This is a genomic window from Streptomyces sp. NPDC107581, from assembly GCF_055657175.1.
In genome coordinates, this window is the sequence record NZ_JBVKBH010000005.1 from 577,288 (window position 1) to 631,636 (window position 54,349).

A 54,349-nucleotide genomic window follows, 5' to 3' on the forward strand; every position below is an offset into this window, starting at 1 on the left:
CCGTCGCCGGTCCGGATGGTGGTGCCCTCGACCTCGATGTCCTCCGTCGCCACCCGCAGCAGGCCCTCCGCGATGGACAGCATCCGCATCAGCTCCTCGACCGCGGCGGGCAGCAGCGCGGGATCGGCACGCAGCTCGGCCAGCCGCTCGGGGTGCTGCAGCAGCGTGTAGGTGCCCAGGGAGATCATGTTGGAGGTCGTCTCATGGCCCGCGACCAGCAGGATGAGGGCGAGTGAGATCACGTCGGCCCGGTCCAGCGCACCCTCGCGGAGCTGGTGGTGGACCAGCTCGTCCAGGATCCCGTCCTCGGGCCCGGACTGCCGGGCCTTGCGGTCGATCAGACCGCCGACGTAGGCCTCCAGCTGGTCGCGGGCGTCCTGGCTGTCGGCGGCCGCCGGACCGCGCAGCAGCCTGCGGGACTGCTCCTCGAAGAACGCGTGGTCGGCGTACGGCACGCCGAGCAGACCGCAGATCACCATGGAGGGCACGGGCAGGGCGAAGGCGGAGACCAGCTCGGCCGGCGGGCCCTGCTCGATCATCGCGTCCAGCAGCCCGTCGACGGTCTCCTGGATCGTGGGCCGCAGTTCGCTCGCGCGTCTGACGGTGAAGGACGGCACCAGCATCCGCCGCTGGGTCTGGTGCAGCGGATTGTCGACGCCGAGCAGGGCCACCCGGCGGTCACGGACGCCGGCGAAGCGGGCGGTGGGCTCGGGAAAGCCGGGGCGGGTCCGGTCGCTGGACAGGCGGGCGTCGGCGAGCAGCGCGCGGGCGGCGCTGTGGCTGGTGACCAGCCACACCTCGCGGCCGTCGAAGAGGGTGGCGCGGGACAGGGCCCGCCCCTGGCGCAGGGGGGCGTATCCGGTGGGCGGGTGGTAGGGGCAGGTGCGGTCCTGGGGAAAGGCGACGGGTTCGGCCGAGGCGGCCGGTCCGGTGATGTCCGTCAGTTCCGTCATGGAAAGACCTCGCAGACGAAAGAAGTGCGTCGTACCGATCTTCATTAGATGCCCCAGGCATCTATGAGGTCACGACAAGTTCGGCCAGATCGGTGAAGGGCGCGATCTGGCCGAGGAGTGTGGCCGCCAGGGGCGAGAACGCGCCGAAATCCGGTTGCCGGCGCACCGGCGGCGGCCCCAGGATCTGCCCATGCTGTGTACCCGTACCATTCTGCCGCCGACCTCCGCCGCTGTCCTTCGGGTGCGGGGCCGACAGCAGTCCGGCCGTCGTGGCAGGCCCGGCTCCGCACGCCCGTGACGGCCGCGCTGCTGGCGGGGCTGCTCGCCGGCTACGGCATCGCCGTGCCCGTCGGCGCGGTCGGGACCTATCTGGTCTCCCTGAGCGCCCGCACCTCGCTGCGCACCGGCGCCTGCGCCGCGCTCGGCGTCGCCTCGGCCGACGGCCTCTACGCGCTGCTCGCCGCGGCGGGCGGCTCCGCCCTGGCGGCGGCGCTGCGGCCGCTGCTCGGCCCGCTGCGCTGGATCTCGGCGCTGGTCCTCGCCGCACTCGCGGTGCGGGGCGCGCTGCTCGCCCTCGGCCAGTACCGCGCCCAGCGGCTCCCCACCCGGCCCGAGCGGCCGGTTCCCGGCGCCTCACGCGCGTATCTCGGCCTTCTCGGCATCACCCTGCTCAATCCCGTGACGGTGGTCTACTTCGCGGCCCTGGTCCTCGGCACCAGCACCGCCGAGGCCGTACGGCCGCTGGAGCGGGCCGCCTTCGTCCTGGCGGCCTTCGCCGCCTCCGCGAGCTGGCAGCTGCTGCTCGCGAGCGGCGGCGCGCTGCTGGGCCGGGCCCTGACGGGCCACCGCGGACGGCTGGCGACCGCGCTGCTCTCCAGCGGCGTGATGCTGGCGCTGGCGGTGCGGATGACCGCGTCGGCCGCCTGACCGTTGACGGGTCGGGTCATGCGCGGGGCAATCACCCGTGCGGGCGAACTGGACCGCGGTACGGATGATGGGGGCGGCCACCGGTGTTGAAGGTGGGCGCAAGCCAGTCGTTGGACCGACGAAGGGTACGGATCCATGCCACTTGAGGGCGAGTACGAGCCCAGCCCGACGCAGTGGGTGCGCGAGCAGGTCGAGCTGTACGAGAGCTCGGGCGGAACACAGGGCACGACGCTGATGGACACGGGGATGCCGGTCATCGTCCTGACCACTCTGGGCGCCCGGAGCGGGAAGATCCGCAAGACGCCGCTGATGCGGGTGGAGCACGGGGGGCGGTACGCGGTGGTCGCCTCGCAGGGCGGTGCGCCCCAGCATCCCGTCTGGTACTTCAACCTGAAGTCCGAGCCCCGCGCGGAGCTGCAGGACGGGCCGGTCAAGCAGGAGATGAGGGCCCGTGAGGTCTCCGGTGCGGAGAAGGACGAGTGGTGGGAGCGGGCCGTGGCCGCCTATCCGCCCTACGCCGACTACCAGAAGAAGACCGACCGGCAGATCCCCGTGTTCGTTCTGGAGCCCGCCGGCGACAGCTGATTTCGGCCCAGGAACGAAGCGTTTTGGAAAAATCTGCGTCCGGCGCGCATGAACGCGCTTCCGGACGGGCACCCGTGCGTCAGGCCCCGCCGCGTTCCCCCGTCGCGGCGGGGCTCTCCCGTGCCTCGCCCGCTGGGCGGTCGGTCACATCGAGGAAGATCGGGCCGGCGACCGGAAACGTCCTGGCCAGGGACCGCTTGATGCGGACGGCGACCTCCTCGACCCGCTCGCTGTCCAGGCCCGGCATCAGGTCGATGCGCGCGGCCACCAGGGTGGAGTCCAGGCCCGTCTTCATCGTGAACAGCGCCTCCACGCTGTCGATCTCCGGCTGGGCCTCGAGCAGCGACCGGATCCTGCCGCTCAGCTCCGGGTCGGCGGCCTCGCCGATGAGGCGGTCGCGGGCGTCGCGGCCCAGCCGGTAGGCGACGTACACCAGCAGGCAGCCGATCGCCAGCGAGGCGGAGGCCTCCCACACGACCTGCCCGGTCACCAGGTGCAGGGCCATGCCGGCGAGGGCGAGCATCACGCCGAGCACCGCCGTGCCGTCCTCGGCGATCACGGTGCGCAGGGCCGGGTCCTCCAGCCCGGCGAGGTTCTGGCCCTGGCGGCGCACCTGGTGCAGCGCCCGGGCCAGCGAGCTGCCCTCGGCGATGAGCGCCACGGCCAGCACGATCATGCCCGCGACATAGCCGCCGAGCTTCTCCTCGGTACCGTTGCGCAGGGCCTCGAAGCCCTGGAAGAACGAGAAGCAGCCGCCCATCACGAAGATGCCGACGGCCGCGAGGAGCGACCAGAAGAAGCGTTCCTTGCCGTAGCCGAAGGGGTGCCGCCGGTCGGCGGGGCGGCGGCTGCGGCGCAGCGCGGCCAGCAGGAAGACCTCGTTGAGGCTGTCGGCGACCGAGTGCGCGGCCTCCGACAGCAGGGCGGGCGAGCCCGCGAAGACACCGCCGACGGCCTTGGCGACGGCGATCACCAGATTCGCGGCGAGCGCCACGAGGACGGTGACCCGGGTGTGTCGGTCCGCTGCGGTCGGCTTCCGTTCCGGGGATGTCTCGCTCATCTCACGCCGACTGCCCCTGCCGGGGCGGATCACACCGCGCCACCGGGAGGAACTCGGCGACCCGCCGTTCGGGGCGGGACACCGTGCCACCGGTGCCCCGGGCGAGCGGGCGGCGCCCGTGCGACCACCCGGCACGACGGCGTCCCGGGGAGACGCGAGGGCGTCCTCGTGTCGCACGAGGGTCGCGAAGGCGTCCTCGTGTCGCACAAAGGTGTCGGCACGGACGCCTCGGCGGCCCGGCGGTGGATCAGCCCTGCTTGGGCGCCCTGGGCGGGACCAGGCGCAGGGTGAAGGAGTGGCCGGCCGGGTCGGCGTAACCGCGCTCCTCGTACGGCCCCGCCGCGTCCCTGGTCTCGATCGGGCGGCCGCCGAGTCCGACGATGCGGCGCTCGGCCGCGTCCAGGTCCTCGACCCGGAAGTCCAGATGGGCCTGGTAGGAGTTCTCCGGGCGCGGCCAGCTGGGCGGGGTCGCGTTGACGTCGCGGCGGAAGGCGAGCCGGACTCCGTCGGCGCCCCGGATCTCCACCAGGTTGGCGGACACGTCCGTGCGCTCGCCCTCCAGCAACTGCACGTAGAACTCGGCGAGTTTCTCGGGCTCCGAGCAGTCGAGCAGCACGACGCCCGCTTTCACCAGTGCCATGTTTCCTCCCGGGGATGTCCTTGTCCCTGCGGATATCCCCGTTCGCCGGAATCAGTCGGTGACCAGCCACGCCCCGTCGCGCATCAGCTCCCGGCCCGCCAGCTCGTTCGCCTCTCGCCAGGCCTGGACACGGCGCGGGAGGACGGTGAAGTACAGGTACCGGGTGGTGAGTCGGCGCGGGTCGAAGCCGGTCTTGCCGGCGAAGATCTCGGCGTCCTCCTCGGGCAGGTCCTCGGGTGTCACGGCCCGGACCACGCCCTCGATCATGACGACGTCCCTGGTCGGACCGATGCCGAGCCGTGCCGTACCGGTGGCCAGGAGGTTGCGGCCGGTGGGGCTCGCGGCCGGGGTGGCGATCAGCAGGGCGGCGCCGTCCCAGACGAACGACAGGGGGACGAGGTGGGGCGCGCCCCCGTCCTCGTCCGCGGTGGCGACCCAGGCGTCGACGTCGTGCTCCAGGCGGTGGAGGGTGTCCTTCTTGCGCTGCTCGGCGGTGCGGGCGGGCGGCGGGGTCATGGGCGTACGGCCTCCTCGGGACGGGCTGTGTGCGCAGGACGTGCGGACGCCGTCCAGTGTGACCGTCAGCCGTCCGTCCCGGCACGGATGTGATCAAGGCGTGTCTGCGCGGCCGTCAGGAGCAGGTCCAGGGCGGCCGGGTAGGAACTGCGCCGCATGGAGGCGACCAGATGGCGGGCGGTGGCCGCGATGTGCGGGTGGGTTCCGGCGGGCAGGCGGCCGTAGGTGTCCCGCCACACCTCGGCCTCGGCCTCGCGGGCGGGCCTGGGCAGGGCGGTGCCTGCGGAGTCCAGGGCGCCGAAGGCGAGGGCCTGGTCGACGAAGGCGTGGTAGATCCGCACCGCCTCTGGGTCCGGGAAGCCGGCCCCGCGCAGCACGCCGAGGATCTTCTCGACCGCCTGGATCTCGTGGGTGCGCCCGGTGACGCGGTGGGCGCTGAGCATCGCGGCCCGGGGGTGGGCGAGGGCGTCCGCGTGCATGCGCAGGCCCAGCTCGCGCAGGTCGGCGCGCCAGTCGCCGGTGGGCCGCCAGCTGCGCTGGGTGCGTCCGATCAGCTCGTCGGCGATGGCCAGCATCAGGTCGTCGGTGTGCCGGAAGTACCGGTACAGGGAGCTGGGGTCGGCGCCGAGGGCGCGGCCGAGGCGGCGCACGGAGAGGGCGTCGGCGCCGTGCTCCTCGATCAGCCGGAGCGCGGTCCGGACGATCAGCTCCTCGGAGAGCACGACGCCCTGTTTGGTGGGGCGCCTGCGCCGCCGGTCGGCGGGCGGGACGACGCGTTCGCTCATGAGAGTCCTCCCCGGGGTGTGCCCGGCACCTTATGACAACACCGTTGACCTGTGAAGTGCACGGGCTGTTTCATCTGCGGTCACCGGGGCCGACCGGGCCCTGCGGTGCGAGCGGAGAGCCGGCATGAGCGAGACCCCCTTCGGAGTGGATCCCCCCGTGCAGCCCGAGCTGCGCAAGTCCCTGACCGTGCTGGACGGCGTCGCCGTCGCCGCGTCCAGCACGGCCGCGACCACCAGCATCGGCATCGGTCTCGGCGTGACCGCGGGCGTGGTCGGTCTGCATCTGCCGGCCATCATGCTGCTGGCGTTCCTGCCCGTGCTCGGCATCGCCGGGGCCTATTCCCGGCTGAATCGGGTGGAGCCGAACGCGGGCAACGGCTATGTGTGGGTCGGCCGTTCGCTCAGTCCCTGGCTGGGTTTCATGGTCGGCTGGGTCAACTTCGTGGCGAGCATCGCCTTCCTCGCCTACACCACGGCGGTCACCGGCTCGGCGATGCTGCAGCTTGCCGGGCGGGCGGGCCTGCACCGGGCCGGTTCGCTCACCCTGGATCCGGACTCCACCGCGCAGACCACGGCGGTGGGCATCCTCGTGCTCGTCGCGGTGACCCTCACGGCCGTGACCGGCGTCCGTACCGCGGCCCGGCTGCAGACGTGGCTGCTCGTCTTCGAGTACGCCGTGCTGCTCGGGTTCTGCGGGTACGGCATCGTCGCCGGACCGCACCCCTTCCGGCTGTCCTGGTTCGACCCGTTCGCGATCCCCTCGGCGACCGCTCTGGCGCAGGGGATGCTGCTGTCGGTGTTCTGCTACTGGGGCTTCGAGGCCGCCTTCACCGTGAACGAGGAGGTGCGCGATCCGCGGGACGCCTCCCGGGCCGGGCTGATCACCCTGGTGACGATGCTCGGGCTGTTCCTGCTGGGCTCGGTCGCCTTCCAACGAGTGCTGTCCGAGGGCGAGTTGGCGGGGCACGGCGCGCAGGGGCTGGCGTACTTCGGTGACCGCCTGGCCGCCCAGCCGCTGGCCGCGCTGCCCCTGGTGGCGCTGATGTTCTCGGCGGTGGCCTCGCTGCAGGCCGGGGTCATCCCGACGGCCCGGGGCATGTTCGCGATGAGCCGGGACCGTACCCTCGGGCCGGTGTGGTCCAGGGTCAGTTCCCGGTACGGGACGCCGGCCGCCGGGACACTGCTGGTCGGGGCCCTGGCCACGGCGGTCGCGGTGCTCGCCCTGGTGATCCCGCGCCTGGCGGACATGATCAACGCGACGGTGAACGCCGTCGGCATCGTCGTCGCCCTGTCGTACGCGCTGACCGCGCTCGCGGCCGCCGTGCGCTTCCGCTCGCTGCTGCGGCAGGACTGGCGGCAGGGGATGCGGGCGGTGGTGCTGCCCACGCTGAGCGCCCTGGCCCTGCTGGCCCTCGGCGGCTACCTCTGCTGGTCCTTCTACGACTCCGCCGACCACTTCGAGGTCAGCGCGGACAACGGCTGGTTCCTGCTGCTCATGCCGGTGGCGATGATCGTGTCCGGGTTCGTGGTGGCGGCCTGGGCCAGGTGGGTGCGCAGATCACCGTACTTCCGCACCGGCGAGGGCACCGACGCCGACTCCCGGCAACTCCTCACCCCCTCCCACTGATCTTCTGATCTTCCGTTCTTCCAGGAAAGGCATCATGCACGCTGATCTGCTCTTCACCGGCGGCCCCGTCCTCACTCCCGGGGGCCGTACGGCGACCGCCGTGGCCGTCACCGGGGACCGCATCACCGCCGTCGGGCACGGCGAACTGCGCGAGCTGGCCGGGCCGCGCACGGAGGTGGTCGACCTGGCCGGGCGGCTGCTGCTGCCGGGCTTCCAGGACGCGCACGTCCATCCGGTGCCCGCCGGACTCGAACTGACCCAGTGCGACCTGTCCGGGACCACGACCGCCGAGGACACCGTGGCCGCGGTCCGCGCCTACGCCGACGCCCACCCCGAGCGGGAGTGGATCCTCGGCGGCGGCTGGTCGATGGAGGCCTTCGAGGGCGGCATACCGGCCAAGGAGCTGCTGGACGCGGTCGTCCCGGACCGGCCGGTCTACCTGCCCAACCGCGACCACCACGGCGCCTGGGTCAACAGCCGCGCGCTGGAGCTGGCCGGTATCGGCCGGGACACCCCGGACCCGGCCGACGGCCGGATCGAGCGGGACGCCTCGGGCGCGCCGAGCGGCACCCTGCAGGAGGGTGCGATGCAACTGGTGGGACGGCTCGCGCCGCCCGCCACGGCGGCCGACCGGCTGGCCGCGCTGCTGCACGCCCAGCGGCATCTGCACGCGCTCGGCATCACCGCCTGGCAGGACGCGCTGGTCGGCGACTTCCTCGGCATGGACGATGCGGCCGAGGCGTATCTGACGGCGGCCCGGGACGGCTCGCTCACGGCGCGCGTGGTCGGCGCGCTGTGGTGGGACCGGGAGCGCGGGGCCGAGCAGATACCCGAACTCGTGGAGAAGCGGGCCGCGCTGGGCCACGGCCGGTTCCGCCCGGGCACCGTGAAGCTGATGCTGGACGGGGTGGCCGAGAACCACACGGCCGCGCTGCTCGACCCGTACCTGGACCGGTGCGGCTGCGCCACCGCCAACCGCGGCAAGAGCTTCATCGACCCTGGCCGGCTTCCCGCGTACGTGACCGAGCTGGACGCGCTCGGCTTCCAGTGCCACTTCCACGCGCTGGGCGACCGGGCCGTACGGGACGCGCTGGACGCGATCGAGGCGGCCCGCGCCGCCAACGGACCGAGCGACACCCGGCCGCACCTGGCGCACCTCCAGGTGGTGCACCCCGACGACGTGCGGCGCTTCGCCCGGCTCGGCGCCACCGCCAACATCCAGCCGCTGTGGGCCGCGCACGAGCCCCAGATGGACGAGCTGACGATCCCGTTCCTCGGGCCCGAACGGGCCGCGTGGCAGTACCCGTTCGGTGCGCTGCTGCGCTCCGGGGCGCGGCTCGCGGCGGGCAGCGACTGGCCGGTGAGCAGCCCCGATCCGCTCCAGGGCATCCATGTCGCGGTCAACCGCGTCGAACCGGGCGGCGGCGGGCCGGTGTTCCTGCCCGAGGAGCGGCTGGGCCTCGCGGACGCGCTCGCCGCGTACACGGCCGGGTCGGCGTACGTGAACCACCTGGACGACACCGGCCGGGTGGCCGCCGGGGCGCTCGCCGATCTGGTGGTGCTGGACCGCGATCCGTTCGCCGGGCCGGCCCCGGCGATCGCGGAGACCCGGGTCGCGCTCACCTATGTGGGCGGCGAGCGGGTGTACGCGGCCGCCGACGCCTGAGCCGGGTGTTGTGGGCGGTGCACAAACCCCGCCCCGACAACTGTCGTCGAGTGATGAGCCCGCGTGGGTTACCCGCGGGTATCGTCACCGGCGTGCCGAAGAGAGCCGCAGCGGTGGGCATGGACACGGGCGGCCCGTTCAAGGCGTTGCCGCCGGGTCTGCCCGACCGCCTCAGACCGTATGTCCCCGAGATCACCGAGGAGGTCTTCCGTGCGATCCGGACCGGGATCCCGGAGTACGCACGCCCGATGGACGAGACGTACATGCAGGCCGTGCACCGGGGCGTGGACCACGCACTGCGCGGGCTGCTGGAACGGATGGCCCAGCCGGACACCGACTGGGAGCCGGTGCGGGCGACCTACCAGCGCATAGGCCGCGGGGAGGCCGAGGAAGGGCGCAGCCTCGACTCGTTCCAGTCCGCGCTCAGGCTCGGCGCCCGGGTGACCTGGCGCCGGGTCAACGCGCTGGTGGACGACGGTCTGTTGCCCCGGCACGTGCTGGGTGCCTTCGGCGAGGTGCTGTTCCTGCACCTGGACGAGATGGCGGCGGCGGCGACCGCGGCCTACACCGAGGCCCGGCTGCACGCGGCCGGCGAACTCCAGCAGCGGCGGGCCCGGTTGGTGGATCTGCTGACCGCCGATCCCCCGGCCTCGGCGGGCGCCATCGTCGATCTGGCGCATGCCGCGCGCTGGACGGTGCCGCGGGCCGTCGCGGTGGTGGCCGTGGACCCCGGGCCCGGGGCGGGGCCGATCGTCCCGCCGGAGTTCCTCACCCGGTTCGACGTCCAGCCCGCGCTGCTGGTGGTGCCCGATCCGGAGGGTCCGGGCCGGGCCCGGGCGGTGGCCGGGGCACTGCAGGGGCTGCGCGCCGCGATGGGGCCGACCGTGGCCCTGGACGAGGGGGCGAGGTCGCTGCGCTGGGCGACGGAGGCGCTGGGCCTCGTGCGGCGGGGTGTCCTGCCCGGCACGGACGCGGCGGGCGCCGTGGTGCGCTGCCAGGACCACCTGTCCACCCTTCTGCTGCTGCGCGACGACGCGTTGCTGGAGGCGATGGCCGAGCGCCGGCTGCGCCCGCTGGAGCAGGTGCGCCGGCCGCAGCGGGAGCGGCTGGCGGAGACCCTGCTGAGCTGGCTCCGTTCCGGCCGCGGGGTCGCGGAGGTGGCCGCGCGGCTCGCGGTGCACCCGCAGACGGTCCGCTACCGGATGCGGCAGCTGGACGAGCTGTTCGGCGAGCTGCTGCACGATCCGGCGGCCCGCTTCGAGATGCAGCTCGCGTTACGGGCGCAGCAGCTGCGCAGGGGTGCGGCGGTCGACGAGGGAACCCCCGAGTGACTTCTTGGACAGATGTCCAGCTATGCTGGGCACCTGTCCAAGAAGATGAGGGGTCGGCTGGTCATGGAGATGGTGGCGAACGTACTGGTCGGTCTGGTGGCCGCCCTGCACGTGTACATCCTGGTGCTGGAGATGTTCCTGTGGCAGAAGAAGCCGGGGCGGGGGCTGCACGGGTTCGACCCGGAGACGGCCCGGGCGACCGCGCCGCTCGCCGCCAACCAGGGCCTGTACAACGGGTTCCTGGCGGCGGGCCTGGTGTGGGGACTGGCCGCGGCCGACCCGACCGGGTTCCGGGTGCAGGTGTTCTTCCTGTCCTGCGTCGTGGTGGCGGGCGTGTTCGGCGGCCTCACGGCCAACCGGCGCATCCTCTTCGCCCAGGCGCTGCCCGGCGCGCTCGCCCTGGCCGCCGTGCTCGCCGCGTCATGACCCGGGCACCCCAGGAGGACCCGCGGGCCGCCCGCACCCGTGCGCGGCTGCGGGCGGCCCTGCTCGAGGAGTGCGCCCTGCACCCCCTGGAGGAGGTGGGCGTGGCCGCGCTGGTGCGCCGGGCCGAGGTGGGCCGGGCCACGTTCTATGTGCACTACGACGGGCTCGAGGCGCTGGCGGTCGACGCGTGCGCGGACGTCGTACGGCAGGCGGTGGACGCGCTGCACGCCTGGCGGGGACGGCCCGATCCGGTCGCCTCCCCGCCGGCCCTGCGGGAGTTCTTCGCGGGCCTCGCCCCGCACGCGGCCCTGTACCGGTCGCTGCTCGCGCCCGGCGGGGGCGGGCCGCTCGGCCGGGTCCTGCACCGGGACCTCAGGGCCCGCAGTCTGGCCGAGCGGGAGCTGGCGGGCGCGGCGGACGCCCCGCTGGTCGCCTCGGCGGTGGCGGCGACGTTCGCGGGCGTCCTCGCGGACTGGCTGCACGGGCTGCTGGAGGCCACGCCGGAGGAAGCGGCCGACCAGGTGTGGCAGTTGCTCGTCGCACTGCACCGGAGCCGGTGACCGGCCGGCCGAGGATCAGCGGGCCTGAGCCGGTGACCTGCCGGCCGAGGATCAGCAGGCCTGAGCCGGTGACCTGCCGGCCGAGGATCAGCGGGCCTGCTGGAACGTCCGCCGGTACGCCTGCGGGGACACCCCGATCGACGCGTGCAGATGCTGGCGCAGCGAGGCGCCGGTGGCGAAGCCGACCTCGGCGGCGATGCGGTCCACCGTCAGGTCGCTGGACTCCAGCAGGTGCCGGGCACGGACGACGCGCTGCTGGATCAGCCAGCGGCCGGGGCTGAGACCGACCTCGTCGTTGAAGCGGCGGGCGAAGGTGCGCAGGCTCATCCGGGCGTGCCCGGCGAGGTCGGAGAGGGTGAGCGGCTCGTCCAGGCGCTCCAGGGCCCAGGCTCGGGTGGCGGCGGTGCTAGCGGCGCCGCTGTCCGGGACCGGCTGCTCGATGTACTGGGCCTGGCCGCCGTCCCGGAACGGGGGCACAACGCAACGGCGGGCGACGGCATTGGCCAGCTCGCTGCCGTGGTCGGTGCGGACGAGGTGCAGGCAGATGTCGACACCGGAGGCGGCCCCGGCCGAGGTGAGGATCCGTCCGTCGTCCACGAAGAGCACGTCCGGGTCCAGGTCCACCTGCGGGTAGCGGTCGCGGAACTGGTCGGCCACCTGCCAGTGGGTGGTGGCCCGGCGGCCGTCGAGGAGTCCGGCCTCGGCGAGGACGAAGGCGGCGGTGCAGATGGAGACGATCCGCGCGTCCGGGCGGATGCGGGCGAGGGCGGCGGCGACCTCGTCGGGCAGGCCGACGGGGATGTGGGCGGGCGGCATGGAGGTGACGACCACCGTGTCGGCGCTCTCCAGGATCTCGGGGCCGTACTCCACGGTGATGCCGAAGTCGGCGTCGGTGCGTACCGGACCGCCGTCGACGGTGCAGGTCAGCACCTCGTAGTGGCCGTCGGCCGCGCCGAGGATCCGGCTGGGGATGCCCAGCTCGAAGGGGTAGACGCCGTCGAGGGCCAGGACGACCACTCGCTCCGGACTCGTTGTGCCACGCATGGCACGATTCTATCGAAGGTTGGCAATCATGCCATTTCCCGGGCGGGCGGCACCCGGCAGGCTGGGTGACCATGAGCAATGTGAACACCATGCGCGCCATCAGCCAGGACGTCCTCGGCGGTCCCGAGGTTCTGAAGGAAGTACAGGTGGAGCGGCCGACGCCGCGCCCCAACGAGGTGCTGGTCCGAGTGCGGGCCGCCGGGGTCAACCCGACCGACTGGAAGCACCGGGCGACCGGCGGGTTCCTGGGCGAACCGCCGTTCGTCCTCGGCTGGGATCTCTCCGGCGAGGTCGCGGAGACCGGGATCGGCGTGGCCGCCTTCCGGCCCGGTGACGAGGTCTTCGGGATGGTCCCCTACCCCTTCGGTCACGGCACGCACGCCGAGTACGTGATCGTCCCGGTCCGTGCCCTGGTGCCGAAGCCGGCCTCGATCGACCACGTCCACGCGGCCGCGCTGCCGCTGGTGTCGCTGACCGCCTGGCAGGCGCTGACAGAGCATGCGGGCCTGCAGTCCGGGCAGCGGGTGCTGGTCCATGCGGCGGCCGGCGGGGTCGGGCATGTGGCGGTGCAGATCGCCAAGGCTCTGGGCGCGTACGTGATCGGCACGGCGAGCGCGGGCAAGCACGACTTCCTGCGGGAGATCGGCGCGGACGAGGCGATCGACTACCGGTCCACGGACTTCACCGAGGCGGTGCGGGACGTCGACGTGGTGCTGGACACGCTGGGCGGTGAGACGTCCGTGCAGTCGCTGCGCGTGCTGCGCCCGGGCGGCGTCGTGGTGTCGATCCTGCCGGTCGGGTCCCAGGACTTCCACGACGAGGCCGAGCGGCTCGGCGTACGGGCGGTGCGGATGCTGGTGGACGCCGACCGCGCGGGGATGCGGGCGGTCGCGGACCTGGCCGAGCAGGGCAGGCTGGTCCCCACGATCGCGGGGACCTTCCCGCTGTCCGACGCCGCCAAGGCCCATGAGCTGGGCGACACCGGCCGCACGACGGGCAAGCTGGTGCTGCTGGCCGACTGACTCCGGCAGGCGCCGCGGCGCCGCTCCTCCCACGGCCCCGGAGCCACCCGACCGAAACTCGAAGACATATGTCAATCGAACATGCTCAAATTCTGTCTATCGAGGGTAACTTGACGGTCGGGAAGGTGTTTCCGGGCGCGCGTGGGAGGTGGTGCCGTCGTGCAGCAGGAGCCCCCGCCGCTCACCCGGCATCTGCGCATACGCGAACACCGCGGGCACACGGTGCTGGAGTTCCGCGGTGAGATCGACATCGCGGCGGCCACGGAGATCGCTCCCGCGCTGGACCGGGCCACCGACCGGCCCGGCGCGCAGATCGTGATCGACCTGCGGCCCGTCGAGTTCTTCGACTGCTCGGGGCTGCGGCTGCTGTACCGGGCCCGCAGCCGGGTGCTGGAGCGGGGCGGGCGGCTGCACCTGGTGTGCACCCACCCGCTGACGCTGCGCGTCTTCCGGGTCACCGGCCTGTCCCGGCTGCTGCCGCCGCAGCCGTCGCTGGATGCGGCCCTGGCACGGCCCGAGGCCGCGTCCGGGCGGCCGTCGGCTACGTGAGGATCCTGGTGACCTGGCCGGCGCCCACCGTCCGTCCGCCCTCGCGGATGGCGAACTTCAGGCCCTCCTCCATGGCGATCGGCTGGATCAGCCGGACGTGCAGGGTGGTGTTGTCGCCCGGCATCACCATGTCGGTGCCGGGCGGCAGGGTGACGACGCCCGTCACGTCGGTGGTGCGGAAGTAGAACTGGGGGCGGTAGTTCTCGAAGAACGGGGTGTGCCGGCCGCCCTCGTCCCTGGAGAGGATGTACGCGCGCGCCTCGAACTCCGTGTGCGGAGTGACCGACCCGGACTTGATGACGACCTGCCCGCGCTCGACCTCCTCGCGCCTGACCCCGCGCAGCAGCAGGCCGACGTTCTCGCCGGCGCGGCCCTCGTCGAGCAGCTTGCGGAACATCTCGATGCCGGTGACCGTGGTCCGGGTCTTCTTCTCGTGGATGCCGATGATCTCGACCTCGCTGTTGACCCTGAGGGTGCCGCGTTCGATCCGGCCGGTGACGACCGTGCCGCGGCCGGTGATGGTGAAGACGTCCTCGACGGGCATGAGGAACGGCCTGTCCACGTCCCGCTCCGGCTGCGGCACGAACCGGTCGACGGCGTCGAGGAGTTCGAGCACCGACCGGGTCCACCGCGGGTCCCCCTCCAGGGCCCGCAGCGCGGAGACCCTGACCACCGGGACGTCGTCGCCGGGGAACTCGTACTCGGTGAGCAGTTCGCGCACCTCCAGCTCCACCAGTTCCAGGATCTCCTCGTCGTCCACCATGTCCGTCTTGTTGAGCGCGACGACGATGTAGGGCACGCCCACCTGGCGGGCCAGCAGCACGTGCTCCTTGGTCTGCGGCATCGGCCCGTCGGTGCCGGCCACGACGAGGATGGCGCCGTCCATCTGGGCGGCACCGGTGATCATGTTCTTGATGTAGTCGGCGTGGCCGGGGCAGTCGACGTGGGCGTAGTGCCGGTGCTCGGTCTGGTACTCGACATGGGCGATGGAGATGGTGATGCCCCGCTGGCGCTCCTCGGGGGCCTTGTCGATCTGGTCGAACGGGGTGAACGGGTTGAGCTGCGGATACTTGTCGTGCAGCACCTTGGTGATGGCCGCCGTCAGGGTGGTCTTGCCGTGGTCGATATGACCGATCGTGCCGATGTTCACATGCGGTTTGGTGCGCTCGAACTTCGCCTTCGCCACTGCGCCCTCCAGGTGGATGGGTGCCGCCGGGTGCCGCGCCACTCCTTCCTTCCTGTCTAGGCACTTCTGGGTTCGTCGAACAGGGCGCTCACGGACTCACCGTTGTGAATGCGTCGCACGGCCTCGGCGAGGGCCGGCGCGATGGACAGGACCCGCAGCTTGTCGACGTGCCCGTCCACGGGCACCGGCACGGTGTTGGTGCACACGATCTCCAGCACGTCGGGCTGCTCGCTCAGCCGCTTGAGCGCACCGGCCGCGAACAGACCGTGCGTGCACGCCACCCGGATCGAGCGCGGGCCCGACTCCCGCAGCTTCTCCAGGAGTTCGAGCACGGTGCTGCCCTTGGCGATCTCGTCGTCCAGGACGATCACGTCCCGGCCGGTGACGTCGCCGATGACGGAGCTGATGCTGACCCGGTCGTCCGCGAACCGCTGCTTGGCACCGGCCGCCACCTGCGCGTCGATCAGCCGGGCGAAGGCGGCGGCCTCCTTGGCGTTGCCGAGGTCCGGGGAGACGACCGTGGTGCGCGACAGGTCGTACCGCCGGAAGTGCGCGGCCAGTTCGCGCAGGGCGTGCAGGTGGTCCACCGGCACCGAGAAGAACCCGTGGACCTGCGGGGCATGCAGGGTCATGGCCAGAACCCGGCTCGCGCCCGCCGCCACCATCAGATCGGCGACCAGCCGGCCGCCGAGGGAGATGCGGGGCGCGTCCTTCTTGTCGGAGCGGGCGTAGGAGTAGTGCGGCATGACCACGGTGATCCGGGCCGCGGAGGCGCCCCGGGCCGCGTCGCACATCAGCAGCAGTTCCACCAGGTGCTCCTGCACCGGCCTGACCAAGGGCTGGATCAGGAAGACGTCCCGCTCCCGGCAGTTGGCCTGGAGCTGCACCTCCAGACAGTCGTTGGCGAACCGGCTGACCCGGGTGGGGCTGAGCGGCACACCGAGGTGGGCGCAGACCTCCTGGGCCAGTTCGGGGTGGGCACTGCCACTGAAGACGGCGATGTCTCGCACGATCCGCTCCTCGCATGATCAGCACGGGCTGCGCCGGTCATGCTACTGGCGGTGCACCGCTCACCAGGGCACCGGTGTGCCGTCCCAGGAGAAGAACCCGCCGGTCGGACCGTCGTCCGGCAGCAGGGCGAGTCGTACGGCCCCTTCGGCGGCCTCCGCCGGGTCGCCGTCCGAGGCCGCGGCCCGCGGGTTCAGGTCGGTGGCCCGCAGCCCGGGGGCGAGCGCGTTCACCTTGAAGCCCTCCCCGTCGAGCGTCAGGGCGTACAGGACGGTGAGGGCGTTGAGTGCGGCCTTCGAGGAACGGTAGGCGGCGGCCCCGCCGCTGCCCGGGGTGAACTGCGGGTTGGGTCCGGTGCTCCAGGCCAGGGAGCCGGTGCCGCTGGAGACGTTGACGATGCGGGGCCGGTCGCAGCGGCGCAGCGCGGGCAGGAAGGCGTTGGTGACCGCGAGGACACCGAAGACGTTCGTCTCGTACGTCCGCCGGAACTCCTCCACCGTGGACGCGGCGGGCTCGTCCGCGGTGAGCGAGATGCCCGCGTTGTTGACCAGGACGTCCAGGCGGCCGACCCGGGCCGCGGCCCGTGCGAGGCCCTGCGCGTCGGTGACGTCGAGGACCAGCGGGCGGGCGGCAGGGCCGATCTCCGCCGCCGCCCGCTCCCCGCGCCCCGCGTCACGGGAGCCGGCGTACACGGTGAAGCCCGCGGCGGCCAGCAGCCTGGCGATGTGCTTGCCGATCCCCTTGTTGGCACCGGTCACGAGTGCTGTGCGATCGTTCATGACAGCTACGGTTCCCTGGCCCGGGCCGCCCTGCCAGGGACAACCTGTACCAGGCACCGGGCAGGCCGAGGAGGAGCGACATGGCGAGGCAGGAACTGGCCCGCTTCCTGCGGGAGCGCCGGGCGGCCCTGCGCCCGCACGAGGTGGGCCTGCCGGACGTCACCCCGCGCCGCACGCCGGGCCTGCGCCGCGAGGAGGTCGCGGAGCTGGCCCACATGTCGGCCGACTACTACACACGTCTGGAGCAGGCCCGGGGTCCGCGGCCCTCGCCGCGCATCCTGGACGCGCTGGCGGCGGCCCTGCTGCTCGCCCCGGCCGAGCGCGCCCATCTGTTCCGGCTGGCCGGCTCCGCCGCGGAGCCCGGCTTCCACCCGGTACGACGGGTGCGCCCGCACGTGGCGCGGATGCTGGAGCGGCTGCCCGGCACGGCGGCGATCGTCACCGACGCCGCCTACGGGCTGGTCGCCTGGAACCCGGCCGCCCGGCTGCTGCTCGGTGACGACCTGGGGCGGCAGACGACCAACCTGGCCAGGCGGCGCTTCCTGGGCGAGGGCAGGATGTACGAGACGTCCAGTGCGCAGGAGTTCGGGCACATCGTGGTGGCGCGGCTGCGCCGGGCCGCCGAGCGCTACCCGCACGACGCACAACTCGCCTCGCTGCTCGGGGACTTGAGGGCCCGCAGCGAGGAGTTCCAGGAGATCTGGCGGACCCACCCGGTGCATGCGCCCGGGCACCGCACCAAGGTCCTCGACCATCCGGAGCTGGGCCGGCTGCGGCTGAACTGCGATGTGCTGCTGGTGCCGGAGGACGACCAGGAGGTGGTCCTGATGACGGCCGACCCCGGCTCTCCGTCCGCCCGGGCCCTGGAGTCGCTCGCCGCCCCGGCCCGGATCACCGGAGGAAGCGCGTGACGGCCGACCGCTGGACGCCGGGCCGCTCGGTGTCGGTCACGGTGGAACCCGGCGCGGTGCCCCCTCCGCCACCTTCCTTCCCCACTGGGCCGTTACGCCCATGACGTGACACGGCGCGTACGTCATGGGTGCCATTCGGCCGGCGCGGCGGTCTGGCACGGCATTCGGCGGGAATCCGGTCAACAGGAAGGAGGACCGTCGACATGACGACTTCCGTCAGCGGCCCGCCCGGGCGCCTGCCCGGCTGGGCCAAGGTGGTGGCCGCGTTCGTGCTGGTGCTCGCGGTGCTCTTCGCGGGCATCCGGCTGGCCGTGCTCCCGGGCATCAAGGACCTGTTCGGCACCGAGTCGCACGACCGTTCCGGCCCCACGCTTCTGAAATCGATCCAGGACATGAGCCGTTACGACGCCGCCTCCGGCAGCTTCCAGGTGGTCGTGGACCTGGAGAAGGACGCGAAGTACCTGCCCGCCGCGATCCGCGGCAGCCGCACCCTGTACGTGGGCGCGGGCACCGTGGACGCCTATGTCGACCTCGGCCGGGTCGGCAAACAGGACGTGACGGTCGACTCGGACCGCACGTCCGCCACCCTCCGGCTGCCACACGCCCGGCTCGGCAAGCCGGCCCTGGACCCCGACCACTCCTACGCCGTGTCCAAGCAGCGCGGTCTGCTCGACCGGCTCGGCGACCTGTTCTCGGACAACCCCAACAGCGAGCAGGCGGTGCAGAAGCTGGCCGTACGGCACATCGGCGACGCCGCGAAGAGCAGCGGGCTGACCGCACGGGCGGAGACCAACACCACGAGCATGCTCCAGGGGCTGCTGCGCTCCCTCGGCTTCAAGGAGGTGCACGTGTCGTACGCGTCCTGAACCGCCCTGGACGCTCAGCCGCCCAGCACCCCCGGCAGGGTCAGCGCTCCGAGCATGGTCGCGCCGAACAGCAGCCAGGCCACGTAGTCGCCGACGTGCCCGGACTGCAGGCGGCGCAGGGGTGATGCCCAGCCGGGGGCCGCGACCCAGCGCGGACGGGTCACGGCCAGGGCGGCGAGTGCCAGGGCGAGCAGCGTGGACAGCAGGCCCAGCAGGATGCCGTGCAGCGTCCAGTGCACGGACACATGGGCGCCGCCCGATCCGGTCTCGTTCACGGCGTGTGCCACCAGTTCGCCGAAGCCGGGGGCCACCCCCATGGCGAAGGCGGCGGCGAGCAGCACGGCCGGCACCGCGGTCATGGTGTCCGGGACACGGCTGAGGATGCTGCCGGTCTCGGGCCGCTCGTCGGAGCCGCCGGTCTCGTAGTCGGCGTCCTCGGGCCGCGGCCCCAGGCCCGCGAACACACGGGCGGTGACCCGCAGCACGGCGCCCGCGGTGATCGCCGAGGCGAGCACGTAGACCACCGTGAGCGGGCCGCCGACCGCCTCCTCGGCGAGGGCCTTGCCGAGCGCCGTCCCGAACGGCGGCAGACCGGCGAGCGCCAGCCCGCCCACGGCGAACATGACCGCCAGGGCGCGCAGGGCGCCGGCCCTGCCGTGCAGTGCGTGCTCGTCCACGCTGCCGAACCGGTCGAGGAGGGTGCCCGCGCAGGCGAACAGCGCGGCCTTCACACAGGCGTGAGCGAGGATGTACAGCGCCACCCCGTCGTCCGCCTCGGGCGTGAGCACACCGATGCCGATCAGGAACAGGCCGGTGTGCGCGATCGTGGAGTACGCCAGCAGCCGCTTGATGTGCCGCTGGTACCAGCACATGACGGCACCGATCGCGGCGGTGAGCGTGCCGAGTGCCACCAGGGCCCGGGTCAGGTCGGCGGCGGGGATCCCGCCGGGCCCGGCGAACACCGTGCCGTACACGCGCCAGACCCCGTAGGCGCCGAGTTCGACCATCACGCCGGACAGCAGCATGCACACGGGGGTGGGGGCGACGGCGTGGGCGTCCGGGAGCCAGAAGTGGAACGGCACGGCGGCCGCCTTCACCAGCAGCCCGGTCAGGACCAGTACGAACCCGGCGAGTACGAGGGCGTCCGGACCGCCGTGCGCGTCGAGGCCCCGCCCGATCTTCGCCATGGCCAGCTCACCGGTGCGGGCGTACAGCAGGGCGATGCCCGTCAGCATCGCGTACGCACCGAGCGAGTTGACGACGCCGAAGGTCAGCGCCCCCTGGACGGCCTTCGCCTCGTCGATCCGGTAGCCGGTCAGCGCGTAGGCGACGACGCTCATCAGCTCGAAGAACACGAACGCGTTGAACAGGTCGCCGGCGAGCACGAAGCCGCACATGGCGCCCTGGAAGACCAGCATCAGCGCGGGGAAGGAACCGGCGTGACCGCGGAGCGGCTCGTCGAAGTAGCGCCAGGAGTAGACGAGCGCCGCGAGCGTGAGCAGCGAGACGAGGGTCGCCATACCCAGCGCGGCGCCGTCCCCGACCAGCACGATGCCGACGCTCTCTCCGTCGACGGGCCGCCATCCGCCGACCCACTCGACCATCGGAGGCGAGGAGTTGAGCAGCAGGAGCAGCGCGAGGGCTGCCGTGCCGGCGGAGACCGCGCAGCCGGTGGTCTCGGCGGCGAACCGGGGCAGGCGGCGGCCCGCGGCCACCAGTACGGCGGCTCCGAGCAACGGCACTGCGACGAGCAGCGGAAGCAGGTGGTGCATCAGCCGCGCAGCTCGCTCAGTTCGTCGGGATCGACCGTGCCGTGCCGCTTGGCGACCTGCAGGACGAGCGCGAGCAGCAGCGCGGTGACGGTGGCCCCGACGACGATGTCGGTGAGGGTGAGCGCCTGTACGACCGGGTCCACCACCGGCCGGGAGCCGGGTGCGAAGTCGGAGAAGACCGGTGCGGTCCCTCCGTCACGGTAGCCGACGGCCAGCAGCAGGACGTACGTGGACGACTGGCACACGGCCAGGCAGCCCACGGCGTGGATCAGGTTGCGGCTGGTGGCCAGGCCGTAGCAGCCCGTCAGGAAGACGTAGGCGGCGACCAGGTAGGGAAGGACGTGCATCACATGCTCAACTCCCTTGGTCCTCCTCGATCTCGACGGCCTGGTCCAGGAAGCTCGCGAGCAGGACGACCACGGCGCTCGCCACCTCCATGCCGACGGCCGCGTTCAGCAGGGGGACGGTGCCGCCGGAGGACAGGGTGTTGAACGTGCCGTACGGCAGCAGCGTGTTGGCCAGGAAGGCGGTGCCCGCGAGAATGCCGGCGAGCCCGAGGACCAGGTAGGCGCCGACGGCGAGCGCGTCGCAGACCTCGAAGGTGCCGAGCGGGCGCACGCGTTCCAGGGCTCGGTAGTCGGCGCCGAGGTACAGCAGGTGCAGCGCGGTCGCGGCGACGACCCCGCCCTGGAAGCCGCCGCCGGGGCTGAGCTGTCCGTGGGCCACCACGTAGATCCCCGTGACGAGGGCGACGGGCAGCACGATCAGGGCGTGTCGGCGAACGGGCCGGGCCACTCGGGCGGGCTCCGGCCGCGCCCGGTGCTCGTCACGGGCCTGGCGCAGCAGCACCAGGCAGCCGAGGACGGCGGCGAACAGGATGCTCATCTCGCCGAGGGTGTCGTAGGCGCGCTGGTCGAAGTTGACGGAGGCGATGGTGTTGGCGATGTGGCGGGCGAGGGAGGCGCGCACGGCCCGCTCGCCGTAGGGGTGCCGCCGGCCGCCGAAGGCGGGCAGGTCCCGGCAGGCGGCGACCAGCAGGGCGGCGAGGCCCGCGCCGCCCACGGCGAGCAGCCACAGCCGCATGCGCCGGTTCACGGCGCGCCGTCCTTCGCCCGGCCGCGCCTTCTGACCTTGCGCACCGACAGCATGATCAGCAGCGGCGTGAGCGCGGAGCCCACGGCCAGCTGGGACAGGCCCACGTCCGGGGCCTGGAGCACCGTGAACAGCGCCGCCAGCAGGAGACCGAGCACGGACAGCACCAGGGCCTGCCGGGTCGGGTCACGCAGCGCCACCGCGAGGGTGGCGGCGGCGGCCACCAGCAGCAGGGCCACGACGATCACCGCGTCAGCCACGCCGCACCCCCTGGAAGCCGCCCCGCAGCGCGCGCGAGGCGATCACATTGCCGCCGATCAGCAGCGCCCCGATCACGATCGGTTTCAGCATCGCCCGGCTCGGTCCCGCGGCCACGCACACCGCCGTCACGACGACCGCGCTCAGCCCGGCGGCGGCCCAGGTCGGCCCCCACATGTGCGGGGGCTCACCGGTCGGCTCGTCGGCGAGCAGCCGGGCGAAGACGAGCGTGCCGACCGGCCCCAGCAGGGCCAGGAGCAGGGCGAGGTCGACGTAGGCGGGGCGGCCGTAGCCCCGGGCGAGCAGCAGCAGGGCCGGGCAGATCGCCGAGGTGGCCATGTTCTGGGCGACGATCCGGCGGGACAGCGGTCCGGTGGCCACTCCCCACAGGGCCAGTGCTCCTCCCCCGCCCAGTTCGACGGTCGCCGCGAGGATCCAGCCGTTCACCGCCAGGTCACCGCCCGCCGTCCGGCCCGGGCCAGCAGCGCGCCCACGGCGGCGGCGCTCGCGCCGACGATCAGCTCCAGGGTGTCGACCGAGGCGATGAACACCAGCCACAGCAGGGCCAGCCCGGCCCACCAGGCCAGGAGCTCGGCCACGACGAGCAGGGCCGCACGCGGGGGCGTGCGCGAAGTCATGCGCGGAGTCGTACGCGGGTTCATGGGCCACCTCCCCGGTCCGTTTCCTGTGCCTGTGCAGCGCTTTGCCCGCTGCACCGCTTGGGGCATCCAAGCACCGCCGGACCGGGCGGGGCGGGCGGCACGCGGGTCCGGGCCCGGAGTGCCCCGGGAGCGTGAACGGAAACCGGCGGCCCGCGCAAGGCGCTGTGCGGGCGGCGGCATCCCCGGCCGGTTCGCGGGTAACCGCCCTATCACCCAGGGACGTTGAAGAGTGGAGGATCCCATGGCCCGGACAGCCCTGCGCCTGCCCGCGGTTCTGCGTGCCCCGAGGAAGCCGGGGCGCCCCGAGGAGACGCGTCCGGCCGCCGCGCGGCATGCGCTCCCGCTGCCGGTCCGGCTGCTGGCGATGCTGGTCGCCTTCGCGTTCATGGTGGTGTTCGCGGTCGTGCTGGCCCGGCTCACGCTCCAGCCGTCCCCCGCGTCGGTGTCCCTGGCGCACAGCAACCTGCACCCCGGCCGCTCCATCAGGGCCTACCTGGATCAGGCGCAGTTGCGTGACGCGGTCAAGCAGCTCGGCGGGAACGTGCTCCTCGGGGTGCCGTTCGGGGTCCTGGTCCCGGTTGTCGCCCCGCGCGCCCGGGGAGTGTTCCAGGTGCTCGTGCTCACGGTGCTGGTGATGCTGATGGTCGAGCTGGTGCAGGGCGCCCTGGTCACCGGGCGGGCCTTCGACGTCGACGACGTCATCCTCAACGCCACCGGGGCTCTGGCCGGTTGGCTCCTGCTGGGACGGCGGCTGGGGCGCGCGGTGCACGCGCGGGTGCGGCGGCCCGGGACTGAGTGATCCTCAGGGACAGGTCCGTACCAAGGTATTGACGCCCTCTTATCTCACTCCTTAAATCAAGAGGCATCTCACCCCCACGCCGAACGGAGAGTCATGGCCTCCCCCCGCCTGCTCCGCAGATGCCTGTTCGCCGCCCTGTCCGCCGCGCTGGTCGGCTCGGCCGCCGTCGGCCCGGCCCGGGCACAGACCGCCGCCCCGGCCGCCGCGGCCGTCACCACGTTCTCCGACACCTTCGACGGGCCCGCCGGCTCCGGCGTCGATTCCTCGAAGTGGACGCTGGAGACCGGTGACAACGTCAACAACCACGAGCGCGAGTACTACACCGCGGGCACGAAGAACGCGGCCCTGGACGGACAGGGGCATCTGGTCATCACCGCCCGCAAGGAGAACCCCGCGGGCTACCAGTGCTGGTACGGCAGCTGCCAGTACACCTCGGCCCGGCTGAACACCGCCGGGAAGTTCAACGCGCAGTACGGCCATGCCGAGGCCCGGATGAAGATCCCGCGCGGGCAGGGCATGTGGCCCGCGTTCTGGATGCTCGGCACGCCGGTCAACTGGCCGGACTCGGGCGAGATCGACGTGATGGAGAACGTCGGGTTCGAGCCCTCGACCGTGCACGGCACCATCCACGGTCCCGGCTACTCCGGCTCGGGCGGCATAGGCGCCGGCTACACGCTGCCGGGCGGGCAGGCCTTCGCGGACGCCTTCCACACCTTTGCCGTGGACTGGGCGCCCGACTCGATCACCTGGTCGGTGGACGGCAACGTCTACCAGCGGCGCACACCCGCCGACCTGGGCGGCAGGACCTGGGTGTTCAACAAGCCGTTCTTCCTGATCCTGAACCTGGCGGTCGGCGGGTACTGGCCGGGCGACCCGGACGGCTCCACGCAGTTCCCGCAGCAGCTGGTGGTGGACTCGGTGTCGGTGACGACGAGCGACAGCGCGGCCGGTGTCCCGATCCAGGGCCTGGCGGGCAAGTGCGTGGACGTGGCCGGCGCGAACTCCGCCAACGGGACCGCGGTCCAGCTCTACGACTGCAACGGCACCGGCGCCCAGCAGTGGACGGTCGGCTCGGACGGCACGGTCCGGGCCCTCGGCAAGTGCCTGGACGTCACCGGCAACGGCACGGCGGACGGCTCGGCCGTCCAGCTGTGGGACTGCACGGGCGGACCCAACCAGAAGTGGGCCGTCTCGGCGGCGCACGACATCGTCAGTCCGCAGGCGGACAAGTGCCTCGATGCGACCGGGAACAACTCGGCCAACGGCACCCGGCTGCAGATCTGGACCTGCACCGGAGGTGCCAACCAGAAGTGGACGGTCGGCTGAGCCGGCCGCTCAGTGCAGCGTCCAGGAGTACTTGTCGCCGCCCACGAAGCGCACCACGTCAGGATCGTCGAGGTCGTGGATGACGATGCCGTGGGAGGCCGCGGCCTCCAGCACATCGGTGATGGAAGTGGCCGAACCGACCACCTGACCGTCGATCTCCATGATCCTGAAGGGCGGACTGCCCGGCTTGCCGGGGCACAGTCCGAGGACCAGAACCCGTGGCTGGGAGATGTAAGGAACTCCTTGTTCGGTCATGCAATAGAGCGTAGAACGCAAAGCGGGCCGGTGGCTCATCCGCGGGAGCCGTCCAGGAGACCCCGGACGGCCGCCTCCACACCTCCCTGACCAGCCGGCCGGCCGAGGCCCCCGGGCTCACCCGCCCGGGTGAGCCCGGGGCCCGGCGCCGGCTCCTGCCGCGGCCCCGTGCGGTCGTCGTGCGGTGTGCGGTCGTCGTGCGCGGGTTGCGGCCCTGGGGAACCCTGGAGGAGCGTCGCGGAGCCGGAGGTGACATGGACCCCGTCGCGGCCCTGGACCGGATCGCCTTCCTGCTCGAGCGGTCGCTCGCGCCCACGTACCGGGTGCGGGCCTTCCGCACCGCCGCCCGGGTGCTGTCCGCGCTGCCCGGGGGCGAGGTCGCCGAGCGGGCGGCGGCGGGGACGCTGGAGTCGCTGAAGGGGGTCGGGCCGAAGACGGCCCAGGTCGTCCGTGAGGCGCTGGCCGGGCAGGTGCCCGGCTACCTGCGCACGCTGGAGGAGGAGGCCGGCGCGTCGCCGGCCGTCGACGGCGGTGCCGACCTGCTGGCGCTGCTGCGCGGCGACTGCCACACGCACTCGGACTGGTCGGACGGGGGCAGCCCGATCGAGGAGATGGGGCGGGCGGCGGCCCGCCTGGGCCACGAATGGACGGCCCTGACCGACCACTCCCCCAGGCTGACCGTGGCCCGGGGCCTGTCGCCGGAGCGGCTGCGCGAGCAGCTGGAGGTCGTGGCGGAGCTGAACACGCGGTGGGCGCCGTTCCGGCTGCTCACCGGCATCGAGTGCGACATCCTGGAGGACGGCTCACTGGACCAGGAGCCCGAGCTGCTGCGGCGGCTGGACGTGGTCGTGGTGTCGGTGCACTCCAAGCTGCGCATGGACGCGCGGTCCATGACCCGCCGGATGGTGGCCGCCGTCCGCGATCCGCACGCGGACATCCTCGGTCACTGCACCGGCCGTCTGGTCACCGGCCGTGGCCGGCCCGAGTCGGAGTTCGACGCGGAGGAGGTGTTCGGCGCGTGTGCCGAGTCGGGCACGGCAGTGGAGATCAACAGCCGGCCCGAGCGGCTGGACCCGCCGAAGCGGCTGCTGCGCCAGGCCGTCGCGGCCGGGGTGCTGTTCTCCATCGACACCGACGCTCATGCGCCCGGCCAGCTGGACTGGCAGATCCTCGGCTGCGCCCGCGCCGAGGAGTGCGGGGTGCCCGCCGAGCGGGTGGTCACCACCTGGTCGGCGCCGGAGCTGCTCGCCTGGACACACGAGGGCCGGGTGCCTGCGCGCGTGCAGGACGTGACGGATCCCTGAGGTGGTGTCCGGTCCGCGCCGGGGCAAGGAATGGCAGGGAACGCCAGGGCAGGCAACGGCAGGGCGGGCAACGGCGGGCCAGGGGACGGCAAGGCAGGCAACGGCAAGGCAGGCAACGGCGGGGCAGGGGACGGCAAGGCAGGGGACGGCAAGGCAGGCAACGGCGGGGCAGGCGATGAGCGCAAAGGGAACCGCGGGCGGACCGAGGCTGGAGCGGAAGCCGGTCCATGGCCGTTCCGCGGACCTGCTCGCCGCCGCCCGGGGATCTGTTCGCCTGAGCGTGCGCCTGGACCTCACCGTGCATGACGCAGATCACGGCGCAATGCGGAGGCGGTCCGGAACACCCGAGGGTGGTTGTCCGTTGAACCAGCCGTGGGTGCGGATGGGACAGTGTCCCCGGGCCTCACCTTTTGCCCACAGGGACGATCGTTCGGCTGAAGCCCTGTGGAGCCTTTCGCCGAGAGGCGACCGCCATCCGTGCCCACCACTTGGCCGCCCCGGCCGTGATTCCCCCGTCGCGGTCGGGGCTTTCTCATGCCGCCATGGACGTGGCGGCCGCGTTCCCGGCGTCGATGAACGCGCGCAGATCCCCGGCGAGCCGCTCCGCGTGGGTCGCGAACATGCCGTGGCCGCCATTCTCGTACACCTTGAGGGCGCCGCGCGGCACCAGCCGCGCGATGCGCTCGCCGGTCAGGGCCAGGGGTGCAGTGGTGTCGTGCGTGCCGTGCATGACCAGCACCGGGACCTCCAGCGCGGGCAGCTCGTCGGTGAGGTCCAGGGCGGCGACCACCGCCCGGACACCCGTCGCGGCGCGGGGCGTGGCGACCAGGCAGCGGTCGATCAGGTACCGGACATAGGCCGGGGAGAGCTCGTTGCCGGGCAGGTGGGCGGCGAAGAAGTCGTCCGCGGAGGCCGTGAACCAGGCGGCCCGGTCACGCCGGAAGGCCGCCTCGTCGGCGCGCACGGCCGCCGGGTCCACGCCCTCGGGGATGTTCGGGGAGCGGACGATGCCGGGGGCGACCGGGGCCACCAGGGCGACGCGGTCCACGCGCGCGGCGGAGTGCCGGGTCAGGCAGCGGATCACCTCGGCGGTGCCGACGGAGTGCCCGATCAGGGTGACCCGGCGCAGGTCCAGATGGTCCAGCAGCCCGTACAGGTCGTCCGCCAGGGTGTCGAGGTCGTAGCCGAGCCAGGTGTCCTCGGAGCGTCCGTGGCCCCGCCGGTCCAGGCCCAGGCACCGGTAGCCGGCCTCCGCGAGCGGCAGCATCTGGTACTCCCACATCTCGTGGCCCAGGTAGGCGCTGGCGACGAAGACGACGACGGGGCCGGTCGCGGGGCCGTGGTCGACGTAGTGCAGACGGGCGCCGTCGACGGGGCTCTCGTAGTACGGCATGGGGTCTCCTCGGTGGTCCGCCGGCCGACGGGACGGATGTCCGTCGTGCCCGGTGATCCCGATCCTTCCGGGAGCCGGCCGCGGGGTCGATTACCTGCCACGTCATGCCGGGTGTGCGTGCACGGCGGACCGGGTACCCGGGGGCCGTGCGCCGGGGAGACGGCCGGATACCCGGGCGGCCTTCCCGTGCGCCGGGGAGACGGCCGGGTACCCGGCCGGTCCGCCGTGCGCCGGTCCGCCCGGGGACGGGCTGCGGAACCGGGGGCGGGGCGGGACGGGGACGCAGCCGTTGGAGGGACACGAGGCGGACCGAGCGCAAGGGGCGCCGGCGCCGACGGGACAAGCCGAGACGAGGAGACGAGCCATGGCCGCACAGCGGCACCGGGAGTCCGGTCGCGACGAGCGTCCGGTACCCCGGGACATGCCCGATCAGCAGGCCCACCCCGCCAGGGACCCCTGGGAGGTCGCGACCGGCCGGCCGCGGGAGGACGAGCGGCAGGGCGACGAGGACCTGCCCGACACGGACGAGGCCGGCACGGGCCCCCGTGGTGCACCGCGCTCGGGCACGGTGCATCCGGAGCACCCGACGCCGCAGGAGCCGTCGGACTGAGCCCCGGCCCGGGCCCTTCGTCCGGCGCGTCAGCGCGGTGCGCGCTCCTCCAGAGCGGCCCGCCAGGCGGGGTGCCGGTCCTCGGCCGCCGGTTCGGCGCGCCGCCCGCCGCGCGCGAAGAAGTCGGCCAGAGGGAGGATCGCGGCTCCGACGGTGACCGCGTCGGGGCCGAGCCGGCCGAGATCGATGGTGACCTTGTCGGCCGGATGACGCAGGGCGTACGCCGTCGCGTGGCGGCGTACGGCGGGCAGGAACCGGGCGCCGAGCTGGAGCCCGGCCCAGCCGCCGATCAGGATCCGCTCGGGCTGGAAGAGGTTGATCAGGTCGGACAGGCCGGCGCCCAGGTACTCGGCGGTCTCCTCCAGGACGGCCAGCGCGACCGGGTCGGGGGCGGCGCCCTCGGGCGGATAGGCGGCGGCGAGCATCGCGGTGAGTGCGGTCTCCTCGTCGGTGCCCTTGGGCGGCCGCCCGCCCTCCTCGCGCCAGCGGGCGAGCAGCGACTCGGCGCCCGCGTAGGCCTCCAGGCAGCCCGGCGCACCGCAGCGGCAGCGGCGCCCCCGCACCCGTACGGTCAGATGCCCCCACTCCAGGGCCCGCCCGTGCTCCACCTCGGGGGTGACCAGGCAGGCGCCGACTCCGGAGCCGAAGAGCACGACCACCGCGTTGCGGGCGCCGCGCCCGCCGCCGAACCACATCTCGGCCTGCCCGAGGGTCTTGGCGCCGTTGTCGATGAAATAGGGGACGGTGTCGGGCAGTTGGGAGGTCGAGCGGAGCAGTTCCTCCAGCGGGACCGCGTCCCAGCCGATGGTCTGACCGTGCACGACGGCACCGCGCTCCGCCGTGTACTCGACGATGCCCGGCACACCCACGCCGACTCCGAGCAGCCGGTCGGGAGAGGCATCCTCGGCCGAGAGGACCTCGGCGATGCCGTCGCGGATGTGACCGGCGATGACGGCGGCGTCGTAACCCTGCGGGGCCAGCGGGCGTTCGGTGCGGGCTAGTTCGGTGAGCGTCAGATCGAACAGCTCGACGCGGACCCGGGTTTCGCCGACGTCGACACCGATCATCTGACCGCAGCGCGGGGAGACGCGCAGCAGGGTGCGGGGGCGGCCGCCGTCGGAGTCGACGCTGCCGGCCTCCTCGACCAGGCGGTCGGCGACGAGGTCCGCGACCACGTTGCTGACCGAGCCGGAGCTGAGGCCCGTGACCGGGCCCAGTTCGAAGCGGCTGAGAGGGCCGTCGAAGTACAGCCGCTGCAGCACGGCCGTGCGGTTGCTCCGCCTGAGATCTCGTACCGTGCGCCCGTTCCGCCCCGCCATGTGGCTCCCCTCAACCTTGTTCTGATCTGCAACATACCCCGGGGAATCGGCGGCACGCGACATTCCGCCAACCCTTATTTCATGTGATGAGCAAAGCGGGCGGCCGCGGTCGGCCGACCGGGACGGCCGACGCCGGGACGGCCGACGCCGGGACGGCCGCCCGCCCTGCCTGCTCCCGGAGAGAGATCCCGGGCCGGCGGAAGGAAAAGCCGGCACGCGGTGCAGTCACCGGCGGGAGCGCAGGACCGCACCGCGCGCCCGTCAGGCGAAGGGACCCTCGACCGTGAAGCGGCGCAGCTGACGGGCGAAGGTCTCGGCCTCGCCCGGCGGCCACGAGGAGAGGCTCGCCATGATGTGGGCCGCCAGCCGCGTGCGCAGTTCCGCCACCGCACGTTCACCCTCCTCGGTGAGGACGAGCAGATGCGCGCGCCGGTCGGCGGGGTCCGGCTCGCGGCGGACGAGTCCGGCGGCCTCCAGCCGGGAGGCCCGACGGGTGACGCCGGAGCGGTCGACCCCGGCGTCCGGGGCCAGGTCGGCCGCGCTACGGGGTCCGGTCCGGGCCAGCGCACTGAGGACGGGGTACGTCAGTTCGTCCACCGCCTCACCCATGCCTTCGGTCAGCTTCTTGTGCAGCTTCGCCCGCGTGGTCCGCCGCAGCAGGATGCCCAGCGCGTCGGCGATCTCGTGTCCTGCATCATTCTTCACACTCGGAGAATAGCGTGCGCCGCGCACGCAGTGCTGCTACATTCGAGGCGAAGCGTGCGCAACGCACGCATCATCCTCTGCGCAAGAACCCCTTCTTGCCCTCGAAAGGAAGTCCCATGAACCGCACCGGCATCAAGGCCGCCCTGACCGACCTGATCTTCAACAGCGACGTCACCGTGCAGGACGCCGTCGACCGCCACTTCACCCCGGAGTACCGCCAGCGCACCGACGGACAGTGGGACGACCGTGCCGGGTTCGTCGAGCACATCACCCACGTGCGCGGCCTCGTCGCCGACGGCCACGTCGAGGTGCACGACGAGCTGCGCGACGGCAGCAAGTACGCCGACCGGCACACGGTGCACCTCACGAAGAAGGACGGCTCCACCGTGACCACGGAGGTCTACGTCTTCGCCGACCTCGCACCCGACGGCCGGTTCAACCGCATAGAGGAGACCACCTTGATGCTCCAGGGCTCCGACGCCGACCGGAACATCGGCAGCGCCCGCTAGACCCCGGCACTCGGCCGTCGGCCCGGGACACCTCCACCCGTGGGAGCCGAGGCGCCGGCCGGCCGCACCCGCCCCGCCGGTCGTGATCTCGCACGGCACCGGCGGGTCGGGCAACGCCATGGACGAGCGGGTCACCCCGCCGCGTACACGTCCTCGACGTAACGTCCGTGCGCCACCAGCGAGTCGAGCCACCGGGCGGCTGCCGCCCCGTCGGCGTCGGGGGTGCGCTCCCGGTACAGGGTGCGGAACGCCTCGCGCACGCCGGGGGCCATCCGGGAGCCGTCGCCGCAGACGTACACGCGGGCCCCGGCGGCCAGCAGGTCCCAGACCTCGCCGGCCTCGGCGGCGATGCGGTGCTGCACGAAGAGGGCGCCGTTCTCCGGAGCGGCACTGAAGGCCGGGCGGAGGGAGACCGCTCCGGCGGCTTCGGCGGCGCGGAGTTCACCGGCGTGCAGGAAGTCGGCATCGGGGGCATCGCAGCCGAAGTAGAGCAGCGCCGGGGAGAGTTCGCTGCCGGCGGCACGGGCCGCGGCGCGGTCGGCGACCGCGCCGCGGAACGGCGCGAGGCCGGTGCCCGCGGCGACCATCACGACGGGTGCGCCGCCGTCGATCCGGAAGACCTCCCGGCAGGGCTGGACGCGGGCGTAGACCGTGTCGCCGGGCCGCAGGGACGCGAGGTGCCCCGAGCCGGTGCCCCGGTAGCGGCCTTTGCCGGAGCGCGCGGGGGCGTCCAGGACGGAGACCATCAGGTCCGCGTGGCGCGGGTCGGCCGCCGGGGAGGAGGAGAGGGAGTAGTGGCGGGGCCGTATGGGGGTCAGGAGGTCGAGCAGGCGGGGCCAGTCGAGCGCGCCGCGCAGGGCCGGGTGGTCCTCGATCACCTCCACCAGGGTGCGCGGGTCGTCGTCGGCCGGGGCAGCGAGGGCGGCACGCTCGGGCGGGCAGGGATTCGCCTCGGCGAGCAGGGCCAGCTGCCGTATGGTCGGGCGTTCCTGCAACTCGACCTGATGCGTGAGGAGCTGACCTGCCGTCAGCGGGCGGTCGACGGCGAGGCCGTCGCGGCGCGGGCGGGTGGCCCGGACGTCCAGGACGGTACCGAGGTCGACGCCGAGTGCGGCCGCGGCGCGGTCCACGAGGTCCGGGGCGTTGGCGGGAAGCACCGTCAGATGGTCGGCGGTGCGGTAGGTGATGCCGTCGGGCAGGGCGATGCGCAGGAACCGCTTGGTGCGCGGGTGACCCGGCGCGGTGAGGTCGTGGGCCTCGGTGACGGTCATCGGCATCAGCCCGTGCCGCTCGGCGAGGGCGTCCAGCGGGCCGCCGGTGAGCGTGCGGACCTCGTACGCCGTTGCCGGCTCCTCCTGGGTGCCGGTGGCGGCGTCGGGGCCGCCGTACTCCTGAAGCAGGGCGGTGCGCAGCCGGGCGGTGAAGTCGCGGACGGTGCCGGTCAGGTCGCCGGAGGCGTCGGCGGCGGCGCGCTCGGTCAGCCGGGTGGCGCCGAGTTCGGCGAGCCGGGCGTCGATGCGGGTGGGGACGTGCTGGTAGGTGGCGGCCCAGTTGCGGTCGCCGACGCCGAGGACCGCGTAGGACACGCCGGTCAGGTCGGAGGTGCCGTCGAGCCAGGCGGTGAAGGCGGTGGCGTCGTCGGTGGGGCGGCCGTTGTAGGACGCGGCGGTGATGACGACGGCCCGGTCGGCGGGCAGGCCGTCCGCATAGTCGTCCAGGGCCGCGACCTCGGTGGCGCAGCCGAGGGCGGCGGCCTCGTCGGCCAGTTGAGCGGCGAAGGCGCGGCAGGTGCCGTAGTTGCTGCCGTGCAGGAAGAGCGTGCCGGTGCCGGGGCGGACCCGGACCGGCAGCGCGTCGGGGGCCGGGACCTGCGTGGCGGCGGCGGTCGCGGCACCCGGCAGCGGGGCGTGGACCCGGTCCGCGCCGGTGCGCGGGGTGAGCGTGAGGGTGAAGCCCTCGGGCTTCAGGGTGAGGGTCTCCTTCACGGAGAGGGCGTAGTCGGCGTGGTCGTGCAGCCGGAAGCGGTGGACCAGCATGGCCAGCAGCATGGTCGCCTCGTGCAGCGCGAACTGCCGCCCGATGCAGGCGCGTTCGCCGGTGCCGAAGGGCTTGAAGGCGTGCACCGGGCGGGCCGCCTCGGCCTCGGGGGTGAAGCGTTCCGGGTCGAACAGCTCGGGGTTGTCGCCCCACACGGGCTGCCGGTGCAGCATCGGGGTGAGCACCGTGACGGCCTGTCCGGCGCGCAGCGGCACCCGCCCGCCGAGCAGGGTGTCCTCGCGGGCGTGCCGGCTGAAGGCGGCGGCCGTCGGCCACAGCCGGAGCGCCTCGTTGAGGACCTGTCGGGTGTAGGTGAGGCGGCCGATGTCCTCGTACGCCGGTTCGGGATCCGGTGTGTCGCCCCACAGCGCGTCGGCCTCGCGCTGGACGAGGCGCAGCGCCGCGGGATGCTTGGCGAGGTGGTACAGCGCGAAGGACATCGCGCCGGAGGTGGTCTCGTGGCCGGCGATCAGGAAGGTGATGACCTGGTTGCGGATGTTGGCGGTGTCCAGGGCGGTGCCGTCGGCCGGGTGGCGGGCGGTGAGCATCAGCCCGAGCAGGTCCTCGGCCGTGCTCTGGTCGGTACCGGTGCGGGCGGCGATGACCTCGTCCACGACTCCGGCGAGATAGTCGGCGTCCGCGCGGAAGGCGGCGTCGGCGGCTGTGTGGTCCTCGCCCGGGGTGCGGGCGAGGCGGGTCATCGCCCACTCGAGGCAGCGCACCATCGACTCGACGAAGGGGTGCGGTTCGGCCCGCTCGAAGGAGCCGAAGTCGTAGTCGAATCCGGCCAGGCCGATGGTGTCGAGGGTCATGCGGGTCATGTCGTCGGGGACGTCGACCGGCAGTCCGGTGCGGGCGGCGCGGTCCCAGGAGTCGATGAGCCGGCGGGCCACCTTCAGCATCACCGGGTGGTAGGTCTTCATCGAGCCGAGCGCGAAGGCGGGCATGAGGATGTCGTGCGCCCTGGCCCAGTTGGGCTCGTCGTTGTAGGCGGTGAACAGGCCGTCGGCGGTGAAGGCGCGCACGTTCTCCAGCGCCGGCCCGACGTGCTTGGCGAACCGTTCCTCGTCGGCCAGGTCGGCGACCAGGTCGGCGTCGGCGACGAACAGGACCTCGTGCCCGTGCAGCCGGCGCACCAGTACGGATCCATGGGTCCGCATCAGCTCCATGACCTGCTGGATGGGGGTGTGTCCGGGTCCGGTGGCGGTGATGTCCACGACGGGGACGCCGGGCAGGGTGCCGGCCGGTTCGGGGTGCAGCGCGGTGGGGGGCATGGCGCGACAACTGCCTTTCGCAGAACGAGATCCTGCGCTCCAGGGTGGTCGACCGCTCAGGGGTGCGCGGGCCGTCGCACTACACGATCGTGCAGTCAAAAGTCGGCAGGAGGGCTTGCGCGGCACCGGCGCGGCCGACGGCACACCGCCTGCGCACACCGCCTCCACGGGATTCTTGAAGTTGCCGCTGACCTGGCTGTCCGTCTTGGATGGGGCGGGAGACCGGGAGGTGCTGGTGGAGGCGGAACGGGCCGACGCGGTGGTGTGGCGCAACCGTGCGCTGACTCTCTTCGACCGGGTCTCCGTGCCGGTCGCGGTGTGCGACGTGTACGGCTCGGTGGTGCTCGCCAACCCGGCGATGGCCGCCGAGTGCGGTACGACGCCGGGGCGGCTGCGGGGCCGGGACGTGCTGGAGCTGTTCCGGCCGCAGGAGGCCACACAGGTGGAGCGGATCGCCGAGGCGCTGCGGCTGCGGCGCCGCTCTCGCTACCAGGTGTCCGTGCGCTGGCGAGCGCCCGGTGGTGCGGAGCGGTGCGGGGAACTGACGGCGGATCCGGTGAGCGACAGCGTGGACGTGACGCCCGCCCTGCTGGTGATGCTGCGGGTGCAGGGTGAGCGCGCCGTCCACCGCGCGCCGGAGCCCGCTCCGGTCACCGCGGTGGAGGGCCGGGTGCTGGCACTGCTGGCCGGGGGCGCCACCACGGCCCGGGCCGCGCGCGAGCTGGGCCTGAGCAAAGACGGCGTCACCTATCACCTACGGCGCCTGTCGGCCCGCTGGAACGCGGCCAACCGCACCGAACTGGTCGCTCGCGCCTACGCCCTGGGCGTGCTCGTACCGGGAGTGTGGCCGCCCGAGCCGCGGGGCTCCGGGGCGGAGTAGACGCGCCCGCGTCCGGGGCAGAGTAGACGCTCCCGCATCCGGGCCGGGACGGCGGCGCACACGCGCCGACGCCGCCGCGAGCCTCCACCCGACACGGCACACACGCGCCGACGCCCCCACCAGCCCCCACCGGACGCGGCGCGCGCACGCCCCCACCAGCCCCCACCCGACACGGCACACACGCGCCGACGCCCCCACCCGACACGGCACGCGCGCGCCGACGCCCTCGCGGCCATACGGTTCACCGCTCGCAGAGCGCGCGGCGGCAGCAGGACCCGCTGCGACGGAACGTGCGGCAGCAGATCCGCTGCGACGAAGCGTGCGGTGACAGGGTGCGCAGCGACAGGCCGGCCCGGCGGCAGCACGGCCCGGAAATCCACTGGCCCGCCCTCCCCTTGGCTATCTACGCTAGCCGTGAACCTAGACCCCCTAGGTTCACGACGCAGAATCCGGAAGGACCGGGACCCCCGATGAAATCCCTCACCGAGCAGGACATACGCAGCTCTTTCATCAACTGCTCCAAGGGGGAGGCCAAGCGGCTGGCCGTCCCACGGGACCTCGGTGAACGCCCGTGGGACGACCTGGACTTCCTCGGCTGGCGGGATCCCGGCGCCCCCGACCGCAGCTGCCTGGTCACCGAGCGGGACGGGCGGCTCGTCGGTGTCGCCCTGCGCTTCCAGGCCGCGCCGCGCGGCTTCCTGCACCGCAGCATGTGCTCGCTGTGCCTGACGACGCATCCCCGTGGCGGGGTGTCCCTGATGACCGCCCGGAAGGCGGGCGCGGCGGGCCGCGAGGGCAACTCGGCCGGGCTGTACATGTGCACCGACCTGGCATGCTCGCTGTACGTACGCGGGAAGAAACTGCCGGACTCCGGGACCCGGTTCGAGGAGAGCCTGACGCTCCAGGAGCAGATCACCCGTCTCACGGACAACCTCTCCGCATTCGTCGACAGGCTCCACGCCTGACGGCCGGGGCCGGTCAGCCGCCCACGGCGAGCACGATCTTGCCCCGGTTGTCCCGGCTCTCCAGCCGCTCGTGCGCGGCGCGCGCCTCGGACAGCGGCAGCACGGTCTCGACCGCCACCCGATAGGCGCCCGCGGCCACCCGCCCGGCCAGCTCACGCAGGTCGGGACGCGGGTCCCAGCCGTGGATCTGCAGGTTGGTGAGCTGGAAGCCGAGGATCGCGATGTTCTTCGGGTAGAAGTCACGGGTGTCGACGGTGCTCGCTTCCAGGGCGACGTTGGCGAGGGCGACGACCCTGCCGCCGTGCGCCGTCTCGCGCAGGCTGCGTCCGAAGGCCCGGCCGCCCACGGTGTCCAGGACGACATCGGCGCCGCGCCCGCCGGTCAGCCGCAGCACCTCCTCGATCTCGGCCTCGCCGGCGTGCCGGGAGGTGTCCACGACCTCGTCCGCCCCGAACCCTCCCGCCCATGCCGCCTTCTCCGCCGATCCGGCGAGGGCGACGACCCGGGCGCCGGCCTCGGCGGCGATCTGTACCGCCGCGGTCCCGACGCCGCTCGCGGCGGCCTTGACGACGACCGTGTCACCCTTGGCGACCCGGGCCAGTCGGCGCAGGCAGTACCAGGCGGAGAGCCAGGCCACGGGCAGGGTCGCCGCCGCGGTCGGATCCACCCCGTCGGGCAGCGCGGTCACCCGGGTGGCGGAGACGGCGGCCAACTCGGCGTAGAAGCCGGGCGAGTCGATGCCGTCGAGCGCCATCACGCGCTGTCCGACCGCGAACCCGTCCACCCCCTCCCCCACGGCTGCCACGGTTCCGGCGGCCTCCACCCCGGGGATCAGCGGCGGCCGCCCCGCCCGGTGGTAGGCGCCGGCCCGGACCAGCGCGTCCGCGCGGTTCACGCCGGCGGCCTCCACCCGCACCAGCACCTGCCCGGGCCCGGCCACCGGGTCCGGCACCTCGACCGGCACCAGCACCTCGGGTCCGCCGAACTCATCGATCCGCACCGCACGCATACCGCACCGCCCTGTCTCAGAAGGAGCTACCTGACACCGCATGAACTGGTGTCACGGTGCGACACCGCTTCGGTCGGTGTCAAGTCACCACTTGAAACGGTGTCGCCGGGTAGACTGCTCCCATGACCCAGCCATCCGACCCGGCACTCGCCTTCCCCTTCCTGGGCGGTCGCCCCTGCCTGGACTTCGTCGCGACGCTCGGCAAACGGCACGCCACGCCCCTGGAGCGGCTCCCCGACCCCGGTGCCCTGGCCCGCTGGATCAGCGAGGCGGGGCTGGCCGCCGAGGAGGGTCCGGTGGCGGTCACCGCGCGGGAGCTGACCGAGGCCCGCGCCCTGCGCGAGGCGGTCCACGGCGTCGTACGGTCCGCGATGGCCGGGCGGGAACCGGACGCGGCGGACGTGCGGCTGGTCAACGAGACGGCGGCCCGCCCGGACCTCGCACCCCAGCTGGGGCCGCAGCGCTGGACGGCACGCCATCCGGCGCGCGCCGCCCTCGCGACGGTGGCCCGGGACGCCGTCCTGCTGGTCGGCGGACCGCTGCTGGAACGGGTCAAGAAGTGCGGCAACCCCGACTGTTCCCTGCTGTTCCTCGACGACTCCCAGGCCCGGCGCCGCCGCTGGTGCTCGATGGAGCGCTGCGGCAACCTCGCCAAGGTCGCCGGCTACCGGTCGCGCACCCGGTCCGCCACCAGACGGTGAAGACGGACCGGCACGTCATGGCCGCGGCGGGCGTGACGCCGACGAGGCCGTCGCCGGAGCAGTCGCTGCCAATGCCGCAGCTCGGCCGCGCCCGCCACGGGCAAGCACAGGCAGCTGTAGCCATGCGCAGGCAGCTGATTGAGCGCGGCCCACCCGTGGCAGACCAGCACCTGATCACCCCCAGGTCACTCGCAGCCGTCCCGCACCCGATCCATACAGACCACCCGCCGCCATACGGCACCTGACTGCGCGCAGCTCACCCTCGGCCGTCCCGTTACCTGACTGCGCACAGCTCACCGTCGGCCGTCCAGCACCCGACTCCCCGCAGCCCACCCGTCGCCGTCCCGCACCCCTGCAGACGGATGCCGTCCTGATCACCCACGTTCGACCCGCGCCCGGAACGGGAACAGGCCAAGGGATGCACGTGGTACGCGAGTGGAGCGAGCAACTCCTGCGCCTGGTGGGACGCCGTCGGGAGCCGGTGGTCGTCCAGACGCTGCGGTCGGCCGCCGCGGCGACGATCGCCTATGTCGTCGCACTGCGCCTCAGCCCCGAGCCGGCCCCGCTGACCGCTCCCCTGACCGCCCTGCTGGTCGTCCAGGTCACCTTCTACGCCACCCTCACCAATGGCATCCGCCGGGTGAACTCGGTGGTGGCCGGGGTGCTCGTCGCCATCGCCTTCAGCCTGCTGGTGGGGCTGACCTGGTGGAGCCTTGCCCTGCTGATCGTGGCCTCGCTGGCCGTGGGACACCTGGTGCGGGTCGACGAGTACGTGGCGGAGGTGGCGATCAGCGCCATGCTGGTGCTCGGGGTCACCACCGTCGGCTTCACCGCCTGGGCGCGGATCGTGGAGACGCTGATCGGCGCGGTCGTCGGCATGGCCTGCAACCTGCTGCTGCCGCCGCCGGTGTGGGTGGACGCGGCCGGCGAGTCCATCGAGGGCATGGCCCGCCGGGTGCGGCAGCTGATGCTCCGGATGGGCGAGGAGGCGGCGGGCCGGATCCCCTGGCAGCGGGCGGCCGAACGGCTGCACGAGGCGCGCCGGCTGGACCACGACATCGTCCGGGTGGACGCGGCGCTGCGCCAGGCAGAGGACAGCCTGCGGCTCAATCCGCGCGTCAAGGAGGGCCTGCTGCACCGGGTGGTGCTGCGCACCGGGCTCGACACGCTGGAGATCTGCACGGTCGTCCTGCGCGTGCTCGCCCGCTCCTTCACCGACCTGGCGAAGGCCCGTGAGCCCGAGCCGCTGTTCCCGCCCCGGGTCGGGGCGACCGTGGAGCAGCTGCTGTCCGAGATCGCCGACGCGGTGGTCAGCTTCGCGGTGCTGGTCACCACCCATCTGCGCGAGAACGCCGAATCCGCCGAGGCGCGGCTCACGGCCGAGCTGAACACGGCGGCCGGCACCCGCGACCGGCTGGCCGAGCTGCTCCAGGAGGAGGTCCGCGAGGACTGGACGAACTGGCAGCTGATGGGCGCCGTGCTGACCGAGGTGAACCGCATCATCGACGAGCTCGACACCGAGCACCGCACCCGCCGCCTGCTGGAGGAACTCGACCTGGTGTCCCGGGAGCAGCGGGCGAAACTGCCCCGGATGGGCCGGCTGCGCGAGCGCCTCGGCGTGCAGGAGGAGCTGTGGCGGAACCGTACGGGGGTCGGCGGACGTTCTGGGTGAGGGAGTGCCGGGGCGGGGCCGGCACCGGAGGCGAAGGAGCGGGCCGATGGGCGAGGCTGCCGTACGGATCGAGGGGAACACGCTGCGGCTGGGCGGCGGGGTGGCGGTGCGGTTCGTGCGCACGCTGCGGCTGCCCGAGACGGGCACGCATCCGCTGCCGCCGGGGCTCGGCGAGTTCCCGGTCCGGCGGGTGGCCGACCACGCCGACCGGGTCCCCGAGGAGTGGCGGGCGCGCGGTGGCGTGATGCTGCCGGTGTACCTGCGCGAGGCGATGTGGCTGAGCTTCGCCGGCACGGCGGAACCGGCCGCCCTGCAGGTCGGCGTGGGCAAGGTGTGCGCGGTCTCCGGAAAGCCGTGGCGTGACCGGCTCTCCCGTGACCCGCAGAACTATGTGGTGCTGCCCCGCCAGCCCTGGCTGGACGGCATCAACTCCGGCACGGGCACGGTCCGCCAGTTCGTCGCGGTACCGCTCGGTCTGGGCGCGACCGTGGAGGGACAGGTCACCGGCGAGGAGCTGTGGGGCGGGGTCCAGTTGCAGTCCTTCCCGCTGAAGGAGCGGTTCCTGGCCGAATGGCGGCAGCGGGAGCGGGAGCGCCGGCCCCGTCCGGGCGGGCCCGTCGGCGGCTACGGCGGCCCGCTGCCGGTGGGCGGGTTCGGCGGGCCCGTGCCCATGGCGGCGGCCGCCCCCGGCGGGCCCCCGCCTGCTCCCGCGGCCGCGCCCCGCCGGCGGGCGGCGGCCATGGGCCTGGGCGTCGGCGGTGCCATGCACCAGGAGGTCTACGAGGACGACCGGCCGCTCACGGACTGGTCCGAGACGTCCGCCGGGCGGGTGTTCGTCCATCTGGTCACCCCTCCGGAGTGGCGCCGGATCACGGGCGAGGCGCCGCCGCCGTCGCCGGTGGACCGGGCGGCGTACACGAGCGCGGGACTGCCCTGGTTCGACTACTACGACGAGGACGCCGAGGACCTCGCTCCCGCGGACACCCTGGAGACCGTCAAGCCGGTCGGCGACTGGCTCGGGGACGATCTGGACCCCTGGCAGCAGCCGTCCGCGGGCCAGGTGACACCGCTGAAGGACGCGCCGGGCCGGCCGGTGGAGGACGGAGAGTGGTGACCCCGCCCGGCAGGGAGTGGCGACCCCGCCGGACAGGAAGTGATGAACCCGCCCGGCGGAGGGCGGTGCACCCCGCCCGGCGGGACGTGGCAACCCCGCCCGTTGCACACCACGCAACGGGCATTGCCCCGCTTGCCTTTGATGGTGGATCCGCGCCAAGGTGGCTGTCACGACCGGGGCAACCGACGACCTGAGGTGCGGCATGGACACGGACACGCGGGCGGTGCGCGGCAGCTGGAGCAGGCGCCGGTTCGTCGGGGCCGCGGCAGGTGCGGCCGCCGTGGTGGCGGTGCCCGCACCGGCGGCCCCGCCCACGCGGGACACACCGTCGGCCAAGGAGCGGCCGGTGGCCCGTCCGCCCCGGCAGGGCTCCCGCCCCCGCCCGCTGCACATCGGCACCTACACCTCCGTCGAGGGCGGCGGCACCGGCATCGGGCTGGCCTCGTACGACCCGGACACGGGCCGGATCACCGGCTCGGGGACGCTCACCGGAGTGGCCGACCCGTCGTACCTCGCACTGCACCCGGACGGCCGCACGCTGTATGCGGTCGACGAGCGGGAGGACGGGGCGGTCACCGCCGTACGTGTGGCGGACCGGCGGATCCTCGGCACCCGGAGCACGGGCGGGGCCGGACCCTGCCATCTGTCCGTCCACCCCGGCGGGCGCTGGCTGCTGAGCGCCAACTACCAGTCGGGCAGCGTCGCCGTGCACCCCATCGACGCCTCGGGCGCCCTCGGCGAGCGCACCGAGCTGGTCACGCATGCGACCCCGCCACCCGGTCCGGGCCAGCAGGGCCCGCACGCCCACCAGTTCATCACCGCCCCGGACGGCGGTCACGTCCTGGCCGTCGACCTCGGCACCGACACCGTCTACTCCTACCGCCTGGACCAGGCGAAGGGCACGCTCTCCGAGGTGGCCCGGGCGCACACCCGGCCCGGTGCGGGTCCGCGCCATCTGACCTTCCATCCGGGCAGCCGGTACGCCTACCTGGCCAACGAGGTGGACGACACGGTCGCCGTCTGCGGCTACGACCCGGCCGGCGGCCGCCTCACGATCGGCGACCCCCAGTCCACGGGCTCGGCCGGGGGCGGCACCAACTACCCGGCGCAGTTCCTGGTGACCGCGAAGGGCTCCTACGCCTTCCTCGCCAACCGGGGCGACAACACCATCGCGCGGTACGCCGTCGAGGCGGACGGGGCCCGGCTGCGGCTGCTCGGCACCGTGCCGGTGGCCGGGGACTTCCCGCGCCAGATCGCCTTCTCGCCGGACGGGCGGCTGCTGTTCGCGGCGAACCAGCGCTCCGGCACGGTGAGCGTCTTCCACGTGGACGGCGCAAGCGGTGAACTGCTCCTGGCGGGCGAGCCGTTCGCGTCACCCGTCGCCGTCTGCACGCTGCCGCTGTAGCGCGCGGGGGCAGACGGCGGCGCTCGCCTGTGCCAGCAGCGCGTGCATGCGCTCGGTGAGCTGCGTGACGTCGTCGGCGGGCGTGTGGAACGGCAGCCGTACGTCGCCGTGGGTGCGGCTGCGTTCGATGCGCAGGGTGAGTCCGTGCCGGTCCACGGCGAGGGGCACCACCCGGGTCGCGGCGTGCAGGCTCTCGGGCCGCACGAGCCGGGTGAGCCGCTCGACGGCGTCCGGGTGGGAGTCGGCGAGGTGGGTCAGCAGCCGGGCCTCGGCGCCGGCCAGCGGGTCGGGCCGGGCGGCGGCGAATTCGTCGAGGTCGACGAGGACGGCACCGGAATGCTGCCGCAGCACCACCCGGGTGGGCCTGAAGAGCAGGGTGCCGTCGGCCGGGGTGAACCAGCCTGCCAGCCACAGCCGGGCACGGATCCGCCGGCGTACCGGGACGGGGGCCGCGTCGGCGAACTCCAGCACGGCGGACGGCTCCCCGCGCGGGGCGCACAGTGCGGCCGCCAGCAGGGCGCTGTCCTCGGGCACGTGCAACCGCACCGCGCCGTCCTCGGTCACCGAGTGTGCGCCGACGTACTCCTCGCGGATCCCGTCCGCAGTCACCCCGCACGACCACGCGACGTCCAGCACCGACCGTGCCCGCTCCGCCGCACCGGGTCCTGCCGCCCAGCCCTGCGTGTCATCCATCCCGCGACCTCCTTAGGTAAGCCTTGCCTAACCTATCGAAGATCCGGGTGCGCGCCAACCACGCTCCCGCCATCCGGACGAGTCAGACGAGAACGCCGAGCAGGGCCCGCGCGCACAGGTCGCGCACCTGATCCCGGGTCGGCTCGCCCTCGCGCAGCCATTCCAGGCAGACAGCCGTGGTGAACGCGAGCCAGCCGCGCACGGCAAGGCGCACCTGAGGCGCGCTCTCGAAGACCGGCCCGAACTCGGGGTCGGCCGCCAGGGCGGCGCGGATCTGCTGCTCCTGGGCGGCCAGGGCCCGCTGGTACACGCGGCGCACGGCCTGGTCGCCGGCCGCGTCGGCGCGATGGAAGGCACGGAAGCCATGGGCGTGGGCCTCGACATAGCCGAGGTAGGCGTCCAAGCCGTTGCCGAGCTGCTCACGCACCGGCACCCCGGGCACGGCCGCGGTCATCCGCAGCATCCGCTCGCTCTCGCGCTCCACGACCGCGGCGAAGAAGTCCCGCTTGGTCGGGAAGTAGTGGTACAGCAGTCCGCGGGAGACTCCGGCGATCTCGGCGACCTGCTCGATCCACACGTCGTCGTAAGGGCTCTCCGAGAACAGCCTCGCCCCGACCGACAGCAACTGCTCTCGGCGTTCCCCGGTGCTGAGTCTGCGCCGGACGCGCTCCCCCTGGTTCGCGGGCATGACGTCACTTTACTTGACGCCGGTTCAACAAGCGGACCACACTGAAACACGTTATTGAACTCACGTACAACACGTACAACACGTGCACCGTGCGCATGGCCACAGGTTCAACCGTCCGCTGGACCAAGGGAGATCTCCTCATGGCGGAGACGACGGAGACCGCACTGCCCAGGGGTTTCCGGGGTGCCGAGCAAGGCTGGCCCGAACTCCACCGCATCCCGCACCCGCCGCACCGGCTGCCCCTGCTCGGCGACGTGCTCGGGGTCGACCGGCGCCGGCCCCTGCAGGACTCCCTGCGCTTCGCCCGCCGGCTGGGCCCCATCTTCCGGCGCCGGGCGTTCGGGAACGAGTTCGTCTTCCTGTGGGGCACGCGGCTCGCCACCGACATCGCCGACGAGTCCCGGTTCGCCAAGCACGTGGGCCTCGGGATCGCCAATCTGCGTCCGGTCGCCGGGGACGGCCTGTTCACGGCGTACAACCACGAGCCCAACTGGCAGCTGGCGCACGACGTGCTGGCGCCCGGCTTCAGCCGCGAGGCCATGGAGGGCTACCACGGCATGATGCTCGCCGCCGCCGCACGGCTGACCGGGCACTGGGACCGCGAGCAGGCCGCCGGACGGGCGGTGGACGTGCCCGGCGACATGACCAAGCTGACCCTGGAGACCATCGCCCGCACGGGCTTCGGGCACGACTTCGGATCCTTCGAGCGGGAGCGGCCGCACCCCTTCGTGACGGCGATGGTGGGCACCCTCACCTATGCGCAGCGACTGAACAGCGTGCCCGTGCCCCTGGCCCCGCTGCTGCTGCGCGGCGCCGCCCGGCGCAACGCGGCCGACATCGACCGTCTGAACCGCACGGTCGACGATCTGGTGGCGGCCCGGAGCCGGTCCGGCGGCGGGGACGGGGACCTGCTGGACCGCATGCTGGAGACGGCCCACCCCCGGACCGGGGAACGGCTGTCCGCGGAGAACGTCCGCAAGCAGGTGATCACGTTCCTGGTGGCGGGCCACGAGACCACCTCGGGCGCGCTCTCCTTCGCCCTGCACTACCTCGCCCGGCACCCGGACGTCGCCGCCCGCGCCCGCGCCGAGGTGGACCGCGTCTGGGGCGACAGCGCCGAGCCCGGCTACGACCAGGTCGCCAAGCTGCGCTATGTCCGCCGGGTCCTCGACGAGTCGCTGCGGCTGTGGCCGACCGCGCCCGCCTTCGCCCGCGAGGCCCGGCAGGACACGGTGCTGGCCGGGGAGCACCCGATGCGGCGCGGCGCATGGGCACTGGTGCTGACGCCGATGCTGCACCGCGACCCGGAGGTGTGGGGCGAGGACGCCGAGCGGTTCGACCCGGACCGGTTCGACGCCAAGGCCGTACGGGCCCGTCCTCCGCACACCTTCAAGCCGTTCGGGACCGGCGCGCGGGCCTGCATCGGCCGGCAGTTCGCCCTGCACGAGGCGACGCTCGTCCTCGGCCTGCTGCTGCGCCGCTACGAGCTGCGGCCCGACCCGGACTACCGGCTGCGGGTCAGCGAACGCCTGACCGTGATCCCGGAGGGGCTGCGGCTGCACCTGGAGCGGCGCACCGCATCCACGCGCACCGCCGCCCGGCCGGTCACGGTTCCGGACGACGGCCCGGGATCAGCCGCCCGTTGCCCAGTGCACGGGGCGGGTGACTGACCGGGGCAGCCGGGTGCCGGCATTGCCCCGGGCCGCGTTGAGCTGCGGCTGGGTGAGGAAGAACGCGCCGGTGAGGTCCGCGTCGCTCAGATCGGCGTCGCGCAGGTCGGCGCCGATCATGTCCGCTGCGCGCAGGTCGGCGCCGGTGAGGTCGGCGGCGATGAGGTAGGCGCCGCGCAGGCTGGCACCGCGCAGGTCGGCGCCCCGCAGTCGGGCCCCGATGAGGTCGGCACCCCGGCGGTCCTTCGCCTTGCCCTTCTTGCCCCCAGGGCCGGCGATACCCGCCCGGGCCAGCTCGCTGGAGCGCAGCAGGAGCACATTGACCTCCTGACGGTGGGCGGCCACGTCGAGCGCGACCAGTTCCTCGGGGGTCTGCCGGGTGAGCCGTTCGGTCCGCTCCAGGGCCCGGCGCAGATCGGCGTGGACGGGCGCGGCGGCCTCCAGGCCCAGCGCCTCCGTCAGGTACCAGAGCAGTTCGTGCAGCTGGCGTACGACGGGGAACACGTCGAACATCCGGCGGGCGCGCTCCTTGGGCCCCGTTCGCCAGTCCTGGCCGCCGAAGGTGACCTGCGAGACCTTCTGTCCCGCGCCGAAGCAGTCGTAGACCGTGCAGCCGTTGAAACCCTTCTCGCGCAGGTCGGCGTGGATGCCGCAGCGGTGGTCGCCCTGCAGGTTCGGGCAGGGCTTGCCCGCCGGCTTGCCGAGGGCGAAGTCCGCGGAGGCCGCGAAGGGCAGGGCGACGCAGCACAGCGCGAAGCACTGGGCGCAGTCGCCGCGCAGGCTGGCTTGGTCGATGGTCTGGTCCGGCATGGCGTCAAGCCTACTGACCTGCGAAACCGTTCGGTCCGCGGGTGGCTGGGACGGGATCGCCGCCCGGCACCGCCGCCGGGCGGCCGGGGCGCCCCTGCCTTGCCGAGGCGGCCCGGCCGGCCGTCAGGCCTGCGGCGGGGGCAGTTCCGGCCCGACCAGCCGTTCGGGGGCGGCGAGGACGTACCTGCCGGTGATCCGTCCGTCGGCGACCGTGAACGCCACTCCTCGATCCCGTCCGGGTCGGTACGGGCGAGGCGCAGCCACATCTCCCGGACGGCGTCCTCCGCCTCGGTGAGCGAGCCGAGCATCCGGTGGGCCACGGCGCGCGGTTGTCCGCGGTGCCGCTCGAAGCGGTCGGCGAGCGGGTCCGTGCCGTTCATGTCGTCCCCGTTCGGTCCCGTCGGTCCGGCTCGCAGTGGCCGGTCGAGGCGCGCCGGTCGAGCGGACGGTCGAGCGGACGGTCATCGGCTGAACACTTCGAAGGCCACGGCCGGCTGTCCGCCGAAGCGTTCTCCGGCGGCGCGGGTGTGCCCGGTCAGGAAGTCGCGGACGTACGCCTCCGGGTCCTGGTCGGTCAACGCCTTTATGTAGGTGCGGTGTTCGAGCAGGGAGCGCACCGCGCGCTCCAGTCCGGGGGTGGCGTCGACCGCGTGGGTGGGGCTGCTCGACCCGGCCACGGCGACCCAGCGGACGCCGTTCCAGGGCTCCAGTCCCTGCTCGGCCAGGTACGGGAAGATCCAGCGGTTGCCCGCGTCCGCGGCCGCGTCCAGGGTGGCGCGGCCGACGGCCCGATGGTCGGGCGTGTTCCAGGCGACGCCGCCCCAGGTGTCCCGGTGGTTCAGGGTGAGGACGAGTTCGGGGCGGTGGCGGCGGATCGCGGCGGCGATGTCCCGGCGCAGTGCGGGACCGTACTCGACCACTCCGTCCCGGTGGTCCAGGAACTCCACGGTGGTGACGCCGACGGCGGCCGCGCTCGCCCGCTGCTCGCGCTCGCGCAGCGGCCCGCAGACGGCCGGATCGAGGGTGTCGATGCCGGCCTCGCCGCGGGTGGCCAGGACATAGACGACCTCCCGGCCGGCGTCGGTCCAGGCGGCCACGGCCGCCGAGCAGCCGTACTCCAGGTCGTCGGGGTGGGCGACCACGGCGAGGGCACGCTGCCAGTCGTCGGGCAGGGGCCGCAGCGGGGTGATCTTCGGCTCGGTCATGGGCGCAGACTATGCCGCCCGGCCCGGTCGGCAACTCCACCCGGGGAAGGAGCCGTTGTGTCGTACCCTGCGCCGCCCGGGTGATGCGGTGGATCCGCCGTCCCGCGGCGACCGCGAGCCCGGAGCCGGTCGGCGCGACGTCCGTGATCCGCCCGGGCGCGCGCCGGATCCCGGGCGCACGGCGGATCCCCGGGCGCGCGACGGATCCCCAGGCACGGCAGGTCCCCGGCCGCGCGAACGGATCCCCGGCCGCGCACGCACCGGCCCGCCCGGCAGGAGCACGCAGGCGCTGAGCCGGGCGAGGGTCGGGGGCGCCCGTAAGCACGGCCGGACGACGGGACGACGGGACGGCAGGGCGTCAGAATGGCAGGACGGCAGGACAGCGGGACGCGGACCCCCGCGGCCCCGGTCCTCAGAGCTCGTCGTGGGCCAGGGCGAGCAGCCGGTCCAGGACGCGGGGCGCGCCGGCGCGCAGGCCGTCGTGCTCGAACTCGTCGGTCACCCAGGTGCGCAGACCGCGGATGGTGCGGGCGGTGCGCAGGGAGTGGGCGCTGTCCACGTACATGTCGTCGTGGTAGATGGCCGCGGCCACCGGGACCTCGTTGGCGGCGAGGCGTGCGGGGGCGTACAGGGGCTGCCAGTCGGTGCGGGCGGCGAGCAGCTCGGCCGTCTCGCGCAGCGGGCGCAGGGCGGGGTCGGTGTCGAACATCCAGGGGTGGATCGTCTCGCCCGTGAACAGCACCGGGGCGTCACCGGCGACGGCCTTGGCGGCGTCGAACTGCGGGAACTCGGCGCGCACGCGCTCGGCGGCCCAGGCGGTGGGGCGGTGGTCCTGACCGTAGATCGTCTCGTGGACCAGGGCGTAGAGGGGGTGGCCGGCGTACGAGAGGAGGGCCTGGGCCTCTTCCTGGAAGGCGTCGGACAGGTCGAGGCCGCCGGAGGTGCGGACGAAGGCGTCCTCCAGGAGGTGGTGGAGGCGGTGGCTGCCGTCACTGGTACCGAGCATGAGGCCGAAGGACTGGAAGGCCTCCACGGTGAAGCGGTAGCCGTTCGGCAGGACGACGTCGCGGGTCAGCAGGTGGTCCGCGATGCGGCGGGCCCGCTCGACGTCCTGCGGGTACCGGGCGTAGTGCGCGGTGACCTTGCGTTCGATGCGCGGGTAGGCGGCCCGGTAGACGTCGTCGGCGTGGGCGTCCAGGGAGGGCAGGCCGCCGGTGATGACGGCGGTGCTCAGTCCCTCGGGGGCGAGGGAGAGGTACGACACCGTGCAGAAGCCGCCGAAGCTCTGGCCGAGGACCGTCCAGGGGGCGCCGCCGGTCATCCCGGGGCGGATGGCCTCGCAGTCGCGGACGATCGCGTCGGCGCGGAAGCGGGTCAGATAGCGGGCCTGCTCGGCGGGGGTGCCGCGCAGCGGCAGCGTCTGCCGGGTGGCGGGCGTGGAGCGGCCGGTGCCGCGCTGGTCGAGGAGGAGGACGCGGTAGTCCTGCAGGGCCCGGTCGAGCCAGGCCTGACGTCCGACGAAACGGTTCGCCCCGAAGCCGGGGCCGCCCTGCAGATACACCAGCCAGGGCAGGTCCTGCCCCGCCTTGTCACACGCGACGGCCTCCCGGGCGTACAGCTCGATCGTCTCGCCGCCCGGGTCGGCGTGGTCGAGGGGCACGGTGAAGTGACGGTCGGTCAGGACGACGCCGGGCTGACGGTAGCTGAGGCTCAACGGGGCTCCCGGGACGGAAGGGACGGACGCGTCCCAGTTCAGCACATGGACGCCCGTGGACCGACCCCCGGGATCATGGATTGTTACTGAACTCGCGGTCAGCGGGCGGACAGGCTGGAGCGGCGCACCACCAGCTCCGGCTGGAGCACCACGCGCCGGTGCTCATGGGGCCCGGATCCGCCCTCGGTCTCGGTCTCCTCCAGCAGCAGCTCCGCGGCGAGGGCGCCCATGGTGACGGCGGGCTGCCGAACGGACGTGAGCGGAACGGCCGCGGCGGCGGCGAACCCGATGGTGCGGCCGGTGGCGTCGGCCGGGGTGAACAGCACCGCGCGCACCCGCTGCTCGGCGAAGAGCGGCAGGTACTCGGCCTCCTCCGCCGCGTTCTGTGCGCTGTTGCAGACCCTCACACCGAGCCCCGCCTGCCGGGCCGCCCGCTCGGCGCCGCGCGCCACGTCCACGAAGAAGGGTTGCCCATGTCCAGCACCAGCAGCCCCATGATCCGGCTGCGGCCCGCGCGCAGCCGGCGTGCGGACTCGCTGCGGACGTAGCCGAGCCGGTCGATCGCGGACAGGACCCGCGCCCGGACACCGCTCGCCGGCGGGAGGCGGCCGCACGGCTCGCCATGCGGTGAGTCGCCCTCTCCCTTCGGCGGTGTCCGCCCATTACCCTGCACTCGTCCGATGACCGACCGCGAGGAGCCGCGATGCGTGTCGCCCTGTTCCTGACCTGTGTCAACGACACGCTCTATCCGGACACGGGCCGGGCGGTGGTGAAACTGCTGACCAGGCTGGGTGTCGAGGTCGACTTCCCGATGGCCCAGACATGCTGCGGGCAGGCGCACTACAACACCGGCTATCGACATGAGGCGGAGCCGCTCGCCCGGCATTTCTCCGATGTCTTCGGGGAGTACGAGGCGATCGTGACCCCGTCCGGGTCCTGCGGGGCGATGGTGCGGGAGCTGTATCCGCGGATGGGCGAGCGGGCCCGGGCCGAGGGCCGTGGGGACACCCTCGCCCGGACGCTGGCGCCGGTGGTCCCGAAGACCTATGAACTGACGGAGTTCCTGGTCGACGTGCTGGGCGTGACGGACGTGGGTGCCTGCTACCCGCACACGGTCACCTACCACCCGACCTGCCACGGCCTGCGCGCCCTCGGCCTCGGCGACCGGCCGCGGCGGCTGCTGCAGGCGGTGAAGGGGCTGGAGCTGGTGGAGTTGCCGGGGGCCGAGGAGTGTTGCGGGTTCGGCGGCACCTTCGCGCTGAAGAACCCCGACGTGTCGGCAGCGATGGGCGCGGACAAGGTGCGTAACGCCGAGTCGACCGGGGCAGAGGTGCTGTGCGCTGCCGACAACTCCTGCCTGATGCACATCGGCGGGACCATGACCCGGCTCGCGGTGGACATGCGGCCGGTGCACCTCGCGGAGATCCTGGCGAGCACCGAGGAGGAGACGCCTGTATGAGCGGCACGTTCGTGGGGATGCCCGGCTTTCCCCCGCCCGTCCATCCCGCCTTCCCCGAGGCGGCGCGCGAACCCGTCCACAACCCGACCCTGCGCGGCAATCTGCGGCACGCCACGCACACGATCCGCGCCAAGCGGGCAAGGGCGGTCGCCGAGTTGCCGGACTGGGACCGGCTGCGGGAGGCGGGCCGGCTGATCAAGGACCACACGCTGCGCCATCTGGAGCGCCATCTGGTGCGGTTGGAGGAGTCGGTCACCGCGGCGGGCGGCACGGTCCACTGGGCGGCGGACGCCGAGGAGGCCAACCGGATCGTCACCGACCTGGTCAAGGCCACCGGCGAGTCGGAGGTCGTCAAGGTCAAGTCGATGGCCACCCAGGAGATCGGGCTCAACGAGGCCCTGGAGGCGGAGGGCATCAGAGCGTACGAGACCGATCTCGCCGAGCTGATCGTCCAGCTGGGCCGGGACCGGCCCTCGCACATCCTCGTCCCCGCCATCCACCGCAACCGTGGCGAGATCCGTGACATCTTCCGCGAGGAGATGGGCGCCTGGGGGCGGCCGGCTCCCGAGGGCCTGACCGACACCCCCGCCGAACTGGCCGAGGCCGCCCGCCTCCACCTGCGGGAGAAGTTCCTGCGCGCCAAGGTCGGCATCTCCGGCGCCAACTTCATGGTCGCCGAGACCGGCACCCTCGTCGTCGTCGAGTCCGAGGGCAACGGCCGGATGTGCCTCACCCTGCCCGAGACCCTCATCTCCGTCGTCGGCATCGAGAAGACCGTGCCCACCTGGCAGGACCTGGAGGTCTTCCTCCAGACGCTCCCCCGCTCCTCCACGGCCGAGCGCATGAACCCGTACACGAGCATGTGGACCGGCACCACGGACGAGGACGGTCCCACGGCCTTCCACCTGGTCCTGCTGGACAACGGCCGCACCGACACCCTCGCCGACCGGGTCGGCCGCCAGGCCCTGCGCTGCATCCGCTGCTCGGCCTGTCTGAACGTCTGCCCCGTCTACGAGCGGGCGGGCGGGCATGCGTACGGCTCGGTGTACCCCGGCCCGATCGGCGCCATCCTCAGCCCCCAGCTGCGGGGCACCGCGAGCGAGATCGACGCCTCGCTCCCCTATGCCTCGTCGCTGTGCGGCGCCTGCTACGAGGTCTGCCCGGTCGCCATCGACATTCCCGAGGTGCTGGTGCATCTGCGCGAACGGGTCGTGCAGGGCGGGCCCGCGGTCCGGCAGGGCAACAAGGTGGTGCTGAAGCCGGCCAAGGGACATGCGGCCGAGCGGGCCGCCATGCGGGCGGCGCGCTGGGCGTTCTCCCGTCCGGGCGCCCTGTGCACCGGCCAGCGGCTCGCCTCGCGCACCCGTCGGCTGCACCCGCGTACCCTGCCCGGTCCCGGCAGGGCCTGGAGCGGGACCCGGGATCTGCCGGTCCTGCCGCCGGAGCCGTTCCGGGACTGGTGGCAGCGGACCCACGGCGGAAAGGACGGCGCCAAGTGAGCAGCAGGGAACGGATCCTGGGCAGGGTACGGCGCGCGCTCGCCGACGTACCGGCGGACGACACGCCCTACGAACAGGCCGTCCGGCGGGACTACCTGAGGGAGCACGGTGAGCGTACCGTCGAGCAGACGGTGGACCTGCTCGCCGAGAACCTCGCCGACTACCGGGCCGTCGTCCACCGCTGCACCGAGGCCGAACTCCCCTCCGTGGTGGCCCGGTTGCTCGCGGTCCGCAAGGCCGGCACGGTGCTGGTGCCGCCGGGGCTGGAGGCGGGCTGGCTGGCGCAGGCGGAGGTCACGCGGGTCGCCGACCGGGCCGAGAGCACTCCGCAGGAACTGGACCGGGTCGACAGCGTGGTCACGGCCTGCGCGGTGGCCATCGCAGAGACCGGCACGATCGTGCTGGACGGCGGGCCCGACCAGGGCCGGCGCCGGATCAGCCTCGTGCCCGACCACCACATCTGTGTGGTGCGGGTGCCCGAACAGGTGGTCTCCTCGGTTCCGCAGGCCCTCGGACGCCTGACCGCCAGCCGGCCGCTGACCTGGATCTCCGGGCCCTCGGCGACCAGTGACATCGAACTGGACCGGGTGGAGGGCGTGCACGGACCGCGGACGCTGGAGGTCCTGCTGGTGGGCTGAGAGCACCCCGCACTCCGGCCCCGGTCACCGTAGGCCGGTGACCGAACTCCGCGCCGGGGCGGGCCCCTGCCGCCCCACCGTAGGCCGGTGACCGAACTCCGCGCCGGGGCGGGCCCCTGCCGCCCGGGGCCCGGCGGAGCAGCCGGTCACGCCGTCATCCCTTCGGCCGTTGGGAGCCGCGCGGGCCGTAGCGGGCGCGGATAGCGTGAGGGCATGATCCGGTTCGAGCAGGTCACCAAGCGGTATCCGGACGGTACGACGGCTGTGGACGGTCTCTCCTTCGAGGTGTCCGAGGGTGAGCTCGTGACGCTCGTGGGCCCCTCGGGCTGCGGCAAGACGACGACCATGATGATGGTGAACCGGCTCATCGAGCCGACCTCCGGCCGGATCTTCGTGAACGACGAGGACATCGCCCGGGTCGACCCGGTGCGGCTGCGCCGCCGGATCGGCTACGTCATCCAGCAGGTGGGGCTCTTCCCGCACCGCACCGTCCTGGACAACACGGCGACCGTGCCTGCGCTGCTCGGCTGGAAGCGGGCGAAGGCGCGGGCCCGGGCCGCCGAACTGCTCGACCTGGTGGGCCTCGATCCCACGACGTACGGGCCGCGCTATCCGGAGCAGCTCTCGGGCGGGCAGCGGCAGCGGGTGGGCGTGGCACGGGCGCTGGCGGCCGATCCGCCGGTGCTGCTGATGGACGAGCCGTTCGGCGCGGTCGACCCGGTGGTGCGCGAGCAGTTGCAGGACGAGTTCCTGCGGATGCAGGCCGCGGTCCGCAAGACGGTCCTGCTGGTCACGCACGACATCGAGGAGGCGGTGCGGCTCGGCGACCGGATCGCGGTGTACGGGCAGGGCCGGATCGAGCAGTTCGACACGCCGGGGACGGTGCTGGGCGCGCCCGCCACGCCGTACGTCGCCGGGTTCGTGGGTGCCGACCGCGGGCTGAAGCGGCTGTCGGTGACCGAGATCGAGCCGGACGACCTCGAACAGCCGCCGGTGGCCCGCCTGGACGAGCCCGCCGAGCGCGCCGAGCAGCGGTTGCGGGCCGAGGGTGCCCGGTGGGCGGCCGTCCTGGACACGGAGGGTGATCTGCACGGCTGGGTCGGCCTCCACGAGCTGGCCGCGGGCGGCACGGTCGGGGATCTCGCGCACCGGATGACCGCCTGGGTGCCGGTGGGCGCTCCGCTGAAGCAGGCCTTCGGGGTCATGCTCCAGTACGACGCCGGGTGGGTGGCGGTGCTGGACGGCGCGCGCTTCCTGGGCGTGCTGACCCCGGCGAAGCTGCACGAGGCGCTGCGCCGCTCGGTGGACGCGGACGCGCGGGGTGTCCCGCGGGGCGAGGTGCCGTTCGACTCGGTGTCGGACGCCTGAGGGCGCGGGCCGACGGCCGTGCCGTGGACCGGCCGACCGCAGGGCGATGGGGTGTCCACCGGCGGGCCGCAGGGCGATGGGGCGCCGACAGATCGGCCGCAGGGCCCGCGGGCCGTCGCATCGGCCGCACGGCCAGGAACCGGTGCCCGGTGCTTCGGCCGCACGACCACGGACCGGTACATCGACCGCACGGCCACGGACCGGCGCATCGACCGCACGGCCACGGACCGGCGCATCAACCGCACGACCACGGACCGGTGCTTCGGCAGGTCCGTCACTTCAACAGGCCCTTGTCCTTCAGGTACGTCCGGGCGACGTCGGCGGGCAGCCGGCGCCAGCTGTCGACCTGCCGGTTCATGTCGGCGAGGTCCGCGGTGGTCAGGACGTCGTTGAGCTTGCCGAGCACCTTCGCCACGCCCGCGCTGCCCGCGCGGGAGCGGTTGACGACCGGGACGACATAGTCGGCGTTCTGCAGGTGCTTGTCGTCATCGAGCAGAACCAGGCCGAACTGGTCGAGCGTGGCGTCCGTGCTGGTGGTCAGCACCATCTGGTCCCGGCCTTCCTGCACGGCCCGCTTGGCCTGCGTGGTACCGACGCCCTTCGGGTCGACCCCGGTGATGTCGATGCCGTACACCTTCTTCAAACCGGGTTCGCAGTACGGGCGTTGCACGCACTCGTCGCCGGCGGCGAGGCGTACCTTCAGCTTCGAGGCACCGAGGTCGCTGAGGGTCTTCAGATGGTGCTGCCGGGCATAGGCGGCGGTCACCGCGAAGGCGTTCTGGTCCACCGCGCGGCCGGGCGGCAGGACGCTGAGTCCGCGGGGCGCGGCCAGTCCCCTCAGGGCCTTCATCGTGGCGTCGAGGTCGGGTGAGCCGACCGGTTCCGCATCCGCGCCACGGGTCTTGGCGTTCAGCCAGTCGGCGAAGGTGGCCGCATACTCGGGCACGATGTCGATCTGTCCGGACTCCAGGGCCGGTTCGTACAGCTCCCGGTTGGCGACCGTGATCAGGGACGTCTTGTAGCCGGCCTGGTTCAGCAGCTGTGCGTACATCTGGGCGAGCAGGTCGCTCTCGGTGAAGCCGGCCGAGCCGATGGTCAGATGG

54 protein-coding genes and 1 pseudogene (2 of these 55 running past the window's edge) are annotated in these 54,349 nt (G+C 73.3%); 27 read left to right on the top strand and 28 right to left on the bottom strand.

Annotated elements, in window-relative coordinates:
* On the bottom strand, positions 1-953 hold the 5' portion of the coding sequence (locus tag ACZ7P3_RS15840; RefSeq protein ID WP_472081829.1) for a cytochrome P450. It extends 277 nt beyond the left edge of the window; only the first 953 of its 1,230 coding nucleotides appear in the window; the start codon lies at positions 951-953; the stop codon falls past the left edge of the window.
* Between the two features lie 294 nt (positions 954-1,247).
* Here ACZ7P3_RS15840 and ACZ7P3_RS15845 point away from each other — a divergent pair, with 294 nt between their 5' ends.
* Together ACZ7P3_RS15845 and ACZ7P3_RS15850 are read left to right on the top strand one after the other, a co-directional pair.
* Positions 1,248-1,880 (top strand): LysE family transporter, encoded by a 633-nt coding sequence (locus tag ACZ7P3_RS15845; RefSeq protein WP_472081831.1) that lies wholly within the window; start codon positions 1,248-1,250, stop codon positions 1,878-1,880.
* A gap of 135 nt (positions 1,881-2,015) precedes the next feature.
* Positions 2,016-2,465 carry a nitroreductase family deazaflavin-dependent oxidoreductase gene (locus ACZ7P3_RS15850; RefSeq protein ID WP_472081833.1) on the top strand — a complete coding sequence of 150 codons (450 nt, stop codon included), beginning with the start codon at positions 2,016-2,018 and terminating at the stop codon, positions 2,463-2,465.
* 79 nt (positions 2,466-2,544) lie between these two features.
* On the opposite strand, the gene ACZ7P3_RS15855 is transcribed toward ACZ7P3_RS15850, so the two are convergent.
* From ACZ7P3_RS15855 to ACZ7P3_RS15870, 4 genes are all read right to left on the bottom strand, one after another.
* Positions 2,545-3,525, bottom strand: a complete 981-nt coding sequence (locus ACZ7P3_RS15855) for a cation diffusion facilitator family transporter (protein WP_472081835.1) — start codon at positions 3,523-3,525, stop codon at positions 2,545-2,547.
* A gap of 247 nt (positions 3,526-3,772) precedes the next feature.
* Positions 3,773-4,165 carry a VOC family protein gene (locus tag ACZ7P3_RS15860; RefSeq protein WP_472081837.1) on the bottom strand — a complete coding sequence of 131 codons (393 nt, stop codon included), beginning with the start codon at positions 4,163-4,165 and terminating at the stop codon, positions 3,773-3,775.
* Positions 4,166-4,216: 51 nt separating this feature from the next.
* Positions 4,217-4,681: a pyridoxamine 5'-phosphate oxidase family protein gene (locus ACZ7P3_RS15865; protein WP_472081839.1), complete on the bottom strand. Its 465-nt coding sequence runs from the start codon at positions 4,679-4,681 to the stop codon at positions 4,217-4,219.
* A 65-nt stretch (positions 4,682-4,746) separates the two neighbouring features.
* The gene (locus tag ACZ7P3_RS15870; RefSeq protein WP_472081841.1) at positions 4,747-5,466 is read right to left on the bottom strand and encodes a TetR/AcrR family transcriptional regulator; all 720 of its coding nucleotides are present in this window, start codon (positions 5,464-5,466) and stop codon (positions 4,747-4,749) included.
* A gap of 124 nt (positions 5,467-5,590) precedes the next feature.
* Here ACZ7P3_RS15870 and ACZ7P3_RS15875 point away from each other — a divergent pair, with 124 nt between their 5' ends.
* The 5 genes from ACZ7P3_RS15875 (at position 5,591) to ACZ7P3_RS15895 (ending at position 11,076) form a co-directional block, all read left to right on the top strand.
* Positions 5,591-7,093 carry an APC family permease gene (locus tag ACZ7P3_RS15875; protein WP_472081843.1) on the top strand — a complete coding sequence of 501 codons (1,503 nt, stop codon included), beginning with the start codon at positions 5,591-5,593 and terminating at the stop codon, positions 7,091-7,093.
* 34 nt (positions 7,094-7,127) lie between these two features.
* The gene (locus ACZ7P3_RS15880) at positions 7,128-8,759 is read left to right on the top strand and encodes an amidohydrolase (RefSeq protein ID WP_472081845.1); all 1,632 of its coding nucleotides are present in this window, start codon (positions 7,128-7,130) and stop codon (positions 8,757-8,759) included.
* A 92-nt stretch (positions 8,760-8,851) separates the two neighbouring features.
* Positions 8,852-10,090 (top strand): PucR-like N-terminal domain-containing protein, encoded by a 1,239-nt coding sequence (locus ACZ7P3_RS15885; RefSeq protein ID WP_472081847.1) that lies wholly within the window; start codon positions 8,852-8,854, stop codon positions 10,088-10,090.
* Between the two features lie 63 nt (positions 10,091-10,153).
* A complete protein-coding gene (locus ACZ7P3_RS15890; RefSeq protein ID WP_472081997.1) occupies positions 10,154-10,516 on the top strand; it encodes a DUF1304 domain-containing protein in 363 nt (120 codons plus the stop codon).
* Positions 10,513-11,076: a TetR/AcrR family transcriptional regulator gene (locus ACZ7P3_RS15895; protein ID WP_472081848.1), complete on the top strand. Its 564-nt coding sequence runs from the start codon at positions 10,513-10,515 to the stop codon at positions 11,074-11,076. The genes ACZ7P3_RS15890 and ACZ7P3_RS15895 overlap by 4 nt, the downstream gene beginning before the upstream one ends.
* 87 nt (positions 11,077-11,163) lie before the next feature.
* Here ACZ7P3_RS15895 and ACZ7P3_RS15900 read toward each other — a convergent pair whose 3' ends face one another.
* The gene (locus tag ACZ7P3_RS15900; RefSeq protein WP_472081850.1) at positions 11,164-12,120 is read right to left on the bottom strand and encodes a GlxA family transcriptional regulator; all 957 of its coding nucleotides are present in this window, start codon (positions 12,118-12,120) and stop codon (positions 11,164-11,166) included.
* 71 nt (positions 12,121-12,191) lie between these two features.
* Between ACZ7P3_RS15900 and ACZ7P3_RS15905 the strand changes: the two genes are divergently transcribed.
* A complete protein-coding gene (locus tag ACZ7P3_RS15905; RefSeq protein ID WP_472081852.1) occupies positions 12,192-13,142 on the top strand; it encodes an NADP-dependent oxidoreductase in 951 nt (316 codons plus the stop codon).
* A 159-nt stretch (positions 13,143-13,301) separates the two neighbouring features.
* Positions 13,302-13,691 (top strand): anti-sigma factor antagonist, encoded by a 390-nt coding sequence (locus ACZ7P3_RS15910; protein WP_472081854.1) that lies wholly within the window; start codon positions 13,302-13,304, stop codon positions 13,689-13,691.
* Here ACZ7P3_RS15910 and tuf read toward each other — a convergent pair.
* From tuf to ACZ7P3_RS15925, 3 genes are read right to left on the bottom strand one after another with little or no spacing between them, the layout of a single operon-like run.
* Positions 13,684-14,877, bottom strand: coding sequence for an elongation factor Tu (gene tuf, locus ACZ7P3_RS15915; protein WP_472081999.1), 1,194 nt, complete (start codon positions 14,875-14,877; stop codon positions 13,684-13,686). The two genes, ACZ7P3_RS15910 and tuf, sit on opposite strands and share 8 nt — an antisense overlap.
* Positions 14,878-14,933: 56 nt before the next feature.
* Complete coding sequence (locus ACZ7P3_RS15920) at positions 14,934-15,887, bottom strand: ribose-phosphate diphosphokinase (RefSeq protein ID WP_472081856.1); 954 nt, start codon at positions 15,885-15,887, stop codon at positions 14,934-14,936.
* A 60-nt stretch (positions 15,888-15,947) separates the two neighbouring features.
* Entirely contained in the window at positions 15,948-16,664 is a 717-nt protein-coding gene (locus ACZ7P3_RS15925) for an SDR family oxidoreductase (protein WP_472081858.1), read from the bottom strand.
* A gap of 80 nt (positions 16,665-16,744) precedes the next feature.
* Between ACZ7P3_RS15925 and ACZ7P3_RS15930 the strand changes: the two genes are divergently transcribed.
* Positions 16,745-17,575, top strand: a complete 831-nt coding sequence (locus tag ACZ7P3_RS15930) for a helix-turn-helix transcriptional regulator (RefSeq protein ID WP_472081860.1) — start codon at positions 16,745-16,747, stop codon at positions 17,573-17,575.
* Positions 17,576-17,778: 203 nt separating this feature from the next.
* Positions 17,779-18,441: a DUF4230 domain-containing protein gene (locus tag ACZ7P3_RS15935; RefSeq protein WP_472081862.1), complete on the top strand. Its 663-nt coding sequence runs from the start codon at positions 17,779-17,781 to the stop codon at positions 18,439-18,441.
* A gap of 14 nt (positions 18,442-18,455) precedes the next feature.
* Here ACZ7P3_RS15935 and ACZ7P3_RS15940 read toward each other — a convergent pair whose 3' ends face one another.
* Genes ACZ7P3_RS15940 through ACZ7P3_RS15965 form a run of 6 tightly spaced genes read right to left on the bottom strand, consistent with a single transcriptional unit; the run spans position 18,456 to position 22,201 of the window.
* The gene (locus ACZ7P3_RS15940) at positions 18,456-20,213 is read right to left on the bottom strand and encodes a complex I subunit 5 family protein (RefSeq protein WP_472081864.1); all 1,758 of its coding nucleotides are present in this window, start codon (positions 20,211-20,213) and stop codon (positions 18,456-18,458) included.
* Entirely contained in the window at positions 20,213-20,560 is a 348-nt protein-coding gene (locus ACZ7P3_RS15945) for a sodium:proton antiporter (RefSeq protein ID WP_472081866.1), read from the bottom strand. The genes ACZ7P3_RS15940 and ACZ7P3_RS15945 overlap by 1 nt, the downstream gene beginning before the upstream one ends.
* Before the next feature lie 7 nt (positions 20,561-20,567).
* Positions 20,568-21,308 carry an MnhB domain-containing protein gene (locus ACZ7P3_RS15950; protein ID WP_472081868.1) on the bottom strand — a complete coding sequence of 247 codons (741 nt, stop codon included), beginning with the start codon at positions 21,306-21,308 and terminating at the stop codon, positions 20,568-20,570.
* On the bottom strand, positions 21,305-21,565 hold the full coding sequence (locus ACZ7P3_RS15955) for a Na(+)/H(+) antiporter subunit B (protein WP_472081870.1): 261 nt from the start codon (positions 21,563-21,565) through the stop codon (positions 21,305-21,307). The genes ACZ7P3_RS15950 and ACZ7P3_RS15955 overlap by 4 nt, the downstream gene beginning before the upstream one ends.
* Positions 21,558-22,010, bottom strand: a complete 453-nt coding sequence (locus ACZ7P3_RS15960; protein WP_472081871.1) for an MrpF/PhaF family protein — start codon at positions 22,008-22,010, stop codon at positions 21,558-21,560. Before ACZ7P3_RS15960 ends, ACZ7P3_RS15955 begins: the two co-directional genes overlap by 8 nt.
* Positions 22,007-22,201: a hypothetical protein gene (locus ACZ7P3_RS15965; RefSeq protein WP_472081873.1), complete on the bottom strand. Its 195-nt coding sequence runs from the start codon at positions 22,199-22,201 to the stop codon at positions 22,007-22,009. Before ACZ7P3_RS15965 ends, ACZ7P3_RS15960 begins: the two co-directional genes overlap by 4 nt.
* A gap of 265 nt (positions 22,202-22,466) precedes the next feature.
* Between ACZ7P3_RS15965 and ACZ7P3_RS15970 the strand changes: the two genes are divergently transcribed.
* On the top strand, positions 22,467-23,024 hold the full coding sequence (locus tag ACZ7P3_RS15970) for a VanZ family protein (RefSeq protein ID WP_472081875.1): 558 nt from the start codon (positions 22,467-22,469) through the stop codon (positions 23,022-23,024).
* A gap of 93 nt (positions 23,025-23,117) precedes the next feature.
* Complete coding sequence (locus tag ACZ7P3_RS15975) at positions 23,118-24,350, top strand: ricin-type beta-trefoil lectin domain protein (protein ID WP_472081877.1); 1,233 nt, start codon at positions 23,118-23,120, stop codon at positions 24,348-24,350.
* A 9-nt stretch (positions 24,351-24,359) separates the two neighbouring features.
* Here ACZ7P3_RS15975 and ACZ7P3_RS15980 read toward each other — a convergent pair whose 3' ends face one another.
* The gene (locus ACZ7P3_RS15980; RefSeq protein ID WP_472081878.1) at positions 24,360-24,605 is read right to left on the bottom strand and encodes a hypothetical protein; all 246 of its coding nucleotides are present in this window, start codon (positions 24,603-24,605) and stop codon (positions 24,360-24,362) included.
* A gap of 254 nt (positions 24,606-24,859) precedes the next feature.
* Between ACZ7P3_RS15980 and ACZ7P3_RS15985 the strand changes: the two genes are divergently transcribed.
* A complete protein-coding gene (locus ACZ7P3_RS15985) occupies positions 24,860-25,909 on the top strand; it encodes a PHP domain-containing protein (RefSeq protein ID WP_472081880.1) in 1,050 nt (349 codons plus the stop codon).
* A 532-nt stretch (positions 25,910-26,441) separates the two neighbouring features.
* Here ACZ7P3_RS15985 and ACZ7P3_RS15990 read toward each other — a convergent pair.
* The gene (locus tag ACZ7P3_RS15990) at positions 26,442-27,302 is read right to left on the bottom strand and encodes an alpha/beta fold hydrolase (protein WP_472081882.1); all 861 of its coding nucleotides are present in this window, start codon (positions 27,300-27,302) and stop codon (positions 26,442-26,444) included.
* Positions 27,303-27,666: 364 nt separating this feature from the next.
* Between ACZ7P3_RS15990 and ACZ7P3_RS15995 the strand changes: the two genes are divergently transcribed.
* On the top strand, positions 27,667-27,912 hold the full coding sequence (locus ACZ7P3_RS15995) for a hypothetical protein (RefSeq protein ID WP_472081884.1): 246 nt from the start codon (positions 27,667-27,669) through the stop codon (positions 27,910-27,912).
* 29 nt (positions 27,913-27,941) lie between these two features.
* On the opposite strand, the gene ACZ7P3_RS16000 is transcribed toward ACZ7P3_RS15995, so the two are convergent.
* On the bottom strand, positions 27,942-29,231 hold the full coding sequence (locus ACZ7P3_RS16000; RefSeq protein WP_472081886.1) for an ROK family protein: 1,290 nt from the start codon (positions 29,229-29,231) through the stop codon (positions 27,942-27,944).
* 261 nt (positions 29,232-29,492) lie between these two features.
* Positions 29,493-29,936 (bottom strand): MarR family winged helix-turn-helix transcriptional regulator, encoded by a 444-nt coding sequence (locus tag ACZ7P3_RS16005; protein ID WP_472081888.1) that lies wholly within the window; start codon positions 29,934-29,936, stop codon positions 29,493-29,495.
* Between the two features lie 116 nt (positions 29,937-30,052).
* Between ACZ7P3_RS16005 and ACZ7P3_RS16010 the strand changes: the two genes are divergently transcribed.
* Positions 30,053-30,445: a nuclear transport factor 2 family protein gene (locus tag ACZ7P3_RS16010; RefSeq protein WP_472081890.1), complete on the top strand. Its 393-nt coding sequence runs from the start codon at positions 30,053-30,055 to the stop codon at positions 30,443-30,445.
* A gap of 131 nt (positions 30,446-30,576) precedes the next feature.
* On the opposite strand, the gene ACZ7P3_RS16015 is transcribed toward ACZ7P3_RS16010, so the two are convergent.
* Complete coding sequence (locus tag ACZ7P3_RS16015) at positions 30,577-33,756, bottom strand: cytochrome P450 (protein WP_472081892.1); 3,180 nt, start codon at positions 33,754-33,756, stop codon at positions 30,577-30,579.
* Between the two features lie 235 nt (positions 33,757-33,991).
* On the opposite strand from ACZ7P3_RS16015, the gene ACZ7P3_RS16020 reads away from it, so the two are divergent.
* Positions 33,992-34,636, top strand: coding sequence for a PAS domain S-box protein (locus tag ACZ7P3_RS16020; RefSeq protein ID WP_472082001.1), 645 nt, complete (start codon positions 33,992-33,994; stop codon positions 34,634-34,636).
* Positions 34,637-35,106: 470 nt separating this feature from the next.
* Positions 35,107-35,601 (top strand): FBP domain-containing protein, encoded by a 495-nt coding sequence (locus ACZ7P3_RS16025; RefSeq protein WP_472081894.1) that lies wholly within the window; start codon positions 35,107-35,109, stop codon positions 35,599-35,601.
* Positions 35,602-35,614: 13 nt separating this feature from the next.
* Here the strand turns inward: ACZ7P3_RS16025 and ACZ7P3_RS16030 are convergent, their stop codons facing one another.
* Positions 35,615-36,610 (bottom strand): quinone oxidoreductase family protein, encoded by a 996-nt coding sequence (locus tag ACZ7P3_RS16030; protein ID WP_472081896.1) that lies wholly within the window; start codon positions 36,608-36,610, stop codon positions 35,615-35,617.
* A gap of 122 nt (positions 36,611-36,732) precedes the next feature.
* Between ACZ7P3_RS16030 and ACZ7P3_RS16035 the strand changes: the two genes are divergently transcribed.
* The 4 genes from ACZ7P3_RS16035 to ACZ7P3_RS16050 all read left to right on the top strand — a co-directional run bounded on the left by ACZ7P3_RS16035 (position 36,733) and on the right by ACZ7P3_RS16050 (position 41,502).
* Positions 36,733-37,311, top strand: coding sequence for a CGNR zinc finger domain-containing protein (locus ACZ7P3_RS16035; RefSeq protein WP_472081898.1), 579 nt, complete (start codon positions 36,733-36,735; stop codon positions 37,309-37,311).
* Positions 37,312-37,729: 418 nt separating this feature from the next.
* A complete protein-coding gene (locus tag ACZ7P3_RS16040; RefSeq protein ID WP_472081900.1) occupies positions 37,730-38,983 on the top strand; it encodes an FUSC family protein in 1,254 nt (417 codons plus the stop codon).
* Positions 38,984-39,029: 46 nt separating this feature from the next.
* Positions 39,030-40,097 carry a hypothetical protein gene (locus ACZ7P3_RS16045; RefSeq protein ID WP_472081902.1) on the top strand — a complete coding sequence of 356 codons (1,068 nt, stop codon included), beginning with the start codon at positions 39,030-39,032 and terminating at the stop codon, positions 40,095-40,097.
* A gap of 202 nt (positions 40,098-40,299) precedes the next feature.
* Positions 40,300-41,502: a lactonase family protein gene (locus ACZ7P3_RS16050; protein ID WP_472081904.1), complete on the top strand. Its 1,203-nt coding sequence runs from the start codon at positions 40,300-40,302 to the stop codon at positions 41,500-41,502.
* Here ACZ7P3_RS16050 and ACZ7P3_RS16055 read toward each other — a convergent pair.
* Together ACZ7P3_RS16055 and ACZ7P3_RS16060 are read right to left on the bottom strand one after the other, a co-directional pair.
* Positions 41,470-42,195: a DUF2470 domain-containing protein gene (locus ACZ7P3_RS16055; protein WP_472081906.1), complete on the bottom strand. Its 726-nt coding sequence runs from the start codon at positions 42,193-42,195 to the stop codon at positions 41,470-41,472. The genes ACZ7P3_RS16050 and ACZ7P3_RS16055 overlap by 33 nt on opposite strands.
* A gap of 82 nt (positions 42,196-42,277) precedes the next feature.
* Positions 42,278-42,883, bottom strand: coding sequence for a TetR/AcrR family transcriptional regulator (locus tag ACZ7P3_RS16060; protein ID WP_472081908.1), 606 nt, complete (start codon positions 42,881-42,883; stop codon positions 42,278-42,280).
* A gap of 140 nt (positions 42,884-43,023) precedes the next feature.
* Between ACZ7P3_RS16060 and ACZ7P3_RS16065 the strand changes: the two genes are divergently transcribed.
* A complete protein-coding gene (locus ACZ7P3_RS16065; RefSeq protein WP_472081910.1) occupies positions 43,024-44,553 on the top strand; it encodes a cytochrome P450 in 1,530 nt (509 codons plus the stop codon).
* On the opposite strand, the gene ACZ7P3_RS16070 is transcribed toward ACZ7P3_RS16065, so the two are convergent.
* The 4 genes and pseudogenes from ACZ7P3_RS16070 to ACZ7P3_RS16085 form a co-directional block, all read right to left on the bottom strand.
* Positions 44,515-45,363 (bottom strand): pentapeptide repeat-containing protein, encoded by an 849-nt coding sequence (locus ACZ7P3_RS16070; protein ID WP_472081912.1) that lies wholly within the window; start codon positions 45,361-45,363, stop codon positions 44,515-44,517. The two genes, ACZ7P3_RS16065 and ACZ7P3_RS16070, sit on opposite strands and share 39 nt — an antisense overlap.
* Before the next feature lie 461 nt (positions 45,364-45,824).
* On the bottom strand, positions 45,825-46,568 hold the full coding sequence (locus ACZ7P3_RS16075; protein WP_472081914.1) for a PIG-L deacetylase family protein: 744 nt from the start codon (positions 46,566-46,568) through the stop codon (positions 45,825-45,827).
* A gap of 412 nt (positions 46,569-46,980) precedes the next feature.
* Positions 46,981-48,282 carry an alpha/beta fold hydrolase gene (locus ACZ7P3_RS16080; RefSeq protein ID WP_472081916.1) on the bottom strand — a complete coding sequence of 434 codons (1,302 nt, stop codon included), beginning with the start codon at positions 48,280-48,282 and terminating at the stop codon, positions 46,981-46,983.
* 98 nt (positions 48,283-48,380) lie between these two features.
* A pseudogene (locus tag ACZ7P3_RS16085) lies at positions 48,381-48,877 on the bottom strand (substrate-binding domain-containing protein); the annotation flags it as partial.
* A 108-nt stretch (positions 48,878-48,985) separates the two neighbouring features.
* On the opposite strand from ACZ7P3_RS16085, the gene ACZ7P3_RS16090 reads away from it, so the two are divergent.
* The 4 genes from ACZ7P3_RS16090 (at position 48,986) to ACZ7P3_RS16105 (ending at position 53,246) form a co-directional block, all read left to right on the top strand.
* The gene (locus tag ACZ7P3_RS16090; RefSeq protein ID WP_472081918.1) at positions 48,986-49,741 is read left to right on the top strand and encodes a (Fe-S)-binding protein; all 756 of its coding nucleotides are present in this window, start codon (positions 48,986-48,988) and stop codon (positions 49,739-49,741) included.
* A complete protein-coding gene (locus tag ACZ7P3_RS16095; RefSeq protein ID WP_472081919.1) occupies positions 49,738-51,240 on the top strand; it encodes a lactate utilization protein B in 1,503 nt (500 codons plus the stop codon). Before ACZ7P3_RS16090 ends, ACZ7P3_RS16095 begins: the two co-directional genes overlap by 4 nt.
* Positions 51,237-51,878 (top strand): LutC/YkgG family protein, encoded by a 642-nt coding sequence (locus tag ACZ7P3_RS16100; RefSeq protein ID WP_472081921.1) that lies wholly within the window; start codon positions 51,237-51,239, stop codon positions 51,876-51,878. The genes ACZ7P3_RS16095 and ACZ7P3_RS16100 overlap by 4 nt, the downstream gene beginning before the upstream one ends.
* 213 nt (positions 51,879-52,091) lie before the next feature.
* Positions 52,092-53,246 (top strand): ABC transporter ATP-binding protein, encoded by a 1,155-nt coding sequence (locus ACZ7P3_RS16105; protein ID WP_472081923.1) that lies wholly within the window; start codon positions 52,092-52,094, stop codon positions 53,244-53,246.
* Positions 53,247-53,520: 274 nt separating this feature from the next.
* Here the strand turns inward: ACZ7P3_RS16105 and ACZ7P3_RS16110 are convergent, their stop codons facing one another.
* On the bottom strand, positions 53,521-54,349 hold the 3' portion of the coding sequence (locus ACZ7P3_RS16110; RefSeq protein ID WP_472081925.1) for an ABC transporter substrate-binding protein. The gene runs 113 nt beyond the window's last position; only the last 829 of its 942 coding nucleotides appear in the window; the start codon falls outside the window, past its right edge; its stop codon occupies positions 53,521-53,523.

Excerpts from the sequence above, each read along its gene's own strand:
- ACZ7P3_RS15850 (WP_472081833.1), top strand. The coding sequence starts at position 2,016 with ATGCCACTTGAGGGCGAGTACGAGCCCAGCCCGACGCAGTGGGTGCGC.
- ACZ7P3_RS15855 (WP_472081835.1), bottom strand. The coding sequence starts at position 3,525 with ATGAGCGAGACATCCCCGGAACGGAAGCCGACCGCAGCGGACCGACAC.
- ACZ7P3_RS15860 (WP_472081837.1), bottom strand. The coding sequence starts at position 4,165 with ATGGCACTGGTGAAAGCGGGCGTCGTGCTGCTCGACTGCTCGGAGCCC.
- ACZ7P3_RS15865 (WP_472081839.1), bottom strand. The coding sequence starts at position 4,681 with ATGACCCCGCCGCCCGCCCGCACCGCCGAGCAGCGCAAGAAGGACACC.
- ACZ7P3_RS15870 (WP_472081841.1), bottom strand. The coding sequence starts at position 5,466 with ATGAGCGAACGCGTCGTCCCGCCCGCCGACCGGCGGCGCAGGCGCCCC.
- ACZ7P3_RS15875 (WP_472081843.1), top strand. The coding sequence starts at position 5,591 with ATGAGCGAGACCCCCTTCGGAGTGGATCCCCCCGTGCAGCCCGAGCTG.
- ACZ7P3_RS15880 (WP_472081845.1), top strand. The coding sequence starts at position 7,128 with ATGCACGCTGATCTGCTCTTCACCGGCGGCCCCGTCCTCACTCCCGGG.
- ACZ7P3_RS15890 (WP_472081997.1), top strand. The coding sequence starts at position 10,154 with ATGGAGATGGTGGCGAACGTACTGGTCGGTCTGGTGGCCGCCCTGCAC.
- ACZ7P3_RS15895 (WP_472081848.1), top strand. The coding sequence starts at position 10,513 with ATGACCCGGGCACCCCAGGAGGACCCGCGGGCCGCCCGCACCCGTGCG.
- ACZ7P3_RS15900 (WP_472081850.1), bottom strand. The coding sequence starts at position 12,120 with ATGCGTGGCACAACGAGTCCGGAGCGAGTGGTCGTCCTGGCCCTCGAC.
- ACZ7P3_RS15905 (WP_472081852.1), top strand. The coding sequence starts at position 12,192 with ATGAGCAATGTGAACACCATGCGCGCCATCAGCCAGGACGTCCTCGGC.
- ACZ7P3_RS15925 (WP_472081858.1), bottom strand. The coding sequence starts at position 16,664 with ATGAACGATCGCACAGCACTCGTGACCGGTGCCAACAAGGGGATCGGC.
- ACZ7P3_RS15930 (WP_472081860.1), top strand. The coding sequence starts at position 16,745 with ATGGCGAGGCAGGAACTGGCCCGCTTCCTGCGGGAGCGCCGGGCGGCC.
- ACZ7P3_RS15935 (WP_472081862.1), top strand. The coding sequence starts at position 17,779 with ATGACGACTTCCGTCAGCGGCCCGCCCGGGCGCCTGCCCGGCTGGGCC.
- ACZ7P3_RS15940 (WP_472081864.1), bottom strand. The coding sequence starts at position 20,213 with ATGCACCACCTGCTTCCGCTGCTCGTCGCAGTGCCGTTGCTCGGAGCC.
- ACZ7P3_RS15945 (WP_472081866.1), bottom strand. The coding sequence starts at position 20,560 with ATGCACGTCCTTCCCTACCTGGTCGCCGCCTACGTCTTCCTGACGGGC.
- ACZ7P3_RS15965 (WP_472081873.1), bottom strand. The coding sequence starts at position 22,201 with ATGACTTCGCGCACGCCCCCGCGTGCGGCCCTGCTCGTCGTGGCCGAG.
- ACZ7P3_RS15970 (WP_472081875.1), top strand. The coding sequence starts at position 22,467 with ATGGCCCGGACAGCCCTGCGCCTGCCCGCGGTTCTGCGTGCCCCGAGG.
- ACZ7P3_RS15975 (WP_472081877.1), top strand. The coding sequence starts at position 23,118 with ATGGCCTCCCCCCGCCTGCTCCGCAGATGCCTGTTCGCCGCCCTGTCC.
- ACZ7P3_RS15980 (WP_472081878.1), bottom strand. The coding sequence starts at position 24,605 with ATGACCGAACAAGGAGTTCCTTACATCTCCCAGCCACGGGTTCTGGTC.
- ACZ7P3_RS15985 (WP_472081880.1), top strand. The coding sequence starts at position 24,860 with ATGGACCCCGTCGCGGCCCTGGACCGGATCGCCTTCCTGCTCGAGCGG.
- ACZ7P3_RS15990 (WP_472081882.1), bottom strand. The coding sequence starts at position 27,302 with ATGCCGTACTACGAGAGCCCCGTCGACGGCGCCCGTCTGCACTACGTC.
- ACZ7P3_RS15995 (WP_472081884.1), top strand. The coding sequence starts at position 27,667 with ATGGCCGCACAGCGGCACCGGGAGTCCGGTCGCGACGAGCGTCCGGTA.
- ACZ7P3_RS16000 (WP_472081886.1), bottom strand. The coding sequence starts at position 29,231 with ATGGCGGGGCGGAACGGGCGCACGGTACGAGATCTCAGGCGGAGCAAC.
- ACZ7P3_RS16010 (WP_472081890.1), top strand. The coding sequence starts at position 30,053 with ATGAACCGCACCGGCATCAAGGCCGCCCTGACCGACCTGATCTTCAAC.
- ACZ7P3_RS16015 (WP_472081892.1), bottom strand. The coding sequence starts at position 33,756 with ATGCCCCCCACCGCGCTGCACCCCGAACCGGCCGGCACCCTGCCCGGC.
- ACZ7P3_RS16025 (WP_472081894.1), top strand. The coding sequence starts at position 35,107 with ATGAAATCCCTCACCGAGCAGGACATACGCAGCTCTTTCATCAACTGC.
- ACZ7P3_RS16030 (WP_472081896.1), bottom strand. The coding sequence starts at position 36,610 with ATGCGTGCGGTGCGGATCGATGAGTTCGGCGGACCCGAGGTGCTGGTG.
- ACZ7P3_RS16035 (WP_472081898.1), top strand. The coding sequence starts at position 36,733 with ATGACCCAGCCATCCGACCCGGCACTCGCCTTCCCCTTCCTGGGCGGT.
- ACZ7P3_RS16040 (WP_472081900.1), top strand. The coding sequence starts at position 37,730 with ATGCACGTGGTACGCGAGTGGAGCGAGCAACTCCTGCGCCTGGTGGGA.
- ACZ7P3_RS16045 (WP_472081902.1), top strand. The coding sequence starts at position 39,030 with ATGGGCGAGGCTGCCGTACGGATCGAGGGGAACACGCTGCGGCTGGGC.
- ACZ7P3_RS16050 (WP_472081904.1), top strand. The coding sequence starts at position 40,300 with ATGGACACGGACACGCGGGCGGTGCGCGGCAGCTGGAGCAGGCGCCGG.
- ACZ7P3_RS16055 (WP_472081906.1), bottom strand. The coding sequence starts at position 42,195 with ATGGATGACACGCAGGGCTGGGCGGCAGGACCCGGTGCGGCGGAGCGG.
- ACZ7P3_RS16060 (WP_472081908.1), bottom strand. The coding sequence starts at position 42,883 with ATGCCCGCGAACCAGGGGGAGCGCGTCCGGCGCAGACTCAGCACCGGG.
- ACZ7P3_RS16065 (WP_472081910.1), top strand. The coding sequence starts at position 43,024 with ATGGCGGAGACGACGGAGACCGCACTGCCCAGGGGTTTCCGGGGTGCC.
- ACZ7P3_RS16070 (WP_472081912.1), bottom strand. The coding sequence starts at position 45,363 with ATGCCGGACCAGACCATCGACCAAGCCAGCCTGCGCGGCGACTGCGCC.
- ACZ7P3_RS16075 (WP_472081914.1), bottom strand. The coding sequence starts at position 46,568 with ATGACCGAGCCGAAGATCACCCCGCTGCGGCCCCTGCCCGACGACTGG.
- ACZ7P3_RS16090 (WP_472081918.1), top strand. The coding sequence starts at position 48,986 with ATGCGTGTCGCCCTGTTCCTGACCTGTGTCAACGACACGCTCTATCCG.
- ACZ7P3_RS16095 (WP_472081919.1), top strand. The coding sequence starts at position 49,738 with ATGAGCGGCACGTTCGTGGGGATGCCCGGCTTTCCCCCGCCCGTCCAT.
- ACZ7P3_RS16105 (WP_472081923.1), top strand. The coding sequence starts at position 52,092 with ATGATCCGGTTCGAGCAGGTCACCAAGCGGTATCCGGACGGTACGACG.